We start from the raw sequence: 57,557 nt of genomic DNA, 5'->3' as shown, positions 1-57,557 counted from the left end.
TCGCAAGAGATGCGATGGATGTCTGATGATTTGTAGTCATAAATTTAAGTCCCCACTTGTTTCTAAGTGGGGACTAAATTAAGGCTTATAGGATGAATTCAGAAGGTGTGTTCAGCGGACGCTTACATACCAATTCATGATTTGCTTATTCATATAAAAGATAAAGGCAAAAAAAAGCCCCTGCAAAGCAGAGGCTGATTTCAAATGAGATGTTAAATGCTTAATCTAAACTATCCGCAGGAATACGCACCCAGCCTTCCATTAAGACACGCGCACTTCGGCTCATCACGGCTTTTTTAACGACCCACTGACCATTTTCATAAATTGCTTGCGCACCTACACGTAGCGTCCCAGATGGATGTCCAAAACGCACAGCTTCTCGCTCCCCACCACCCGCAGCTAAGTTCACAAGCGTCCCCGGTATCGCCGCAGCTGTACCAATGGCAACTGCCGCTGTGCCCATCATTGCATGATGCAGTTTCCCCATTGATAAGGCACGAACCAATAAGTCCGTATCTTGTTCTGAAATATGTTTAGAACTCGAAGATGTATAGGCTTTCGGCTTTGAAACAAATGCAATCTTTGGGGTATGTTGACGCTGTTCTGCTTCAGCAATATCTGAAATCAAACCCATTTGTTGTGCACCATAAGCACGGATTTTTTCAAAACGGGCCAATGCCTTGGCATCACCATTGATCGCATCTTGCAGTTCAGTGCCGACATAACCAATATCTTCTGCATTTAAGAAGATCGTTGGAATACCTGCATTAATAAATGTTGCAGGGAAACTGCCTTCATCGGGTACGGTTAAGGTATCAACCAAATTCCCTGTAGGGAACATAGCGCCGCCATCTTCACCATCATCTGCGGGGTCTAAAAATTCAATTCGAACTTCGGCTGCTGGGAAGGTCACACCATCTAGTTCAAAATCACCAGTTTCTTGTACTGCACCATCAGTAATAGGTACATGCGCAATAATGGTTTTTTGAATATTGGCTTGCCAAATACGAACCGTACACAAACCATTTTCAGGAATACGTGATGCTTCAACCAAACCATTTGAAATGGCAAATGCACCAACCGCTGCCGTTAAGTTTCCGCAGTTACCACTCCAGTCGACAAATGCTTTATCAATCGACACTTGTCCAAATAGATAATCTACATCATGCTCAGGCTGTGAACTTTTTGCCAAAATCACGGTTTTACTGGTACTTGAAGTCGCTCCACCCATCCCATCAATTTGTTTACCATAAGGATCTGGACTGCCAATCACACGTAATAAAAGTTGGTCGCGAACTTTTCCAGCTTGTTGTGCTGCAAGCGGTAAATCATCTAGCTTGAAAAATACACCTTTACTTGTACCACCACGCATATAAGTCGCTGCAATTTTAATTTGGGGAGCAAAACTCATTTTTATTGAATCCTTAATCTTTATCATTGTGTTTTGGCAGAGCGTTCTTTTCTGCGCTTTTGCATCATACAATGTTTAATTGAAGTTTTAACAATCACATGACTTAAGTATAAAAAAACAACATTCGATACCTTTTCCATATAAAGCCAAGTATAAGAATTTCAATTAAAATAAAATTAATCTATTGATTCATAAATTTTTAATTCAGCATTTAAAACGAAAAATAGGTTATTAAATATATAAATACTTTTCATAAATTTTGAGCTACTAGGCTATTCATTCTCTATACATTACAATTACCAAAATTAAACCATTCTCGGGAAGAGTAACTTGACTACCAATTCCTCCGAACTCAAGCGTGGCTTAAAGAATCGTCATATTCAATTGATTGCCATGGGTGGTGCAATTGGTACAGGCTTATTCTTGGGCTCAGCGCATGTGATTCAATCTGCTGGACCATCCATTATTCTCGGCTACGCGATTGGCGGTCTGATCGCCTTTCTAATTATGCGTCAGTTGGGTGAAATGATCGTCCATGAACCTGTAGCGGGTTCATTTAGCCATTTTGCATATAAATATTGGGGGAAATTTCCAGGTTTCTTAACAGGTTGGAACTACTGGATTCTCTATATTTTAGTGGCAATGACAGAACTCACCGCTGTTGCGAAATACATCAATTATTGGTGGCCTCATATTCCAGCGTGGGCATCAGTACTGTTCTTCTTCGTGATCATTACTTTAGTAAACTTAGGTAATGTGAAGTTTTATGGTGAATCTGAGTTTTGGCTGTCGATTATTAAAGTCACTGCGGTTATTTCTATGATCGTATTTGGTTTGTATTTGCTACTGACTGCAGATGCCAACTCAACAGCATCATTTACCAACTTATGGAGTCAGGGCGGCTTCTTCCCAAATGGTTTTGAAGGCTTATTCTTCATGCTGGCATTCTTGATGTTCGCCTTCGGTGGTATTGAACTGATTGGTATGGCGGCGGCCGAAGCTGAAAATCCAAAAGAAACTATTCCTAAAGCGATTAACCAAGTTGTATTTCGTATTTTGATTTTCTACGTGGGTTCTTTGACTATTCTATTGTCACTTGTGCCATGGAATCAGCTTGAACTAGGTGGTTTAGACAAAAGTCCATTTGTGATGATCTTTAGCCAACTGGGTATTGATTGGGCTGCACATTTACTGAACTTCATTATCCTAACTGCAGCACTGTCTGTATATAACAGCGGTATGTATGCCAATAGCCGTATGCTTTACAGCTTGGCGAAGCAAGGTAATGCACCAAAAGTTTTCGCAAAAACCAACAAAAGTGGCGTGCCAATTCCAGCAGTATTACTTTCTGCAGTACTGATTTTCGGCTGTGTACTCTTAAACTACTTCGTACCTGAAGATGCACTTGGTCACTTAATGTATGTGGTTGTTGGTGCGCTTGTCCTGAACTGGGCGATGATTACCATGACTCACTTACAGTTCCGTCGTGCAAAACGTATTTTGAATTTTACAACGTCTTATCCTGCACTTTGGGCACCAGTCAGCAACTACATCGTTCTGATCTTTATTGCTTTAGTTCTATTTATTATGTGGACTCAGGGCTTTATGGAATCAGTTCTAATGATCCCTGTTTGGATTACAGTCATGTTATTAATGTTTAACTATCTTAATCCTAAAGATTTGAGCGACATTGACCCTAATGAAGTTCATAAAGACTAAGTAATTTAAAAAGTTATTGTTTCGGCAATAACTTTTTTTTTAGCTAAAATAGGAGTACATTAGCCTCCGTCTTGCGCTCTTAGCTTAACTGGATAGAGCAGTTGCCTCCTAAGCGACCGACGTGGGTTCGAGTCCCACAGAGCGCACAATTTTTTAGACACCTCACCTCTCTGATTTTTTCAACTCACATTTATCAATAAAACTAAATTCAGAATTCTTAAATCCAATTTTTACATTTCAAATTCAAAATTCATCTCTGATTTTTTAACTTAATCTTTGTTTTTACTGATTTTACTCTTGAGAGTTTGTTTTTAAGAAGAATTGAATAGCACTTTTAAATTCCCTAACCATCTATTTGTCAATGCAAAAAATGACACATGGTGTGGTCTATAAGGCCAAAAAATCAATTTATGACTGCCCATATCAAAATATTTTCAATTATTTTTAGGTTTAGAAAATAATGCAGTAACTAAAAATATTAAATAATAATCAAAATGTTATATGTATTAATTAGTACATTTACTCTAAATAGTTCGTTTTTCAATCATATTTTTTAATCTAGAGCATTTACTCTTATTTTAATTGTGCTATTTTTGTCACATGGAGTAACAATTAAGCCCAAGAGTATTAAAAAGTTTTCCATAACGAATATATGCATTAACCATAAAAATCAAATTCGTATCTCAAGGAATGACGAAGAATGAAATTAAAAACTTTAGCTACAGCCATGATTCTTGCTTCAGTTCCAATGACAGGTGCTTTTGCAGCAGCAATGGACCGTTCAGGCCAATCTATGTCTGCATTCTTACAACCAGGAAATTATTTTGAAGCAGGTATTTCAGTTCTAGACCCGACAGTATCTGGTAAAGAAGCTGGTGAAACAGCTACACGTCGTAATATTGAAGACATGGCTGATGATTATTACTTCCCTTCAGCCGCATTAAAACTACAATTAACTGATAAGTTTTCATTCGGTCTTCTATATGACCAACCATTTGGTGCCGCTGCTGAATATAAAGGTAACAATGCTTTTGTTTCACAAGCTTCTGACACGGTATTACCTCAACCACTATTAGACAGCATGGTTCGAAATGAAGTTACTCAAACTTTAAATCAACTTACAAGTACACAAATTGTAGGTTTAGCAGTGCAAGGCTTGCTTGCACAACAAGGTATGTCTCCAACTAACCCAGCTTATAATGCTACTTTACAAGCAACAGTGACAGGTATTATCACTCAAGCAGGTGGTAATGTTGATACAGCTGCTGCTGCAGTACGTCCACAAGTTGAAGCTGGGGCATTTATTCAAGGTCAACAGCAATTACAACAACGTTTAGATAATGCAGGTGTTGCTCTAGGCCAAGGAAATACAAAAGTTTCTGTAGACACTCAGAACTTAGCTTTTGTTTTTGGCTTCCAACCTACGCCAAATTGGAACATCTATGCTGGTCCTGTTTATCAAACAGTTAAAGGTAGCGTAAGCCTACGTGGTCAAGGCTATAGCATTTTTAATGGCTATGACTCAAACATTAAAGAAACTGGTGATCTTGGTTGGTTGGCAGGTGTTGCTTACCAAATTCCAGAAATTGCACTTAAAGCTTCTTTAACATATCGTTCTGAAATTGACCATGAAACGACAATTCGCGAAACAATTCCAACTGCTGGCGCGTTAACGCTACTTGGTCAAAACCCTGCAGATGTAGTTGGAGCTAAGGGCACTTCGACGATTACTACACCTCAGTCTGTAAACCTTGATTTCCAATCTGGTATCATGGCTGACACCGTTGCATTTGCAAACGTGCGTTGGGTTGAATGGTCAAATTTCGCAATTCGTCCATACCAATTTGGTTTAATGTCTGAAGCAGTTGGACAATTACCAGCAGTTAACCGTCCGAACGGCTTTAACTTAGTTGAATATTCTGAAGACCAAATTTCTGCAACAGTTGGTGTTGGTCGCAAACTTAGTGAACAATGGGCTGGTAACGTATCCGTAGGTTGGGACTCAGGCGCTGGTAACCCTGTATCAACACTTGGCCCTACTGAAGGTTACTGGAATGTCGGCTTAGGTTTACAATTTAGTCCAGCACCGAATTACTTCATTGCTGGTGGCGTGAAATACTTCATGCTCGGTGATGCAAAATCTCAAACAGCTGCTCAATTTGGTGAAGATAGCCGTATTGTTGGTGAATTTGAGGATAACGATGCTTGGGCATACGGTTTAAAAATCGGTTACCGCTTCTAATTCTCGGTATCAGTAGATTGGAAATATATCCAATCTACTATTGTAAAAATAATTTAATTCAAATGTTCATAGATTGAGCATTTGAATTTTTTAAGTTCAAAGATAAACATTAAGTTAAATACTCTATTTTTTTATTTATAAATCATAAACATAAATAACACCTTCTAGAATAATTACTCTAGCATTGCTTATTTTTTAACTTATACAGTTCATTTTTAGAGTAGCAACTCTTATTTACTGTTTTTCTATTTATGTTACTTTCCACACATTGAAATAACATCAAAAGTTACAAACAGGGAAAAGTATGCGCTTAAATCACCTTAGCTACGCAATTTTACTTACCGCTTTACCAACAGCATCATTATTTGCAGCGGGTCTAGATCGTTCAGGTCAGTCTATTTCAGCATTCTTACAACCTGGTAACTACGCAGAAGCTGGCATTTCTATTTTAGACCCAAAAGTAGAAGGTCAAGATTTACTGAAAAACAAAGTTGATGACATGGGTGAAGACTACTACTTCCCTTCAGCAGCAATTAAAGTACAAGCGACTGATAAAATTTCTTTAGGTTTGATCTATGATCAACCGTATGGTGCAGATGCAGCATACGACAGCAATTCACTTTTCTTCAGTTCAAACGGCACGGGTACAAGTGTTGAAGTTGATACACAAAACCTAACAGCGTTAATTGGTTACCAACCAACAGAGAACTGGAACCTCTATGCAGGTCCAGTATGGCAAACTGTTGAAGCAGATATCAAACTCCGTGGTTTAGCTTACCAAGGCCTTTCTGGTTATAACATCAAGATTGCTGAAGAAGAAGCATATGGTTGGTTAGCAGGTTTCGCCTACTCTATTCCAGAAATTGCTTTAAAAGCTTCTGTAACGTATCGTTCAGAAATTAAGCACAAAGCAACTGGTGAAGAAACTTATACGCTTTCATCTCCTATGACTGTTGCTCCTGATGTTACTCTACCTACAGGTACTACGATCGGTTTAGCTGACGCTCGTGTTGATGCAATTACACCACAATCTGTAAACGTAGATTTACAAACTGGTATTGCTGCAAACACTTTAGCTTTTGCTAACCTTCGTTGGGTTCATTGGGATCAATTTGCAGTAACACCGCAAGCATTATTCCAACGTTCAGGCGGCAACAATTTAATTGATTATTCTGACGATCAGTACTCAATCACTACAGGTATTTCTCGTAAGTTCAATGATAAATGGGCGGGTACTGCAGCTGTCGGTTATGACTCTGGTGCAGGTAACCCTGTAACAACACTTGGCCCAACTGAAGGCTACTGGAGTGTTGGTTTAGGCGGTCAATACAGCCCTGCTGAGAACTATTTCATTCAAGCTGGTGTGAAATACTTCTGGTTAGGAGATGCGAAAGCGCAAACTGGCGGTACAGTTGTTGGCGAATTCAAAGACAATACTGCGCTTGGTTATGGCATGAAAATTGGCTATCGCTTCTAAGAATTAAAAAACTAAAAGCTCCTATATGGGGCTTTTTTTATTTTTGCATGTGACCCATTTCACACAATACATTTAGAATTTTATATAAGTTGCTTATTTTTCGAACAATTGATTTTATATCAATAATTTAATGGATATTTATTTTATATATTTAATAACAATAGTTTATCTAAAAATTATTAAAGTATTTATTCTAATTATTTAAAATCAACAGCTTTTTTTTACCCTAAGTTCAAATTTAGAGTCTTTACTCTTTTTTTATTATGCTATTTTTTGGTGCAAGATATGATTAAAAAAATTACATATCTTTAAATTTTATTAACGCATTGACGCGTTTTTTATACTAGGAAAGTAGAAAAATGAACTTAAAAGCATTAACAAGTGCCATTTTATTTGCCAGCGTACCTACGACCGGGGTGTTTGCCGCAGCAATGGATCGCTCTGGGCAGTCAATTTCTGCATTTTTACAACCGGGTAATTATTTTGAAGCAGGGATTTCAGTTTTAGATCCAAACGTCTCAGGTGTAGATATTAAAGGCCAAGCTACAGGTGATATGGCTGAGGACTATTATTTCCCAGCTGCTGCATTAAAAATTCAACTGAATGAGCATTTCTCATTTGGTTTAATTTATGATCAGCCTTTTGGTGCAGAGGCTAAATATAATTCAAATAGCGTCTTTTCAGCAAAATCTACTGATTCTGTCCTAGGTGCACTAGACCACAAAACAGTCGCTCAATTTAACAGTAAGGCCACTGAAGTTACTGGTCAAACTGAAGTGGATGTAAAAACACAAAACCTTTCTCTTTTATTTGGTTTTCAACCTAATGAGAATTGGAATTTTTACGCAGGACCGGTATACCAAACTGTTGAAGGTAAAGTAAGTCTGCGTGGTGAAGCTTACAGCATGATGTCTGGATATGATGCAAATATCAAAGAAGAAGGTGATCTTGGATGGCTAGCGGGTTTTGCATATCAAATTCCTGAAATTGCCTTAAAGGCATCCCTAACATATCGATCTGAAATCGAACATGAAGTAAATGCAACTGAGTCATTCCAATCAATTGATAACTTCACTGGCTTAAGTGCACCAATCTTAAACATTATGCTTGGTCCAATGGGTGCCAAATTACCGAAAGAGCAACGTGATGCTGTAATTGCAGTAAGAAATGCATTAGTTGCATCTAATTCACTTCCAGAAGGTAAAACAAAAGTTACCACGCCACAATCGGTAAATTTAGATTTGCAATCTGGCATCATGGAAAACACTGTTGCCTTCGCAAATGTACGTTGGGTAGATTGGTCTAAATTTGCAATTAAACCTCATGAGTTTGGTATTAAAGCAGATATTTTAGGTTCTTTAGTTGCTGGTTCTAACGGTATCGTTGGCTACACAGATGGTTTTAACTTAGTCGACTATTCTAAGGATCAATGGTCTGTAAATGCAGGCGTTGGCCGTAAATTTAATAATCAATGGGCTGGTACAGTCATGGTCGGTTGGGACTCTGGTGCAGGTAACCCAGTGTCAACTTTAGGCCCAACCGAAGGTTACTGGAGCGCTGGCTTAGGTGGACAATTTAGTCCAACACCTCAATCGTTTATTCAAGCTGGTGTTAAATACTTCTGGTTGGGTGATGCGACTGCACAATCTGGTTCACACTCTGTCCCTGGTAATGAAACAGCTGCAAATGTTGCTAACTTTAAAGACAACGATGCAATCGGTTACAGCTTAAAAATCGGTTACCGTTTCTAAGTTGCTTTAAAAACTTTGGATTAAACAAGAAAGGGCGCTATAAGCGCCCTTTTCTATAACTTACTATTCAGAATTAAGCTGGAATATCCCGAATAGAAGCATTACGAATCGCTTCTTTCAGTGCAGCATAGCCATGAATTGGTGGAAACTGTGGAAATTCAGCAATCACATTGTCAGGCGCATCAAATAAGAAACCCGCATCTGCTTCACCAAGCATCGTCGTATCATTATAAGAATCACCTGCTGCAATTACACGGAAGTTTAACCCATGTAATGCTTGAACGGCTTTACGCTTTTGATCAGGTTGACGAAGCTTATAAGCTGAGATCATACCATTTTCATCAGTTTCTAATTTGTGACAGAAAATCGTTGGCCAACCAAGTTGCTGCATTAATGGATGTGCAAACTCATAGAAAGTATCTGAAAGAATAATTAATTGAAAATGAGTACGTACCCACTCTACAAACTCTTTTGCACCTTCAAATGGCCCCATATCTGCAATTACGTCTTGAATATCGTTTAACCCCAAACCGTGTTGTTTTAGGATATTTAAACGTTGAGTCATCAACACATCGTAATCTGGAATGTCACGAGTCGTTGCTTCAAGTTCTTTAATGCCTGTTTTTTTCGCAAAATTAATCCAAATTTCAGGTACTAAAACCCCTTCTAGATCTAAACAAACGACTTCCATGCACTCTACCCTCTGTTAAGTGAAAAAATTTTTTCAATATCATAGCGGAAGAATAAAAAAATGCATTGTTCTTTTTTAAATCTATTTTTTTCATAAGTATCTATTTTTTAGTGATAAGTGTGTTTTAGCATTTCAATTAAAATAGTTCTGAAATAAATTAATATAGGTTTTAACGTTCCAAGCCTATAGCCAGGACATTCATGACTACCATCCCTACTATTGACCTTGTCGATGCACTTGCATCCGAATATGCAGATAAATCACCTTCTGAGATTATGAAACTTGCGCTAAGCCAGCAAGGTGAAGTTGCGATTTCCTTTTCTGGTGCAGAAGATGTTGTACTGATAGATCTTGCATCGAACTTAGGGATTCCATTTCGTGTATTTAGTTTAGATACCGGTCGCTTACACCCTGAAACTTACCAATTTTTAGATACTGTCCGTAAACATTATAAAATTGATATCGAAATCTGTTTCCCAGAAAGTGATGCGGTACAAAAACTGGTGACAGAAAAGGGCTTTTTTAGCTTTTATCAAGATGAACATAAAGAATGCTGTGGTATCCGCAAAGTACAACCTTTGCGTAAAAAACTAGCCACTTTAGATGGGTGGATCACTGGTCAACGTAAGGACCAAAGCCCTGGTACACGTAATGAAATTCCAGTGGTACAAGCTGACCCAGGTTTTTCAGGTCCGGGCAAGCAATTAATTAAATACAATCCTTTGGCAAACTGGTCTAGCGCTGATGTATGGAACTATATCCGTCTAATGGAAATTCCATATAATCCACTACAAGAACGTGGCTTTATCTCGATTGGCTGTGAACCATGCACTCGACCTGTTTTACCGAATCAACACGAACGTGAAGGTCGCTGGTGGTGGGAAGATGCAACCCATAAAGAATGCGGCTTACACGCAGGCAACATGAAAAAATAAAGAGCACAAAACCACTGCACAGCAGTGGTTTTTTCAACGCATCGATACACATAATTCCGTATCATTTCAACGTAAAAACGCTATACTGCAAATGACAATTTAATAATTCTAACAATGCTACTCATACATGAGCAGCTGTAGAAATTGCAGTGAGGCAATCAACGCTATGCGTCCATTACATCCTATTGATTTCATATTCTTAAATTTAGAGAAACGGCAACAACCGATGCACGTAGGTGGCCTATTTTTATTTCAGATCCCTGACAATGCACCTGATACTTTTATTCAAGATTTAGTCGCAGATATTCGTAATTCAAAATCCATTCCTATTCCTCCTTTTAACAATAAACTCAATGGCTTCTTTTGGGATGAAGACGAAGAGTTTGATTTAGATCATCACTTTCGCCATATCGCACTGCCGCATCCCGGTCGTATCCGTGAACTTCTGACTTATATTTCACAAGAACACAGTGCGCTGATTGACCGTGCAAAACCGCTTTGGACTTGCCATATTATTGAAGGCATTGAAGGCAATCGTTTTGCCATGTACTTCAAAATCCACCACGCGATGGTCGATGGCATTGCAGGTATGCGTTTAGTTGAAAAATCACTTTCGCATGACCCAGATGCTAAAAGTATTGTACCGCCATGGTGTGTGGAAGGCCCTCGTGCAAAACGCCTCAAACAGCCTAAAGTCAGTCGTATGAAAGGTCTCCTATCGACCATTAAGGGACAACTTGACTCAACACCACGAGTTTTGTATGAACTATCACAAACTGTAATGAAAGATATGGGCCGTAACCCAGATTATGTATCTAGTTTCCAAGCGCCGAGTTCAATATTAAACCAACGGGTTAGTTCTTCACGTCGTTTCGCTGCTCAGTCTTTTGAATTTTCACGTTTGTCACATATTGCCAAGTCACTTGGTGTAACAATTAACGATATAGTGCTCGCAATTTGTTCAGGCGCATTACGTGAATATTTAATTACACAAAATGCTTTACCTAAAAAGCCATTGATTGCCATGGTGCCTGCATCTGTTCGTACCGATGATTCAGATATGTCTAACCGTATTACCATGATTTTGGCAAACCTAGGAACCCATAAAGAAGATCCGCTAGAACGCTTGAAGATTGTGCGTCGTAGTGTGCTCAATGCCAAAGAACGCTTTAAGCGCATGAACTCGAATCAAATTTTAAACTACAGTGCCTTTGTCTACAGTGCAGCAGGTTTAAATATTGCATCAGGCTTTATGCCAAAACGTCAGGCCTTTAACTTGGTCATCTCAAATGTTCCCGGCCCACAAGAGCCGTTATATTGGAATGGCGCACGCTTAGAAGCGCTCTACCCTGCGTCCATAGTGTTAGATGGTCAAGCGCTTAATATCACTATGACTAGCTATTTAGATAAGCTTGAAGTGGGTCTAACTGCATGTCGTAATGCACTGCCAAAAATGCAAAATTTACTGTCGCATTTGGAAGAAGAAATTCAACGATTTGAAGCTATTGTGAATCAAGATTCCCCAAAGTTACAGGCGGTTAGCTAACCGCCTGCTTCACAACTTAGTATCAGTTCATCAGCAGATTGAACCATCAAAAATTAAAAACCCGTCTAAATTAAACAATCTAGACGGTTTTTTTAGTATTTGAACTTTGATTAATTTTTTGGAGTAATTTATGTGTATAAGCTAAAATTTAGGTGAACAAATCCGTTGTTATTGTTTAATTACGACTTGTAGATACGCACTGATAATTAAGTTTATTTTCCATTCTTTATAAAATTTTAGCGCATTAATAAATTTAGAATCGCGCGTTAGCACTTTAACCCTCTGGATTATATTATTATTTATATTTCAATATTTAAGCTTTAATTGCTCGGCACTGTTTAAGTAACTGATGACAAGCAGAGCGAATCATAGACGCTGTAATTTGAACTTCATTACCACGCTCATCCACGATATAACCTGAATGGATCGCTTTTGCTTCAACAACAGTTTTAAGACCACTTTTCATTACTGTTTTACTAACACCCATAGTACACCTCTTTTTGCTAAGCCATTTTCAAGTCCAATGCAGGAAAATGGCTTTGGCTATTTGATGTGTCTAGTATTCAAAATAACAGTTCAAAAGTAAAATCTCAGTTGTAACAAGTGTTTAACGATATTCTGTTACAATTTCAGCTCAGAATGATATCGTATTGCTCTTGCGTATATAAATTTTCCACTTGGAACTTGATCACACGGCTAATAAAGTGCTCTAAATCAGCTACCGCAGGTGCTTCAGCAGTTAACAATCGGTCAATCACCGACGGATGTGCCACCACAGTGAAACCACTTTGTGATTCATAAGCACGTGCATATCTCAAGATTTCACGGAAAATTTCATAGCAAACTGTTTCAGCCGTTTTCACATAACCACGCCCCTGACAGGTCGGGCAAGAATCACAAAGCAGATGCTCCAGAGATTCACGGGTGCGTTTACGGGTCATTTCCACCAAACCCAGCTCAGATACTTGAGTGATCTTGGTTTTAGCATGATCGCGCTCAAGCATTTTCTCAAACTGGCTCATCACTTCTTCTCGATGATGTGCTTCTTGCATATCAATGAAGTCAATAATGATAATCCCGCCCAAATTACGTAGACGGAGCTGACGTGCAATGACCTGTGTGGCTTCCATATTGGTTTTAAACACAGTGTCTTCAAGCGAACGACCACCTACGTAGGAGCCAGTATTGACATCAATCGTGGTCATGGCTTCAGTTTGATCGATCATCAGATAGCCGCCAGACTTAAGTGCTACACGTGTCTGTAAGGCTTTCTGAATATCTTCTTCGACATTGTACAAGTCAAAAATTGGACGCTCACCTGGATAATGCAGTAAGCGATTTTGCATACTCGGTACAAATTCTTGGACAAACTCTTGCAATTTGCCATGTACTTCGCGTGAGTCGACCTGAATTTTAGACGTTTCTTCGTTGGCTAAATCACGGATGACGCGTTGCGGTAAAGGTAGCTCTTCAAAAATCAAAGATGGTACGACAATACTGCGTTGTTTACGTTGTATGTATTCCCACAGTTTTGCTAAATAGGCCATGTCCTGCGCAATTTCACATTCAGGAATACCTTCGGCAGCAGTACGAACGATGACTGAACCCGGTAAGTTGTGTTCCTTTTGAATGCGTTCAATCATGCTACGCAAGCGATCTCGTTCTTCTTCAGACTCAATGCGCTGAGAAACACCGGTATGACTGCCATATGGCATTAAAACAAGGTAACGAGAAGGAATAGAAAGATCAGTTGATAGTCGTGCACCTTTGGTACCCAACATATCTTTCATGACTTGTACGGTGAGTACTTGCCCTGGTTGTAACAGCTCAAAAACATTCGGGGTTGGTTGATTGCGCTGCCAGACCATATCATTGATATGTAAAAAAGCCGTTCTCGACAATCCAATATCAATAAAAGCAGCCTGCATACCCGGAAGCACGCGAACAACTTTCCCTTTATAAATATTGCCCACTAACCCACGCTTCACGGTGCGCTCAACAAATAATTCATTGACCGTACCGTTTTGAATCAACGCCACACGACATTCCATCGGTGTGACGTTAATCAACAACTCGTCAGACATATCAAAACTCAAAACATTATAAAAATTCTTGTGTTGCAGCAGTTAATTTAATGCCTTAACTGTCTGTAATAACTGTACGGTTTCATGCAAAGGCAGCCCAACAACATTGCTGTAGCTCCCTTCAATACAAGGAATATAGCGCGCAGCAATTCCTTGAATAGCATAGGCTCCCGCCTTGCCGATTGGTTCACCTGTTGCCCAATAGCTTTCCATGTCAGCTAGACTCAGCGTTTGAAATTCAACCTGTGTGCGCACTACTATACTGTATATTTGATCTTTTGTACTGACACAAACACCTGAAAACACATCATGTTTTCGTCCAGAGATCATTTCCCACATAGAAAAAGCATGTGCTTTCGACGCTGGTTTTCCTAAAATGTGCTCATCTACGCCTAAACTAGTATCGGCGGCAATAACGATAGCATCAGGGAATTGTTGTTGTACTGCGCAAGCTTTGGCACGTGCTAAACGCTCTACATAATCCGCTATAGGTTCTCCTTCCAACACGGACTCATCAATATCTGGACTGAAAATTTCAAATTCCAGACCTAATTGTTGCATTAGTTCGCGTCGTCGAGGAGAACTCGAAGCTAAAATTATATGCGCCATTTTCTCAGGAAGTAATACATGATTGGCCAAATGATTAAGCTAGTAACAATTGGCTGCCAATGGCGAGCAAATGAAAACTGTGCCCCACCCATCACTTGAACAATCCACACAAACAGTAAATGCGCGAAAATTGCCATTGCAGCAATAATCCATAAATTACCAAATGTGAGAATACGACGTTCACGGGTCAAAAAGCGTGTCACAAATGCAATGACCACAAAACTCAGTGCGTTCATGCCAAATGGCGCATCAGTCAATAAGTCGGTAAATAGACCTGTGGCAAATGCAAACCAAACACCGCACCATGTCGGCTGACAGAGTACCCAAAATAGCATGATCATCATCATGAATAATGGGCGCCAACCCGATAGGTCGTAAGAAAGCGGATACACCATCAGCACGGATGCCAAAATGATGGAAAACATAATCGGAAATAATGGGTCGCGCTCTGTATGACGACTAAGCTTAGCGAGTGACATGCGGTTGCTCCATCGCTAAAGAATCGGAAAATAGCACAACCACATGATGACCACCTGCCAATTGGGCAGCAGGATTGATATCAATTTGGGCAAATTCACCGCTATTGTGACGACTGACTTTCGACACTGTACCCACCAAATAACCCGCTGGGAAATGTGCCCCTAGACCTGAGCTATAGACTTTTTCACCGACTTTGATATTCGCACTGGTTGGCACGTATTCCATCTTAAGTCGACCTAAGTCACCTGTACCCGTAACGATTGCACGCATACCGGTATGCTCCATACGCACGGATAAAGAGTGCTCTTTGTCTGAGAGCAACATGACACGGCTACTATGCGGGTAAACATTGATAATTTGCCCCATAATGCCCTTGTCATCGAGTACAGTTTGTCCCACTTTAAGCTGACTGCTGGCTCCACGGTTAATCACAATAATATGACGTAAGGGATCAGCATCGGTACCAATGACCTCGGCAATCTCCATACGACCATCAATGATGAGTGGTGTATCGAGTAGTCCACGCAGTCGAGTATTTTCAGCAGAAAGTTCAGAAAGTTTCTGTAAACGGACTTGAGCCTGAATTAACTCTGCTTGCATCGCGGTATTTTCACGACGTAATTGAGCTTCAGACTTGGTTTGTTGATTCAGCCATTCTCGCGATAACACTGGATAGCTTGCAAGTGCATAAATTGGATTATATGCCGCATACAAGACGTCTCTGGCCGGTTGAATTACATGTGGCATGCGCCAATCAAAGAAAAGCACCACCAAGCATGTAATCACCGCAATGATAAATGAGCGAAAAGATGGCGGTTGTCTTGAAAACAGTTGCGTTTGCACCCGCCGAGTCCTTTTCTTAGCCTACAAATAACATGTCATGATTTGGGTTATCGAAGAATTCGAGAACCTTACCACCACCACGTGTAACACATGATAGTGGATCTTCTGCAACCACGACAGGAAGACCTGTTTCTTTTGCAAGAAGCTTATCAAGATTGCGAAGTAATGCACCGCCACCAGTCAACACAATACCGCGTTCTGCGATGTCTGAAGACAACTCAGGTGGCGTTTGCTCTAGTGCAGATTTAACCGCAGCCACAATGTTTTGCAGTGGATCAGAAATCGCTTGAGTCACTTCATCAGAAGTTACGGTAATCGCACGAGGTACACCTTCAGCCAAGTTCCGACCACGGACTTCGATTTCCAAAGGTTTTGCACCTTCTTCTGGAAGCGCCATACCAACTTCTTTTTTGATGTTTTCTGCAGTGGTTTCACCAATCACACAACCATGTGCTTTACGCACGTAATTAATGATTTGTTCATCAAATACATCACCACCGATACGTAGTGAGTCTGCATAGACACAACCTTGAAGTGAAATGATCGCGATTTCAGTTGTACCACCACCAACATCGACAACCATCGAACCACAAGCTTGCTCAACAGGCATACCTGCACCAATTGCAGCAGCCATTGGCTCTTCAATTAAGCGAACTTCACGTGCACCTGCATTGTATACAGCTTCACGGATTGCACGGCGTTCCACCAACGTCGATTTACATGGCACACACACCACGACACGCGGTGCAGGTGGGAACAAACGTTTTTCGTGCACTTTGCCAATGAATTGATTCAACATCGTTTCAGTGACTTCAAAGTCAGCAATCACACCATCTTTCATTGGGCGAATCGCAGAAATATTTGCAGGTGTACGACCTAGCATTTGCTTCGCGTCAAGACCTACTGCGGCAACGATTTTTTGTGAACCACTGTGGCGAATTGCCACCACCGTCGGTTCATTTAATATAATGCCTCGTCCTGGCGCATAAATAAGTGTATTTGCAGTGCCTAAATCAATGGCAAGATCCGGCGAAAACAAGCCAATTAGTCGTTTTAGAATCACGGGGACGTTCTCAGTTAAACTTTTATATGGACGCAAGGTGGCAACTTTAACTAAATGTGATGATTTGAACAAGTCAATCGCTTATTATAAGCCACGATATTTTGAATTTTTTTAATACTGATTAGGTAATGTTATGTCTACATCGGATGCACAGCATTCTGCAGATCTAAATGCACAAACAGTTTCAGCGATTGCCCATCTGGCTCGATTGTCGCTAGATGAAGCGCAATCTGCTGACTATGCTCAAAGTTTAAATAAAATTTTAGGCATGATGGAAACCCTGAAAGGCATCGATACTGACGGTGTTGAACCACTAAAAAGTCCATTCGACAATCCACAGCCCTTACGTGAAGACGTGGTATCTGAGACCAATCATCGCGAAGCATATCAAGCAGTTGCTCCTGCAGTACAGGATGGCTTGTACCTTGTTCCGCGTGTGATTGAATAATTTTTATTCAGATCAACATTTTTTCAAATTAAACGTAAAGAAATATTTCTCATGACAGATTTACATCGCTTATCAATTCGTGAATTGTCTGAAGGTTTGGCTGGCGCTAAATTTTCTTCACGCGAATTGACTGAACACTATTTAAAACGCATTGAAAAAATCGATGCTCAAGTCAAGTCATACGTGACCGTGACTGCTGAACAAGCACTTGCGCAAGCAGATGCGGCTGATGCTGCAATTAAATCAGGCAATGCAACTGCGTTGACCGGTGTACCAATTGCGCACAAAGATATTTTCTGTACCCAAGGCATTAAAACCACTGCTGGTTCTAAAATGCTGGACAATTTTATCTCTCCTTACGACGCGACCGTTGTAGCGAAAGGTAAAGCTGCGGGCCTTGTCACTTTAGGTAAAGTGAACATGGACGAATTCGCCATGGGTTCGACCTCTGAAAATTCATTTTATGGCGCAACGGCTAACCCGTGGAACTTAAACCATGTTCCCGGTGGTTCTTCAGGCGGTTCTGCGGCAGCGGTAGCGGCTGATCTTGCGCCTTTCGCAACAGGTACAGATACAGGCGGTTCAATCCGTCAACCGGCGTCTTTCTGTGGTTTGACTGGCCTTAAACCGACTTACGGTCGTGTTTCACGTTTCGGTATGATTGCGTATGCATCATCTTTAGACCAAGGCGGCCCGATGGCACGTTCGGCTGAAGATTGTGCTTACCTCATGAACGTGATGGCAGGTCATGACGCGAAAGATTCAACTTCGGTTGAAAAAGACGTAGACAACTATGTGGCGAACCTCAACGGCACATCGGTTAAAGGCTTACGCATTGGTATTCCGAAGCAATACTTCAATGTTGCAGGTTTAGATGCTGACGTGAAAGCACGTGTTGAAGAGTCACTGAAAAAGCTTGAAGAAATGGGCGCAATCTTGGTTGAGATTGACCTAAACATGACTGAAAGCTACGTGCCGACTTACTACTTGATTGCCCCTGCTGAAGCATCGTCTAACTTATCTCGTTTCGACGGCGTACGTTATGGCTACCGTGCAGAAAACCCTGTGGATTTGATGGACTTGTACAAACGTTCACGTTCTGAAGGTTTTGGTAAAGAAGTTCAGCAACGTATCCTGATTGGTACATACGCGCTGTCTGCGGGTTACTACGATGCTTATTATGTGAAAGCACAAAAAGTACGTCGTTTAATTCAACAAGACTTCTTAAAAGCATTTGAATCTGTAGACGTGATTGCGGCTCCTGCTGCACCGACTACGGCATATAAGATTGGTGCAAACTTATCTCCTGTAGAAATGTACTTAGGCGACATCTACACTATTGCAGTGAACTTGGCAGGCTTACCTGCGATTAACGCGCCTGTTGGTTTTGACAAAGACAACTTGCCTGTTGGCTTACAGTTGATTGGTAACTACTGGTCAGAATCTCAATTGTTGTCTGTGGTGCATCAGTACCAACAAGCAACCGATTGGCATACACAACGCGCTGCAATTGCTGAGGAGAATGCATAATGGCTAAAAACGCTGCGAAACCAAAATCTAACCTGATTGATGGTTGGGAAGTGGTGATTGGTATCGAGATTCACACTCAGCTTGCAACCAATACCAAAATTTTCTCAGGTTCATCAACTACGTTTGGTCAAGACCCAAATACGCAAGCGAGCCTTGTTGACTTGGCAATGCCGGGCGTATTGCCAGTATTGAACAAAGAAGTGGTTGATCTTGCGATCCGCTTTGGTTTGGGTATCGATGCTTACATCGACCAAGCGTCTGTGTTTGCACGTAAAAACTATTTCTACCCTGACTCTCCAAAAGGCTACCAAATCAGCCAAATGGATAACCCGATTGTGGGCTTGGGTCATATCGACATCCAACTTGAAGATGGCACAGTAAAACGCATTGGCGTAACACGTGCGCACCTTGAGGAAGATGCTGGTAAATCGATCCATGACCAATTTGAAGGCCAATCGGGTATCGACCTCAACCGGGCAGGTACACCGTTACTTGAAATCGTATCTGAACCTGATATGCGTTCGGTTGAAGAAGCGGTTGCCTACATTAAAGCGATCCACACTTTAGTGCGTTGGTTAGGCATTTCTGACGGTAACATGGCAGAAGGTTCGTTCCGTGCGGACTGTAACGTGTCACTACGTCGTCCGGGTCAACCATTTGGTACGCGCTGCGAGTTGAAAAACTTGAACTCTTTCCGTTTCATTGAACAAGCGATTAACGTTGAAATTGAACGTCAAATGGAAATCTTGGAATGGGATGGCACCATCGACCAAGAAACACGTTTGTTCGACCCTGTGAAGATGGAAACGCGTTCTATGCGTTCTAAAGAAGAAGCGAACGATTACCGCTACTTCCCAGACCCTGACTTGTTGCCTGTCATTATTGCAGATGCGCAAATTGAAGCGGCACGTGCTGCCCTTCCTGAGCTTCCTGCTGCACGCCGTGCGCGCTTTGTGGCTGACTTTGGTGTAACTGAGTACGATGCTCACGTGTTAACACTGACACGTGAAATGTCAGAGTTTTATGAAGACGTGGTAAAAGCTGCGGGCGGTGCTGCACAAGGCAAAGTTGCTGCGAACTGGGTGATGGGCGAATTCTCAGGCGCTTTAAACAAAGCGGGCTTAGAGCTTCATGACTCTCCTGTATCTGCTGAAAAACTTGGCGGCATGATTGCACGTATTGTGGATAACACCATTAATGGCAAAATTGCGAAACAAGTGTTCGGCTTTATGTGGGAAGAAGGCAAAACTGCGGACGAGATTATTGCGGAAAAAGGCTTGAAACAGGAAACTGATACAGGCGCAATTGAAGCGATTATTAAGGAAGTGCTTGCTGCTAACGAGAAGATGGTTGAAGAGTATAAATCTGGTAAAGAGAAAGCCTTTAACGGTCTTATTGGTCAAGTGATGAAAGCTGCGAAAGGTAAAGCTAACCCTGCGCAAGTAAATGAATTGATGAAGAAATTGATTGGTTAAATTAATCAATTAATGTATAAAAAGCTTATCTTCGGATAAGCTTTTTTTTGGTAGAGAAAAAATGAATCAGGAATTTAAAGAAATTTCAAATACGATAAAAAATATTGATCCAATAATAGTGGAACTAAGAAAAATCAATGTTACTGAAGATATCGAACTTGCGCTAGCTAGACTTACTCAAGGTTTCAATGAGTACAAAAGATTTTTTTTAACTTATCATGACATTATTAATAATTATGTTTTTTTTAAAAATTCCAGTAATTCTATTATAAATTCCTTAATAAAATTAGAGTCAAAAATTCCAAAAACCTCCAATTTATTATTAAATCCAGAATACAATCATGATTACATTAAAAATATTCAAACTCACATTTTTAAGATAATTAAAATTATTGATGATGCCATAGATTATTGTAAAAATAATAAAAACTACAACTTATTAAAACCATTGCAAGATTTAGAAAATACATCTCGCAATCTTATAAATATTTATAAAAACTTATATCCAGTTGTTTCTAAAAACAATCAATTAAAAAACTTCTTCTTGGAAAATAAAAATATTTTATATATAAACCAAGAGATTGTATCAAAACTCAATACTTTATCAAACATGAAAAATAATGAAGACACATATAAAAAAACAGATGAAATAATAGATGAAATAATAGAAACTTTTAATAAAACACTTGAAATTGAATATAGAAATCTTAATGGAAGTGTAGATAATCTTTATTATCAAATGCTTTCTCTATATAGAACAAGAATTAGCTTAATTGATTATCAAAAAGATCTATCATTAAATTTAGAAACTGAGAAAGCAGAAATTCACAATTTAATTGACAATTATAAAAATCAAATAAAAGATACTAAAGAATCTCTTATCAATACAATTGAAATTAATAAAGATAATTTAACCACCTATAATAAAAATTTAAATAACCTAATAAACGAACAAGAAAGAAAAACTGCCGATCAAAGTACAAAAATACAGTCTAACAAAATAGCAATTGATACTCTCACCCAAACTTTGGAAAATGAAATTACACGACAAAAAAGCAATATAAGAACAAGTTTAGAAGATACTGCGACTGACCTAAAAAATGATATTAAAAATACCAAACAATCTCTTGATAAAGATGCAACAGAACTCAACCTAACAATGAAAAGATATAGAAAAATTATTAGTCTTTCTACTTCTGAAATTATGCTACAAAAATTTAAAACAAATTCAAGAATTGAAATGTGGACTTATTATATTTTAAACTTAGTATCATTAGGGATAGTTTTTTTCTTAGTTCTTGAATCTTACCAGTCTATCGAAGCATATATATCAAAGGATATTAAGGAGTTAGTAGAGAGAGATTTCCACTATATTATACTCAAGATATCATTAACGGTAATTTCATTCTTTATTTTAATTTTTATTTCTAGAATATCAAATAAGGCACATTACCATTGGAAACATAACGAAAATATTTACCTAAAATTATATGCTCTAAAACCTTATATTTCTGAGATGAGTCCTGAAAAACAGCTAGAAATCCAAGAGAAACTCATTGATGTATATTTCGGAAAAGAAAATTCATCTGAAAAAAAGGATACCGACTTACCTGAAAATATTAGTCAAATTGTGAAAACATTAATAGAAAAACTCCCATTAGAGATTAGTAAAAAAGACGATGAGAAGTAAAATCCTAATAAATTACTATATATCACTCTTTCAATAAGTGGGACTTTAATTCTCCAAACACTTCACACTAAAAACAACATGACCATGAAAAAAGTATCCTCCATTGCCAAACTCGAAGACTTAGGACGTATTCAACTTTTAAAGTCATTTTTTATACGTGACTTCTACCCTCATCCCCCGCCATCTCCCAAAGGGAGAAGGAGCATCCATTACTAATTTAATACCGTTAAGGATTCTGTAATAGAAATTACCTCCCTTTTAAAGAGAGGGTTAGGAAGAAGTAAATATTTAATTTTCATATTTTTAACCATACAATCAATCAAAACACTTCACACTAAAAACAACATGACCATTAAAAATGTATCCTCTATCACCAAACTCGAAGACTTAGGACGTATTCAACTGTCAAAGTCTTTTTTTATGCGCGATTTCCTCTATAGCGAAATCGCAAATTGGTACGGTGTACCTAACTTCCCCGACCATCCTGACATTGCGATTCGTATGGGCTCAAAACTTTGCGAAGAACTACTTGAACCACTGCAAGAAAAGTTTGGACGTATTGCTATTCGTTCCGCGTACCGTTCACCAAGCGTGAACCAAATCGGCAATGAAAAAGGACACAACTGCGCGAGCAATGAGAAAAACTTTGCAAGCCATATTTGGGACTATCCTGACGCAAAAGGCTACGGTGCAACGGCGTGTATTATCATTCCCTCACTCATCGATTTAATTGAAAAAGACCCAAATAATTGGAAACAGATTGCATATTGGATTCACAATCACTTGCCATACAGTCATCTAGAATTTTTTAAAAAAGAAAATACGTTTTGTGCATTCAATATCGGTTGGCATGAGAAACCACTTAAAGAGATCAATAGCTATGTCACAGGATCTAAAGGCAAGCTGAAAGTAACGCATGAACCAAATCTAGACTATGAAAAATTTTATCCTGATTTGCTGTGATTTATCCCTCTCCCAATGGAGAGGGAGCTTTCAAAGTGAATAAATACTTAAACGATTTTTTGGATATCCCCCTCTCCTTTTAGGAGATAAGCAGCACTGCTGCACAAGGGAGAGGTAAATATTTAACTTTTTAAAGCTATGTGAAAAACACCAAAGTCATTAATAATTGATAGCGTCTAGCCTACTAAACTCATCATAATTTGAACTATAAACATCTATAACTTTTATAAATCCAGATAAAAATATACAACTAAAGAATTTACAGCCTGCTTAAAACTGTCATTTCAATATGCTAAGGTAAATGAAAAATTGATATAAATCATATTTCAACAGAGGGTTACATTATGTCAAAACAAATTCTTATGCTTGTAGGTGACTATGCTGAAGACTACGAAACCATGGTACCTTTTCAGTTTTTAGTTGGTCTTGGTTATACCGTTCATGCCGTTTGCCCTGACAAAAAAGCCGGTGACAACATTGCCACAGCGATTCATGATTTTGAAGGTGAACAAACCTATAGCGAAAAACGCGGTCATAACTTTGCCATTAACTATGACTTTGATGCAGTTAACTCAGAAAACTATGTCGGCTTAGTGATCCCGGGCGGTCGTGCGCCTGAATATTTACGTATGAATACACGTGTGATTGAAATCGTACGCGAATTTGACGCGGCGAAAAAACCTATTGCAGCGGTTTGTCATGGGGCGCAAATTCTAGCGGCAGCCGATGTGCTAAAAGGTCGTACCTGTTCGGCTTACCCAGCATGTGCAGCCGAAGTTAAACTGGCTGGCGGTCAGTATGCAGATATTGCAGTCACGGATGCAGTGACCGACGGTCATTTAGTTACTGCTCCTGCTTGGCCTGCTCACCCTGCGTGGATGGCGCAATTTGTTAAAGCATTAGGCGCGACGATTACCATTTAATGCTTGAGTCACCAAACTAAAACGCATTGGATCATCATCCATTTAGGGTGAATCCATAAAAAATGCTCCTTGTATAAAAGGAGCATTTTTTATTTACTCAAAATAAAATTAACGAACCACACCTAACTTATTCCAAATTTCTGGGGTTAAAAATTTGGTCACCAATTTATTCAAATCGACATAACGCAGTACGCCTTGTAATTGTTGTTTAATTTCAGGCGTCCTTAATATTTCATCCCCCGTGATACTACCAAGCTCTTGAAAACTTTCGCCTACAGCCTGTAGACCGTCGGCTTTAATTACAGCCTGCGTTTGCGTAGAACATTGCTCCACCAAAATTCGCTGCATCACTTGAGCCAGATTTTTATCGAGTTGCGTTTTTTGCGCATCACTAACATTACTGTATTGTTTTAAATCTGGATGCGCTGCCAAGGCAGAAAAGGTCCATTGCAAAACCGTGGTTTTATCTGCGGCAGTGGTCGATTTCACTAAACATTGACTAAGCTGATCGACCGTCGGACTCGCCAAACTCACCTGAGTCGTTCCGAGCATCATGAGCGTCAATAAAGCCAAACCTGCTGGTCGTGAAAAACGTAGATGTAATTTTTTAGATAAACCGTAAGCCATAGACCAAACTCCCAAAACTTGAGTCACCTTTGTATCATGAAGTGCTGTATTTGCTGTTTGGTCTATGTAACTCAACTATTCATTTTTACTAGTCTGTGCATAGATGAGAGGATGAATCGTTGGCCTTCTATTCCAATACCAGTAAAAATGTCCGTGGGTATCGAGCAAACTATGGGTGGTCAATGTCGATTTATTGCTATCCCCTCGCCAACATGCAAGTGCTGCATTACGATTATTATGTAGGTCAATAAACTCTGGATTCGAATATTTTGGTTTCGCAGGAATGTATAATGCATCTCCCGGATTGACCCATAAATCTGCCAAGTAAATCTTGCCTAGATTTGGAAAATAGCGTCCCACTGAGATGACCAGAGGCAATTGATCCTGATCGGTCGCGCTAAAAATATGCGGAGAGTCATGATGTTCTAAATCAGTAATGACAAATGGTGTTAAAGTTTTGCCACAATTTAAATTTGATGTTGCATTTTGATACGGCAAATAATGCCCTGCCATCATGCCGTATTCATAATGAATTTCTGACAGTCGTTTTTGATTTGAATGAATCTGAATCGCTTCACCTGCATGGACTAAGGTGATACCAAAAGCTGCTGCGGTTTCTTTGGTTGCCACCAATGGCATAAACTCGAAGTGTTGCCCTTCAAATTCAAGCTCAGTTTGCTCCCCCCAATTGGTAGTTATCGTCGAAATTTCGGAAGGAACCGCGTAGGCATTTCCCATCGTCATTTTCGCATTGGTTGGTGACTCGGTAATTAAATGAATTCCTGCCCCAAGTGATGCTAAATATGTTGGATGCCCACGATCATTCAAAAAGAAGGGTGTTTGCTCGATATTGACTGTAATTTCTGCCAATTCCCGATCAAATAATGGTGCATTAAAATAAGTTTCATTTACTGAACTCATGGTTTTTCCTTATTATTTTTTAAAACTTTGTTTGAGTACATCATTGGATCAGGATAAAGGCTTATTTCCCCAAATGGCTTTTATCCTGTTGAAGTTTATTTCATACGATTCAACATATTTTTTGCCCCTGCATGGTTATAGTTGGTCGCTAAGTTTTGTAAGATGCCTTTTGCTCTTGCATTGGCGTTTGGATAACTTTTGCTATATGCAGGCACTGAGGTTAAGCATTTTGCAACGAGCATACCTGATTCAGCATAGGCTCTATTGGCATTTGCACCATTTAATTTGCCATAGCTATAAGCGCGCTGTGCATTATTACAAGCGGTGACTTGATTTTTTCCGGCATTCAGGTCACGTCGTGCATTCACATATAAGCGCATTTGTATCTGTTGCGATGTTTCTGCAACTGGTTTCACTACAGGTTTTTTTTCAGGCTCTTTGGCTTTGGTTTCTTTTTTAGTCTCTACTTCTTTTTTTGCTTCATCTTTCGCATTGCTTTTTGTTGTCGTTGCTTTTGCTTTGCTTGGTGTGGCTTTTTTAGCTACAGTTTCTTCTTGTTTATTATAGTTTTTGCGACGTTCTTCGGGTCCAATAATTGCTGTATACAAACTCACTAAGCGGGTTTCAGAACGGTCATTCGATTTACGCTCTGAAACGGGTTCAATAGCAACCATCCAACGTTGTCCATCTGCCTGGCTACACTGAAACACACCTGTGCTCTGTTTTATACTGCTATAGGTCGCTAATAATTTACGACTCCATGCATTTTTGACTTGGTTCAAATTGCTTTTATTCAGTTGAATAAATTTGCCATTTTTGGCTTGGCAGTAACTGCTCATATTTTGCTTGGGTATGAGTGATTCTGCTTCCATATTTTTCTTTTGTGGTCCCCAATCATAGACGTATTCTTTCGCCTTTCCATTTGAGCTATTTAGCCCTTTTTGATTGATCACTTCTTGTGGTGAAGCATAATGATTAAATGAATTTGGGTTTAAACTCTGCATGGTTGTACAACCATGTAATGCAAATCCAATACTCCCCACCCATAAAATTGCCTTTAAATTCACAGCAAAAATCTCAAAAAATTCACCTCTAAAAAATAGCGTAATTTAGTATCTTTCACAATTTTATAATCTTGATTTTATTTATTATTTTTATAAATTTAATCACCAAAATTGCATACATTTGAGATCTATACACATGTTGTTCATTTTAATTTGATGAGTTTCACATTTTATTTGGATCTAGTGGTGTTTATGTAGAAAATAAAAAAGAGCCTCCGAGGAGGCTCTTTAATTAAGAGCTTAATTTTATTAATTAATAAATGAGATGATTTCCTTTTATGAGCTCTTCAAGGGTCGATGCTTCATTAATAGTCAATAAATCAACTTTACTATTGTACGTTGTACCAGCACCATCGCGGTCAATAGAAATAGTCGAAACGCCATTGCTAGTTGTAACGCTCACATAACTAGCAATGTTGGCTGCAGTCGCGCCGGAGAGTAATGAACTAATATCAATGACATCACCTTGCGATTTACTGAAATCACTCCAAGTATCGTGGCCATTACCACCCAGAGCATCTGTCGAATTCAATACATTAAATATCAATGTATCTTGACCTGTGCCTAAGGTGAATGTTTCTGCTCCACCCTGCGATACAGCAACATCATCACCAGCCGTCCCACCTGTAGGATTTCCAATAAGTACAGACTCTTTACCAAGAGTAATACTTAGAGTAGAACTTGCACTTGAACCGTCTAGAGTCTCTACTTTATAAGTAAAGACATCCACTTTGCCTAGGTCGCTAACTTTACCATTTGCAAGGTAACTATATGAACCGTCTGCATTGATTGTCAGTGTGCCATAGCTTCCGACAATTGCAGTTCCAGTTCCTACATTATAGCCAGCTGGTTCAGTTGTACCCGCTACAACTCCGAGTTTGAAACTGGAAGAATACAAGGTATCCGCACCAGCACTATCTGTACCTGTAATCACATTACCAGTCACCGCAGCTGCAGTATAAGTTGGCGCTTTCACATCAAGCTGGATGTTATTTACACCAAACTGCGCCGTCAAGGTATTATTAAAGTCATAAAGCGGTACACCATCACTGCCAGAAACTTTTAATGAATACGTCGCATCAGATGTTCCGGTATTGGTGACTTTATAGTAATGAACCGTACCGTTTTGAGTCGCATTACTGCTCCAAGTAGCTAGACTAGTATCTAAAATTGTACCGTTTTGCAACAGCTCAACCGTAGTTGTATAGCTAGTGGTTTGATTATTAGTAATAATCGTACCAAAGTTCTGAGTTACATTCGTTGGTACAACTGTTGTAAACGCAATATATGCCGTTTGCCCCGCAGCGACTGTGAATGTGCCGCTATCATCAGGAATAGATTGTACGCCTAGTGTCGTTTGACCCGTTGTTAAGACAGATCCAGCTGCATCACCGTTTCCATTTACAGCTACATTATATTGGTTAGCGAGTGTTGCTGCTGTCCCATCCACATCTGCGACCAGAACATTTGTAGCTTTCGTTGCCTCTTGTGCTCCAGTTTTTCCAGTCCAATCTAGATTCACTAGAGTCGAATCCAAACGAATATAAATATTTGCTACAGAACTATGTCCATCTCCATCCGCAATTGTATAACTAAATGTATCCACTTTACCTAATGCTGTTCCATCCGCAGTCATTTGATAGCTATATGTACCATCCGAATTAATCGTTAATGTGCCATATTGCCCCTCAATTACTGTAGGTGTTCCAGCAACTACACCTTGGTTGTCAGCACCATGTGTAACTGTGGTTACTTTGACATCAAGACCAACTGGGTTAATCACATCATTATCAAATACATTGCCTGTTACTGGGTCAGTATTGTTAATGGTTGCGATAACTGTGCCATTTGCATCCAAGTTCAATGAACCAAGTACATTCAACGATAATAGTTGCGTTAAAAGATTATTCGTTTCAGAACCATTTGGAGCAAGGACAAAACTATAATTACCAGCCTCGTTTAATGTAACAGCTGCACTGCCACTAGCAGTAAATGTAAGTAAGGCGTTATTTAATGTGTACACATTTTCAAGGACATTATAAACTTCATACTTACCCGCCCCATTGTCTTTTAATATCACGAGATCCATCGTGCCGTTAACACTTCCACCAGCCAGAAGGGCATCAACAAGTGCCCCCAATGCTCCTGCTGTTAGACCTGTTGATCCTGATGCCGTCAACGTAAAATTAAGTGTTTCATTGTTTGCAACTGTAATTTTTGGATTTGTTGAAGTGCTTAAATCAAGACTAATTATACCTCCAAGCACACCTGCATTCGCTAATGTGAAAATACTTCCTTCGATATCAGCTCTGCTCTCTGTTGTGCTTAACTCATAGTTTGTTGAATTTTGATCGTCATCTGCAGTGATATTATGAGTCACCGCTGGAATCACGATATCCGTTAACGCATCAATTCGTGTTTGGAAATCAGCTGCTTCTGCTGGGAAGTCAGCAACAATGCCATCTACCGCTGCTTGCGCTGCATCTTTCGCAGCTTGAGCATCAGCTAAGTCTTGCGTTAATGCATCAACCTCTGCTTGGCTCACAGCATTGTCTGCAATCGCATCTGCTAGCGCTTGATCCGCTGCTGCATACGCTGCTTCAGCTGCTGCAACCAAGTCTTCTACCGCATCAATTGCATCGTTTACACCGTTGTTGTTGCTGTCAGTCACCGCTGGAATCACGATATCCGTTAACGCATCAATTCGATCTTGCAGTGCATCTTTGTCCGTACTGTCTGGCAAGGCATCCACTGCATTTTGTGCTGCATCTTTGGCATCTTGCGCATCTTTTAAGGCATCTTCTAAAGCTACTTTTTCTTCAGGTGTGATTAAGCCATCTGTATTCGCATCAGTAAGTGCATCTTCTGCTGCTTGATCTGCTGCTTCCGCTGCATCAACCAGTTCTGTGGCTAAATCCACTGGATTTTCTGTGCTGTCATCTACGCCGTTTTCATTCGCATCGTTCACTGCTGGAATGGTGATATCTGTCAATGCATCGATACGGTCTTGGAAGCCATCTTTGGCATCTTGTACGGCTGCAGGTGCCGACGGTAAAGCATCGACCGCATCTTGTGCTGCATCTTTGGCATCTTGTGCCGCTTTGAGTGCATCTTCAAGTTCAGCTTTTTCGGTTGGGGTGATTAAGCCGTTTGCATTGGCTTCTTCTAATGCATCTTCTGCTGCTTGATACGCATCTTCTGCGGCTTTTACTGCCGCTTCGGCATCGGCAATTTGTGCATCAACTGCATCATCAATACCATTGCCATCGGTATCAGTGACCGCTGGAATCTCGATATCCGTTAAGGCATCAATTCGATCTTGCAGTGCATCTTTGTCCGTACTGTCTGGCAAGGCATCCACTGCATTTTGTGCTGCATCTTTGGCATCTTGCGCATCTTTTAAGGCATCTTCTAAAGCTACTTTTTCTTCAGGTGTGATTAAGCCATCTGTATTCGCATCAGTAAGTGCATCTTCTGCTGCTTGATAGGCATCTTCTGCTGCTTCAACAAGATCTGTGGCTAAATCAACTGGATTTTCTGTGCTGTCATCAACTCCGTTTTCATTCGCATCATTCACTGCTGGAATGGTGATATCCGTCAACGCATCAATGCGATCTTGGAAGCCATCTTTGGCATCTTGCACGGCTGCAGGTGCCGACGGTAAAGCATCGACCGCATCTTGCGCTGCGTCTTTGGCGTCTTGTGCCGCTTTGAGTGCATCTTCAAGTTCAGCTTTTTCGGTTGGCGTAATTAAGCCGTTTGCATTGGCTTCTTCTAATGCATCTTCTGCTGCTTGATACGCATCTTCTGCGGCTTTTACTGCCGCTTCGGCATCGGCAATTTGTGCATCAACTGCATCATCAATGCCATTACCATCTGCATCGGTCACAGGTGGAATCACGATATCCGTTAAGTTATCGAGACGATCTTGTAAGTCGTCTTTATCTGTTCCTGCTGGTAAGGCATCTACCGCATTTTGTGCAAGTTCTTTGGCATCTTGCGCATTTTTTAAGGCATCTTCTAAAGCAGCTTTTTCTTCAGGTGTGATTAAGCCATCTGCATTCGCATCAGTGAGTGCATCTTCTGCTGCTTGATACGCATCTTCTGCTGCTTCAACCAGATCTGTGGCTAAATCCACTGGATTTTCTGTGCTGTCATCAACTCCGTTTTCATTCGCATCATTCACTGCTGGAATGGTGATATCCGTCAACGCATCAATTCGATCTTGGAAGCCATCTTTGGCATCTTGCACTGCTGCAGGTGCCGATGGTAAGGCATCGACCGCATCTTGCGCTGCGTCTTTGGCGTCTTGTGCCGCTTTGAGGGCTTCTTCAAGTTCAGCTTTTTCGGTTGGCGTAATTAAGCCGTTTGCATTGGCTTCTTCTAATGCATCTTCTGCTGCTTGATACGCATCTTCTGCGGCTTTTACTGCCGCTTCGGCATCGGCAATTTGTGCATCAACTGCATCATCAATGCCATTACCATCTGCATCGGTCACAGGTGGAATCACGATATCCGTTAAGTTATCGAGACGATCTTGTAAGTCGTCTTTATCTGTTCCTGCTGGTAAGGCATCTACCGCATTTTGTGCAAGTTCTTTGGCATCTTGCGCATTTTTTAAGGCATCTTCTAAAGCAGCTTTTTCTTCAGGTGTGATTAAGCCATCTGCATTCGCATCAGTGAGTGCATCTTCTGCTGCTTGATACGCATCTTCTGCTGCTTCAACCAGATCTGTGGCTAAATCCACTGGATTTTCTGTGCTGTCATCAACTCCGTTTTCATTCGCATCATTCACTGCTGGAATGGGGATATCCGTCAACGCATCAATTCGATCTTGGAAGCCATCTTTGGCATCTTGCACTGCTGCAGGTGCCGATGGTAAGGCATCGACCGCATCTTGCGCTGCGTCTTTGGCGTCTTGTGCCGCTTTGAGGGCTTCTTCAAGTTCAGCTTTTTCGGTTGGGGTGATTAAGCCGTTTGCATTGGCTTCTTCTAATGCATCTTCTGCTGCTTGGTACGCATCTTCCGCTGCTTTCACTGCTGCTTCTGCATCGGCAATTTGCGCATCCACCGCATCATCAATGCCATTACCATCTTCATCGGTCACAGGTGGAATCACGATATCCGTTAAGTTATCGAGACGATCTTGTAAGTTGTCTTTTTCAGTACTGTCTTTTAATGCGTCAACAGCTTTCTGAGCAGCATCCTCAGCGGCTTTGGCATCGGCAAGTGCTTGCTCAAGCTTGGTCTTTTCTTCAGGGGTAATTAATCCATCCGCTTGTGCATCGGTCAAAGCATCCTTTGCGGCTTTATTTGCATCTTCTGCTGCTTTTACCGCTTTTTCTGCCGCATCGAGTGCTTGATTTGAGTTGCCCGAACCCGATGAACTATCTGAATCATTATTTGCCCAAGCTAAAATGCCTCCAGCAGTAACTAAAGGAACTAACCACGTCCATAAACCAACTGTTGAATCTGAATAGAGTAATGGATTAATTTCATCGATCGGATTATAGTTAATTTCAAATAATCCAGCTTCATTTGGATTTGTTTCTAATAGATATAATTTATCATCTTCTTCTAGTACAACATTGTTTTCATTTGGATTATCTGTAAAGTAATTCTCAATTATTAGTTGCTGTCCGTCTTTCATTTTTATAATTAAAGTATTTCCACTTCTCTCCATACTTAAAACATTTTCTTTTGAAGTATGTATAACAACAACAGAAGCCTCCTTTAATAAAATATTACTCGTTTGTATGTTTTCTAAAACAGAATGATGTTCTTTTGATACAACTTGGACTTGTAACATGACAATTACCCTCTGGTTTATTTATATATTTATGATTTAAAATTTTTTTTAACCACAAGCTTTATCTTATTAATCAAAAGGCATGTGAATGGACATATAACAGTTCAGCAAAGTTAAAAAAAATATTAAAGTTTTTTTCTTTATCGCATTGTTAAGATGCTTCATGCCAAACAGAAAGAATGAATTTGCACACAAACACACACAAATATTCAAAATATGTGATTTTGTTTGCATTTCAAATGTAAAAAAAAGCAAATAAAATGTGATAAAATTCAACAAAAATGTAATTTTTATAAATTAATCATCGATATGGATACAATATACATACGTAAAATTACCAAAATTACATAATAAGTATTTTTATTTACATTTTTTTATAAAATCATGAAATAAGATCTAACCTCTTTAATTTATTGATTTTATTTATTTGTAATTCTCATTAATTAAAACCATAAAAAAAACCTGTAATTAATTACAGGTCATTTTTAAGATTAAAAATTAATTATTAATTGTTTTTTCAAATGCTTTTAAACGTTTGTAAATAGAAATCAGTTCAATAATGGTTGTCCACGAGGAAATCAGGTATTGGAAAGAATCACGTACACGCCCAAAGACATTTAAAATTTGCATTAATATACCGAGCGTGATTGTTCCCGCTGCAATACTTGGAAACAATACAAAGAACCCATAAATATTATCAAGCTGCATATACCAAATACGAACTAGGTTGAAATAAGCATAGTGAAAATACAGTCTAAAATAATTAAATCGGACTTTACCAAATAATTCTTTTAATGTGAGAGGGTCTGCTCGATCTGCATGATCTTCACCATAAACTAATTCTTTACGATATGCTGCTTCGACTTTTTGATTATTAAACTCCAAACCCGGTAGTTTATAACCCACAAGCATTAAAATAACCGTCCCTAATACTGCCCAAAGGACTGCCGCCCAAACTAATGCATAGGTGATTTCCCCCACGACAGGTAATTTCTTTACATGTGTTGACAAAGTTAACAGCACAGGGAGAAATGCAATTAATGTCATCACCGATTCAACCAAGCTAACCCCAAGTCCTTCTGTGGTTCTCGCAAAACGCATCGTATCTTCTTGAATACGCTGTGAGGCACCTTCGATGGTTCTCAGTTTTTCCCAATGTGCAGTATAAAAGTCATTCATTGCGGTACGCCAACGAAAAATATAATGACTGACGAAAAACAGGTTCAATACCGCCAGTGTGACATACACCATGGCCACATAGAGAAAAGTCAGCGTCTCTGAATATAGCGTCGCCACTTCGCCCCCACCACCTGAAAGCATCTTCTGGATCAGATCATAGAATGGGTTATACCAAGCATTGATTACGACATTACATTCCACACTAAACCAAACATTAAACAGGATAAATGCGGTTCCCCACACAGACCATCGTTGCCAAGGATTATCTGATTTAATCTTCCAAAAGGCTGCAAAGAGTGCCGTTGCTACAAAAAACCAAGCATAGAACCATAAAAATTTGGGGCTCCAAAATCGGCTAATACCAATAGGCAGCTCTGCTTGATGATAATTTGCAGGTAAACCAAACATCGTACCCCAACTATTGCCACCGCTATACCACAAGACAATATTGATCACGAACCATATAAGGAATGATCCAAAAAACCATTTTGGATTTGGAAAAAAAGATTTAAACATTGGTCCTACATTTCCCTGAATCTTTGTTTTTAGATTGAGTTGCTGATGATAAGTTTTATTTCATTAATTTTCTTGTTCAGATTGAAGATTTAACGCTGTTTAATCTGAAATTTAACAATCAAATACAAGACGACACATCATTCGGTTAGCTTAAGGATGAAAACTGAAGTTCACCTTAAATTCATTATTGATCATGCCCTTTTGATGATCTGGTCATTGTTTGTGGAACAAAAAACACACCTTAGGACATATAATTAGAGTTAAAAAGTTTGTCATATTTTAAAATTATTTTTGATATCAATAGACTAAAAAACCTTAATTTATTTAACCATTATTTAAACTTAAGTTATGGAAAATTCTAAAATATTTTCTGCGATGTAGCTCACGTCATTTACAAAACCTGTTTCTTCACCAATAATATGCTAAGTTCAATTAACAACCTATGCTTGGGGAAGTAAAATGGAAAGTGCAATTGTTGAATTACTCAAACCAATTACATTAAATAAAGAAAATTGCAGTCCTTTGGTTTTTGAAACTGGTACCGTTCTGAAAGTGATTATGCAAACGCCAGAAGGTCTGTTGGTAAGCAATGATGATAAATTTAACTTTATGATTTCATTCAAAGATAAGAATGATGTTTGGCGCGAAATTTAATTTTGACGTTAAATCTTTAAATCTTAGAATTTTGCATAATAATGAAATTTAAAATTTACTGATCTAAAACGGCATTAAAATAATAAGGGACTGACGAGAGCAGTCCTGAATCAAATTGATCTCACTTACTCATCTTCACTTTCAAACCATCATTTAAAACCGTTTTCTCAACTATCTTTCATTAATCTCATATTTTTCTAACTTCTACTCCGCTGTATTTAAATGCCAAGCTATAGAAAGTATTCTATTTAATTCATCCGAATCAAAGATTGAATTGAGTGGACGATTAAGGCTTATCTGTTGTTTTAAAAAATATTTTTTTGCTCAATTGATAGAAATAATTGGTGGTCAATATCACAAAAATCAGCCGTGATAGTTGAAACGCAACCACGATAGGCACAGCTAATCCAAGGGCTTTTGCCATTAAAGACATTTCTGCAATGCCGCCGGGAGATAAGCCTAAAACTAAAATCTTCCCATTAGCATGACTGATATACACCAAGAACAATGCAAACAGGATGGATAATCCTAATGCCAACAAATTTAAAATGGTCGTGATGGCGATGAATTTTTTATGGCTTTTTAAAAAGCCAAAAGGAAACTTTGTGCCTAATGACCAACCTATACATATTTGTCCAAAGGCCGTAAACCACGTCGGGAATTTTAATTCCAATGCTCCGAAAAATGAAAGAAATCCCACCATAACTAATGGTCCGAGAACCCACGCATTTAATACATTGAATTTTTGAAATATTTTCGCTATCAAACAGGCCAAAGCAAATAAAAGAAGAATTTGGACAATTCCAAAGTGATCAATGATGTGTGGGTCTAGACTCACCCAATGAATATCAAATAATGCTGCTAAAACGATTGGTACAAGCACCACAAGTGCCACAATTCTTAAACTATGTGCAGCAACGACTTTATCTACTTGCGCATGGTGATGTTCTGCGATATTCACCATTTCACTGGCACTGCCGATTGCAGAAGAAAACCACGCCGTTGCCCAATCTAAACCATTGATACGATATTGTAATCCTGCGATAAGTGTTCCCAAAATCAATGACCATAAGATGCCGAGTACGATAAATATCCAATAGGCAGAAATAGCATGGACTAGCGCTGGGGTAAAATATAGTCCCAAAACCATACCAATAATGACTTGTCCCACTTTACGCCAATGCGGTGAACATGTGAGTGGTTGGCCTATACAACCAAACAATAAAGCCGCGAGTAATGGCCCGAGCAACCACGGTAAAGGGAGATGAAGTAAATTTGCGATGAGCGCACCGATCAGTGCGCATACCAATCCTTTGGCATTTAATTTTATTATTTCCATATGATCTAACAGCAATGGTCAGACTCGCTGACCATTGCTTCTCCATTTAAGCTTTTTGCTTCTTAATGAATAGATATTTACGGACGATTGGCAAGATCAACAACAGTGCTGACATGACCCATAGTCCCATACTGATGTTACTGCTCCACAGAATACTGAGCTCACCTTGAGAAATGGAGAGTGCACGTCGTAGATTTGACTCCATCAATTCACCCAGTACAAAACCAAGAATCAGAGGTGCCAATGGAAAATCAAATTTTCGAAGGATATATCCAACAATACCGAGCCCCATACAAAGCACAAGATCGAAAACAGTGCTATGAATTGCAAATACCCCAACAAAGCTGACGGTTGCAATAATAGGAATCAAAATATAACTTGGAATCGAAAGTAAACGCGCAAAGAAGCCTACTAAGGGTAAGTTCAATACCAATAAGATAATATTTCCCACCATTAAGGATGCAATCAATGCCCAAACCAAAACTGGTTGCTCCGTAAATAACTGCGGACCTGGAGTAATGTTATACATGGTCAAAGCCCCCATCATGACCGCAGTTGTTCCAGAACCCGGCACACCTAAAGTCAACATTGGGACAAAAGAACCACATGCTGCTGCATTATTAGCACTTTCTGGCGCGGCCAAACCACGTAGATCACCTTTACCAAATTTACTACTGTCACCCGCCATTTTCCGTTCAGTGGTATACGCCATGGCACTCGCCACACTGGCACCCGCACCCGGTAAAATCCCTGAGAAAAACCCAATCAAGGATCCACGAATCATGGTGGCTAAAGCACTCAGAAACTCTTTGACATTAAATAATGAGCGTTTTCCTTGTTCTAAAACCACTTTGCCCATCGTGGTCCGTTCAAGCAGCAGTAAAATTTCACTGATACTAAATAAACCAATCACCACAGTTGTAAAGGCAATGCCGTCACTTAAACCCACACTATCAAATGTAAAACGATAAACACCAGTAATCGCATCCATACCCACGGTCGAAATTGCCAGACCGATCAGCGCCATGATTAACGTTTTAAATGGTTGCGTACTCACTAAACCGGTCAAGCACACAATTGCAAAAACCATCAAGGCAAAGTATTCCGCTGGTCCAAAGGAAACCGCCCATCGTGCCAAAATCGGAGCAAATAAAACAATCCCAATAAAGGCAATCGTACTACCTATAAATGAGCTAACAGATGAAAGGGATAAAGCAATACCTGCCTTACCTTACTGAGCCAAAGGATAACCATCTAAAGTGGTCATAATTGCACCCGCATCGCCCGGTACATTCAGCAAAATTGCAGAAATTCGTCCACCATATTCACAACCGAGATAGACTGCTGCCAATAAAATTAAAGCACTATCAACGGGTAATCCTAAGGCGTAAGCAAATGGTAATAAGATGGCAACACCATTGATTGGACCCAATCCCGGCAACAGTCCGACAATCGTTCCAATAAATGCACCAATAAAAGCAATGAGTAAATTTTGTGGTTGTAAGACAACTTCAAAACCTGTCATTAAGAAATTAAATATGTCCATGTCGTTGTCATCCCTAACCCAAGAAGCCTAGTGGCAATGGCACATCCAAAACACGGTCAAACAGATAGTAGGTACTCATACTCAGCACCAAACCCGTAATAACAACTGGTACTGTTTTCCCGTTAAAAAGTTTCCCAACCGCGATGGTCATCAGTAGCGTTGCTGCGATAAATCCCAACCATTCGAAGCAAAGCGCATACAGTGACAATGCCAATGTACATAGAACAAGTTTGCCGATTAAATGCTTAGTCCAACCTAGTTCAACAGGTTCAAACATCATGGCTGGGCGCACAGTCAAATAAATGGCACTCACTGTAATTAAACCCATCAGTAAAATTGGAAAGGCTTTCGGTCCTACAGGGTCGTAGGAAATAGGCGCTTCAAAATTGCATGCGTAAATTAATAAGAAAAAACCGCAGACCGCAATGATGGCCGTAAGAATCCGTTCAGATTTCATCATCTATCCTCGAAAACAAAAAACTGAGTTGAAAAGGCATTCAACTCAGCGTATTTGTTATTTTGATAATTTATATTCTTCTGATAATTGACGCATTTCAGCCGTTTGCTTATAGACATAAGCACTAATTTCTTCACCTGTTAATTCAAATGGCAACAGATCCTGATTTTCTCGAACGGCATCAAATTTTTGATTGGTCATCATTTTATCAAAGGCATTTTTCCACCATGCATATGCCTCATCACTGACCTTTGGCCCCATGTAGAAACCACGAATCACAGGCCATTCCAAGTCATAACCTTGTTCCTTCGCGGTTAATAAGTTAGAAAATTTACCCGCTAAACGTTTATCTGAAAACACTGCTAGAACGCGGATATTGCCCGCTTCGAAATGCGAGCCAATTTCACTCACATTCCCCACGCCCACTTGAATATGTTGACCTAACAAGGCTGTTAATACTTCGCCACCGCCTTCGAGAGCTACAAAACTCATGTTGGCAGGATTTACCCCAGCCTTTTTAGCCAAAATTGCCGTTTGCATCCAATCTTGACCACCCACACTGCCAGCACCACCAAAACTGATCCCTTTTGGATTTTCTTTTAGCGCCTTCATCAGATCATCCAGTGTTTTTAATGGCGAATCCTTATGCACTGCCACTAAACCGTAATCAACAGCTACACCCGAAAGCCACTTCACATCTTTCTCGGTAAAATTACCAAACTTACCTTGAGCCAAATTCAGTAAAGAACCAGTTGAAAATGCGATGACCGCATTGTTATTTGCTGGATCATTATTCACGATTTTATTGTAAGCAACGGCCCCTACACCGCCTGGCATATACGTCACACGCATGGGGTCTTTTAATACTTCTGTTTCTTTAAAGCCGGATTGGATCAGCTTACAGGTCATATCAAAACCACCACCCGGCTTTGCAGGTGCAATACATTCTGCACGTTTTGGATGACCAGGATCTTTTGAGGCATTGCCTGTGCCGCAGCCAACGACTGCAATACTGGTGCAAGCGACGGCTAACCATTTTAATTTCTTCATTGTTAAAATATCCTTATAACGTTGTAGTCCATTTAAAAATTCAATTTTCTTACCTATAGCCATCATCGACCTCCATGGTCCGGTTGTGGTTTGGGTGCTTACTTGGTTTTTGAATTCGTTTTAAGTTTTGCGACACGTTCTTCGACGGCAAATTTTAGTAATGCGGCACTTCGGTAAAAGCCGTGCGCAAACTTACCAAAAGGGATCGTCAAGAAGAAAGTCATAACGGTTGCAAGATGAACAATCAGCAAGAGAGCCATTGCGGAACTATCGCGAAATACCAATAACGCCAGACCTGTAATGCTGATCAGCAATAACAGGAAGATAAAACCACGGTCCATTGGTTTTTGTTTTGCATCACCATGCATCGGATGTCGTTTAATATTGAGATGAAGCAGCCCGATCGGTCCAATGATCAGACCAATACCGCCCAATGTACCCAAAATCACAGGTAAACTGGTGTAGGCATACGGTGCTTCTAATCCTAAAAAGTAGTGATACATCGTCGCGACACTGGTTGCCATAAAGCAAAGTAAAAATCCATACATCGTAAAGTGATGGAAAACACGGCGGATTTGTGTATAACGATCATCTTCTTCATTACAGCCTTTACCATGTCCACCATCTAAATATTTTAAGGTCAGGACATTTTTTGACGCTTGTAAGATATCGGGTTGAGCAACGCCTTCTGGAATAATTTTTGAAGTTTGTTTCCAAAATTTTGCTATTCCCAAGCCCAAAAGCATAAAAGCTAAGATAAATACAGAGCCAAATAACACGGCAAGAAAGTTATGCGGAAAAATTGCATAAAAATTCCCTTGATATTGACCAAAGATATTGGTGCCATTGAGCCAAACACCCAAGAGCATCAGTAATGCAAAAAATACCGACATCGCAGAAACTAGCGGAATTCCGGTCTTTTTATAAATCGCACCAAAAGATGCAGGAACTGCAAATTCTTGATAGGTTTCTAGGCGGACTTGTGCCATGGCTTGAGGAATATTGACGCCAAATTCATGCGGAGGCGCATACTGACAGGCATGTAAACATGCGCCACAGTTGTGACATAAATTTGCCATGTAATGAATATCGGCTTGCGTAAACTCAAGTCTTTTGGTCATTGCAGGGAAAACCGCACAGAATGTTTCGCAGTAACGACATGCATTACAAATCTGTAAAGCCTGTTTTACTTGCTGTTCATGATCCGTGAGCTGTACAACTGGAATTAAGTTTTTAACATTTGCATTCATTCTTTAAACTCCCAGTCTAAACGCAGCTTGAGCCGCATTTTTTCCTGCAATTCGACCAAATGTCGTTCCAATCGACATACCTACACCGGCTGTATAGCCTTGCCCAAGTACATTGCCAGCCATCATTTCGCCTGCAACAAATAGATTTGGACTCGCGACATTTTCAAAGCGTACAGCGGCATCATCTTCGACTTTTAAGCCTAGATAGGTGAAAGTAATGCCTGGACGTAAAGCGTAGGCATAATATGGCGGTTGGTTTAAAGGAACAGCCCAATGTGTTTTTGCGGGCGTTAAATTCTCAGTATGGCAATTATCCAGTACAGTGTGATTAAACTCACCCGCCACACAGGCTTGGTTATAGTCCTTCACGGTTTGAACTAAAGTCGCAACATCTAGATTTAATTTTTCTGCCAACTCTTCGATCGTATCTGCCTTAGTACCTTCAAAGACTGGTGGCATAAAACGCCCAACCGATTTTGAATCAATAATTGAATACGCAATCTGACTGGGCTGTTTTGCAACTAAACGCCCCCAAATGGCATAACGTTTCGGCCAGAAATCTTCGCCTTCATCATAAAAACGTTGCGCATTTTTATTGACCACGATGCCGAGTGAAACACAGTCAATACGGGTGCAAATGCCACCATCGTACAACGGTGCGCGGGCATCAACTGCGACACAATGTGATTGAGATGGGTCGCCAATAATATCTGCACCCTGATCAATCATGAACTTTAATAAGTTGCCTTGGTTAAAACGTGTGCCTCGTATAATGAAATGATCTGCAGGCCATTCGCCATTTTCATTTTGTCCCCACGCTTCTTTTAACCATTCGCGATTGGATTCAAATCCACCTGCAGCTAATACACATGAAGCGCCGTCAAAACGCGTGCCATCTTCAGCAATTGCAGCAATAAATGTCCCATCTTCAATAATCAGTTCATTGATTTTTGTGTTGTAGCGAATCTCGACCCCTAAATCTTTTGCACTTCTAAAATAGGCATTCACCAAAGCTTTACCGCCACCCATAAAAAAAGCATTGGTCCGTGCTACATGTAATGCACCAGATAATGGTGGTTGAAAATTTACCCCATGTTGACGCATCCAATTACGGCAAGTTGCCGTAGTGCGAATCACTAAACGCGCTAAATGCTCATTGGTTTTACCTGCAGTTACTTTGAGTAAGTCCTGCCAATATTCTTCTTCTGGATAGGCATCGACTAACACATCTTGAGGTTCATCATGCATACAACGCAGGTTACGGGTATGTTGTGAATTTCCACCACGCCATTCCTTTGGTGCTGCTTCTAGCAATAAAACTGAAGCCCCAGCCTCCCTTGCTGTCAATGCTGCACATAAAGCGGCATTCCCACCGCCAATTACAATTACATCATGCATTCGATGTCTTCCCTTTCGAATTTGATGTAATTTAAGACCAAAACTGCCTAGCGCTGTGATAGGCAACTTTTAAATAGGTGTTTAGTAAAATTAAATAGGCTAAAAGTCTAATAGCTCTGCACTTGACCATAATCCTTTATTGATCAGCTGCTTAACACAAATTTTAATTGCTACTTTGGTCGCGAGACTTGCAGGAGAAAGCTCTTCTTCAGCAATACTAATAAGATAATTAATTCGATCCAGCACTGGTTCGACTACTTTGAGTAAACAAATATCTGATTTGAGATAATCAAAATGTGCACTGACAGGTTGAATGGTCGCCATATTTAAGTTGCTGACACAGTTCATGAGTAAGTGTAAACCATCAACTTCATAATTTACGTCCAGCCCCTCAACCTTTTGATCTATGAATTTACGTAGACCATGTCGTTGGCTTGGTAGTACCAGAGGCAAACGATTCACATTTTCTAAATCAATTTTTCCATTTTCAATGCAGTGTTCAAAGCCATATTCTTTCAGTAAAGAACGATTTGCCATAAGAAACATTTGTTCTTTTAATAACGGTTGTACTGCCCAATTGGCATCGACATCTTGGGTAAAAATAATGGCAATGTCGAGCTGTCTTGAGTTGACTAAATTGGTTAAATTTCCCGAGAGACTTTCAACTAAATGAATTTTAATATCAGGATAACGCTCTGACATGAGCTGCATAAATGGTATGCCCAGAACTGACGCTATACTGGGTGAAAATCCAACGCTGACATGACCCGTCAGACGAGATGAGTGCGCCGCCTCAATGGCATATTGCACATGACGTAGAGAAAGTTGAGCTTGCTTAAAAAATGCTAAACCCGCTGGCGTGGGCGTCACACCTGTAGAATTTCGCTGTAATAAACGTGTGCAAAGTTCATCTTCAAGTTTTGCAATTTGTTGACTGAGTGCCGATGTGCCAACCTCAAGTTTTTGTGCAGCTTTGCCTAAACTTCCAGATTCTACAATGGTGATGAAATATTTGAGCTGTTTAAGTTCCACTCACGCTCCTTAAGATTTTTTCAATGCATCATGTTAGTTTTAACAATATAGAAGCTAAAAAAACAGAAAAAACATTCAAAAGAAGTATTGAATATAAAAAAATATATTTTATGTATTTCGACACTTTAAATTGTCATATTCTACCTACTCAATTCACCTTTAGTCCCTCAAAAAAATCCACTATCTTACCCGGCAAGATAGTGGATTCAGATTTAAGGAATAGGTTCTAGTAAGCCCACTGCACCAGCAGTCTAAAGAACCCTGCGACAAGCGCCAAACTCAAGACACCACCAAGCCATAGCACAATAAACCAGCCTGCTTGATTCAGTTTCATGATGATTCTCCTTAATGATAGCCATCATCGCCGACACGAACTTTGTCACGGAACACCCAATACGACAGTGCGGTATAGAACAAAATAATCGGTATCAGCACCAATGCTCCAATCAAGGCGAACAATTGACTGCTTTGCGGTGCTGCTGCCTGCCAAATGGTGACGGATGGTGGGATGATATTTGGCCATAGACTGATTAAGAACCCTGTATATGCCAGCACAACTAAGACAAGTGTATAAATAAATGGCGCAAATTCCTGATGTCTTTTACAGGCACGTAAAGCCAATAATGTGAAGATCAATACTAAAATCGGCACAGGGCTAAAATAGTACAGTTGCGGCAAGCTAAACCAACGATTTGCAATCTCTGCATGTACCAATGGGGTGTAAATACTCACCGCAGCAAAAATCACAAATAAGGCGATAATCAGTTTTGGCATGAGGCTAAACATATGATTTTGAACACGTGCATCAGTTTTAAAAATCAGCCAACCACAGCCTAAGGTGGCATACAGCACCACTACAGCAATCCCAGTAAAAATTGAAAATGGGGTCAGCCAATCCAATCCGCCACCACTATAAATACCATTGGTGGTTTCAATCCCTTGGATATAAGCACCTAAAATCATACCTTGGAAGAATGATGCCAAGATCGAGCCCCAAATAAACGCTTGATCCCATAAATGTTTGGTGCGGTTCGCTTTAAAACGAAACTCAAAGGCGACTCCACGAAAAATCAGCGAGATGACCATTAAGATAATCGGCATATACAGCGCAGAGAGTACAGTCGAATACACCAATGGAAATGCCGCAAATAAGCCTGCACCACCTAAAACCATCCATGTTTCATTGCCATCCCAAACTGGTGCAACGGTATTCATCATCACATCGCGTTCTTGGCGATCTTTTACTAAAGGAAAAAGGATACCAATCCCTAAATCAAAGCCATCGAGTACCACATAAATCAGCACACCTACAGCAATGATTACTACCCAAATTAAGGATAAATCAATCATGGTTTTTCTCCTGTGGTTGTACTTCAAGCGACTCATCAATCGTACTCATTGGACGATTTGATGCACGAATGACCTCACCATCGCTATGGGCTTGAGAATGAATGAACTGTGGTCCTTTAACCATCAATTTGAGCATGTAATAAATCCCAATACCAAATACGATGCAGTACACGATCACAAAGATTATTAAGGTTAAACCGACTTGTTCTGCCGATACTGGTGACAAGGCGTCTTTGGTACGCAGTACGCCATACACGACCCAAGGTTGACGACCGACTTCTGTGGTAAACCAACCAGCAAGCAAGGCAATAAAGCCTGAAGGTCCCATACATAAGGCAAATTTGTGGAGCCATTTTGACTCATAAAATTTCCCAGTTTTACGCAACCATGCACCCATCAGAGCAAGCAAAATCATCAAGACTCCCATACCGACCATAATGCGGAAGCTCCAAAATACTATGAGCGAGTTTGGTCGATCTTCAGGGGCAAATTCTTTTAAGCCTTTCACCTCTCCCTCTAAGGTGTGCGTCATGATCAGACTACCGAGGTTCGGAATGCCAATTGCATACTTGGTTTCTTCCGCCTCCATATCAGGAATACCGAACAAATATAACGGCATGCCATGATCTTTATTAGTTTCCCAATGTCCTTCAATTGCAGCAAGTTTCGCAGGTTGATGTTCTAATGTATTTAGACCATGCATATCCCCCACAAATATCTGTAAAGGTGCAAGTGCGAGAATCATCCACATCGCCATAGAAAATGATTTTTTTACTAAGGCATCACGGCGACCTTTGAGTAAGTGCCATGCTGCAGTAGCAGCGACCAATAAGCCAGATACAAGGAATGCTGCTAGAGCCATATGCGCTAAGCGATATGGGAATGATGGGTTAAAAACGATAGCAAACCAATCTTGCGGCACTATAATGCCATTTTCAAAGCTAAAGCCTTGTGGAGTTTGCATCCAGCTATTGGAAGATAAAATCCAAAACATGGAAATACAGGTGCCAATTGCCACCATCAGTGTGGCAAAGAAATGGGTTTTAGGACCCACTCTTCCCCACCCAAACAGCATAATGCCTAGGAAACCCGCTTCTAAGAAGAAGGCACTCAAGACCTCATAACTGAGTAAGGGACCAGTGACACTACCCGCAATACGAGAGAATTCACTCCAGTTGGTGCCAAATTGGTAGCTCATAACTACCCCTGAAACCACTCCCATTCCGAAAGACAATGCAAACACCTTGATCCAAAATTGGAACAGATCACGGTAAACGGGATCTTGTGTTTTAAGCCAACGCCATTCTAAGACCGCAAGAAAACTTGCTAGCCCAATGGAAATTGCAGGGAAAATAATATGAAAAGAAACTGTAAAAGCGAATTGAATTCGCGCCAATTCAAGTGCTGTCAAACCTAAATCCATGTCTATCACCTTATTGTGGAATTATGCGGTGAACCACAAACGGCCCATAATTTCGGGACTGCTTTAGGAAAGATAGATCAGTACGATGACGCAGACTGTTGTGAATCTGTTGGGATTTGATCAATTGTTTTAGCCTAATGATATAGGCGAACCGATTCTGTTCGCATCCGCTAAACGGTGCAAAAATATAAAGTTTCATAAAATCACTCTTTAAATACCGAGGTAAATCAACAATTCAAATTGTTGGTCTGATTAGGATTTAAAGTGTTTGTGGAGGTGCCCTACCTTGTGGAAGTAAGTAAAGCCTTTGCAGTGAGAAATATACATGTCGGAAAGCATCTTTATAGAAACTTAGACGGACTTGAATCTTATCGATGATTTCAACTATCTCAAAATCAAAAGGTAGGACAACATCACCATAGACGGTACAGTATTGGCATTGATGGTTATGTCCATTGTGATCGTCGTGATTATGATCGTGGTTCAGATGATGAACAAGCTCGTTATACGTCTCATGTACGTGTTTGTGCTTTTCTGGGGACAGTAAATTATGTGTAATAGAGAGACATACCGGAGCAATTTGAAATTCTTCGGGTAATAGCGGTTGTAAATATACTGCGATTTGCAAAACTAAAGTTAAAATTGCAAAAAACAGTCCACTCTGTCTTAGCAACATATTCTCTCAACAGATGCCAACGAAAGCAAAAATACTTAAAAGGCAGTGCTGGCTTGAAATCCGATCATACAAGTCAGCTTTATAGAATATAATATACCTAAAATACCAAGATCTTTAAAGTGAATATTCACTTTAAAGATATAAATATGAATTTTTAAGATAAAGACATAAATAAGTCTTTAATAATTTGAAATACAATATTTTTAGGTTTTAAAAAAATTAAGCGGTAACTTTAAATACGACACCCCATTTTCTTCAGGTTCGGGAAATTGACCCGCTTTCATATTGATTTGAATCGACGGCAAAATCAGTTTAGGCATACTTAAAGTTGCATCCCGCTCATGACGCATCTGCACAAATTCAGATTTTGTAGTTCCCTCATGAATATGAATATTGTGCTCTTTTTGCGTTTGAATATCGGTTTGGCAGTGATATTCATCACGCGTTTTTGGCAAATAGTCATGGCATAAGAACACCCGGGTGGACGCTGGCAATTGATACAGTTTTTGCACCGAATCAAATAAGGTATCTGCACTACCACGCGGAAAATCACAACGTGCTGTGCCATAATCTGGCATAAATAAAGTATCACCGACAAAAACTGCATCACCCACTACATAACTTAAACATGCAGGCGTATGACCTGGTGTCGGGATGTTATATGCCTCTAGCTCACCAATATGAAAATGCTCATGATCATCAAATAAATAATCAAATGGTTGTTCAGCATTAAACTGCTTGATATCTAAATTATAAATGGCACTAAAGGTTTCTTGCACCAAGGCAATGTGATGACTCATGGCAATTTTGCCACCGAGTACAGATTTTAAATACTGTGCTGCAGTCAAATGATCGGCATGCACATGGGTTTCCAAAATCCAATCTACTTTTAAATCTTGTACTTTGACATATGCAATGATTGCATCAGCATGGGTGGTCGAGGTGGTTGCCGAAGCCGCATCATAGTCCAAAACACTGTCAATGATAGCGCAGCGCTTGGTTACCGGATCACTCACCACATAACTAAATGTATTGGTCGCTTGATCAAAAAAATCCTGAACAATCGGTTGTTGCATAGTTAAGCTCCTGACCATTTACGGTGAATCAACACGCCTGCAAGCATCGCCACTATAAAATATAAAACTTGATAATGCCCTAAGCCAATTAAGGTGAAACTTGGCGCTGGGCAAATGCCGGCAATCCCCCATCCTGCACCAAATATTAAGGCACCGATAATAAGCTTTGAATCAATTTTATTGTTACTTGGTAAATCAATCTGCTCATTAAATACTGTGGTTGGTGCACTGCTACGTACCGCTTTTTGGAATGGAATAAATGCCACAGCAATTGCCCCCATCATGACAAAGGCAAGGCTTGCATCCCAATTACCAAATATATCTAAAAAATCGATCACTTTTTGCGGATTAGACATGCCAGAGAACATCAAACCTACTGAAAAAAGCGAACCAAATACAAAAGCTAAAAAGTTTTTCATTTTAGAATGCTCCAATCAAGTGACGAACGACATATACAGCAATAAAGCCTGCAAACATAAAGGTCATAGTTGCAATGATGGAACGTTTAGATAATCGGCTAATCCCACAGATACCGTGACCACTGGTACAACCAGAACCTAAGCGGGTACCAAAACCCACCAGTAAACCAGCAATAATCATCATTATTGGGCTAGCAGACACGATAATCTCTGGTTGTACAAAAAGACCATAAATAAATGGCGTGATGATCAAGCCTGAAAGAAACCACAGTGCAGGCGTTTTAAAAATCGTCTGTGGATTCAGTACCTGCGCAATCAAGCCACTGATGCCTGCAATACGCCCATGGACATACAAATAACCCACCACTGCTATACCCAACAGAGCACCACCAAGAAATGCTGTCACAAAATCATGCATAGTTAATGCGCCATAAAACAATATTTAAACTTATATTATATAATATTATATATTAATCAAGTCATTTTATGTTATTATCTCGATATACTTTGCTCCTTTTGCTTTTTATGATTCAGGTTAGACGTTATGAACATCGCATTCGATAACTTAAAAATTGAATTTACGCAGGTTGATACCGTTTCCAATTGTTTGAAAGTGTTATCAAATCCGGACCGTTTAAAAATTTTATGTGTGTTGATCAATGGCGAATTAAATGTTCAGCAAATTGAGGAATCTACTGATATTCATCAGCCGACTCTATCGCAACAATTGACCGTTTTAAGAAACAATAAAATTGTCTCGACACGTCGTGAAGGCAAACAAATTTTTTATCAATTGGCAGACCCTAAAGTGCTGGGTATTATGCAAACGCTGTATCAATTGTACTGTCAGGAATAAACATTCTTGTGCATGCTTTTGTATGGAGGCTCAGCCAAGTTTAGTAAATCCAAAATGAGATGATCAGCAAAAACCCAGTCAGCATGGTCAATAAATTCAGCCACACGGGATGTTGGGTCTGATAATCCTCAATAAATTCCTGTTCGGTTAATGAGCTCAATCCTCGACGATATTGCAAAATTGAGGCAAAGTTCACCAATAAACCAAACACAATCACGGCAATGCCAAGCCACTGTCCATAGATAATTTTGTGCTGATATTCCTCAGGGCGCAGTAGTTGTAGCAATACATTTGATTTTTCAATCACAAAACCAAAGGCTATTAGGGCTAAACCACTGCGGTTCCATGCCAATGCTGTACGTTCCAAAGCGAACAATACGCGTGGATCTTGTAAATTTGACATTGCGCCCCCTGATGTTTAAGTCGTTGACGTTGAGCTTAGCATGATCTTAGACGCGCTGTTGTGTTGGCTTGGTGAGCATCTATTTTCCTTATTTTTCAAAGATTTCTTTGAGATCACTCGGCATCCCTTGTGCGGACTTGAAGTTCCCCTTGCTGTCACGCCAAGCAATGGATGGTGTTGAGAAGAAACCATATTTGCCCATTAAGCTTTGGTTAAAATCAATTTTTTTTGCAATATCTAAAGGAATATTTTCAGCTGGTTTAAGACGATTTTTGCCACGATTGATATTAATGTCATTAAATACGGCTGTTGGATTTTTTGACATGAGTAAAGTTGCCACCTGAGCACGGCTTTCTTCACGAATCACACCCACTTGAATATGACGTAATTGAACCTTGTCTGACTCTACCCAAGGACGTGCTTCTTGCCAAAATTTATGGCAATACGGGCAATTGGGATCTGAGAATACATAGACAATACGTGGCGCATCGGTTATGCCATCTTGAATCCATGTTGAATCTTCTAATGTTTTCCATACATCATCCAAAATGGCTTTTTTCATATGGGTTTCAATTTGGGTGTTTGAAAGATTATTGCCTTGGGCATCAAACAACTCACCTTTTATATAATATTTACCATCTTTAGAAATAAAAATGGTATTGGAATATTGATTTTCATGCCCTACCCAACCGGTTAAACCTTCGGGTGCAGGAATTTGTTTTACAAATTGAAATCCTTCTTTTTCTAGTTGTTTTTTAATGGCATTCGGATTAGCACTGACACCACATGCCACCGTCAACAGTGTTCCGATAACTAAACTGGTTTTAAGTAAAGTATTCATGACACATATCCTATGATTAATTTATGGGTTAATTTTCTTGAGATATTGTTGCAACATCGCTTGACTGATTTCGCCTTGATGACGCTCAATTAACTGACCTTGTGCATTGAAAAATAAGGTAGTGGGTAAACCTAAACTGTTCACTGCTTGTGGCATTTCACCCTGCACATCTAGCAGAACGTGTTTAAAACTAAATTGATGTTTTGTGAGATAAGCACGGACGGTATCGACCTCTTCCCCTTGATTGAGCATGACAAAATGCACCTCAGGATATTGATCCTGCGCACGCTGTAATACAGGCATTTCACGATGACACGGCGAACACCAACTCGCCCATAAATTCACAACCGTGGGCTGACCTTGAAATTGTTTTAGCGCAATCATTTCTGACGGATCTTGACTGGCTAGGTTCAGACTTGGAAAACTCAAACTTGGATAATGGCTGTCTTGATGCGTGATTTTTTGTGCTGTCCATCCTGCCCCCACGAGCATGACAAAGATCAGCAATAATGTGGCCTTTGCTTTGTTCGCAATGGCCGAATTTCGCCACCAAAAACATGCACTTCCAATAATTATCCCGCCAATCAGATGAAACCCTTTGTCTTGAATTTTCAGAATATCAATTGGCGATGCGAGATAAGATTCCAGATTCAATCCAATAAAGACTAGGCGTGCACCTATTAATCCGATCCAAACACTGCTCCAAATCGAATCTTGAAAACGCTGTTGGATTTCGGTTGACCACTGTGCTTGTTGCCCGATTTTTCGTCCAACCATGGCAGTGACCAGCAAAGCCAACACCAAACATAACAATCCCCATGGCAACATGAATGGTCCAAGATGCAGTGCTTCGCTTGAGATCATGGCGGTGTACCTCGGTTTAATCGGCTCAAGAGTTGCGCTGCACTAAAGGTACCCGTCAAACGTAGATTGCGCTGTTCCTGATGCTCTGTATCTAAGAAAATTAAGGTCGGTGGCCCTAAAATTTGCCATTGTTTTAGTATGACATCCTGACTTGCTTCATATTCAGTTAAATCGAATTTGATTCGAGCAACAGTATCTAAAGCTGTTTGTACATCGGCACGAGGCAACACCTCTTTTTCAATCGGCTGACAAGCCACACACCAATCGGCATACACATCGATGAGTACTGCTTGTCCTTTGACTTGATTGAGTGCCTGTTCAAGCTCGGCTTGGGTACGTACTTTTTGCCATGCGACTAATGATGTGGCTTGTGTCGTACTCAGTTGTGACCATGCTTGCGTGATATACCATCCACCGGATATTGCAGTAGCTAAGCTCATAACAATGAACAGCAATTGCGTCGGCATTTGTGAAATATACGGACGAATCTTCCATAAAATGTAAACCGTGATACTGATGAATAAAAGTCCCATCAACGTCAAATAAACCACGCTCGGCAGTAAAGGACGTAGGAAATACACCGCCAACAACAGCATGACAAAACCGAAAGTGAATTTCAGACGATCCATCCACACGCCCGGTTTGGGTAAGTACTGTGCACCAAACACACAGGCAATCAACAATGGTAAGCCCACACCTAGACCTAGAATAAACAGGTAACTAGCCCCCATCCACGGTTCAGGCAATTGCGCAACAAACAGCAAAGCCCCTGCCAATGGCGCACTCATACAGGGTCCGACAATTAGCGCAGAGATCATGCCCATAATGAATGAACCCCATAAGGTTCCACCTTTTTGTCGTTGTTGCCATTGATCTAAACGCTGTAATACACCTTGTGGTAAAGACAACTGGAATACACCAAATAAATTCAGTGCAAACAGCACAAACATGACCGCAAATAACCCAATAAAGATGGGACTTTGTAACCAACGTTGGAAGTTATAGCCAAGTCCTGCCACAGCTAAACCCATCAAGGCATAAATCAATGCCATTCCGACCACAAAGACACCTGCAATCATGCCAGCACGATAGCCACGATGACGTTGTACCAAAATACTGGATAAGATCGGAATCAATGGTAAGGAACAAGGTAAGAATGCGAGCAATACACCTAAACCTAAAAAGATGATCAGATTCAGTGTAATATTGTCTGTTGAAAGTAAGTGAAAGAAGTACTGATCATTGTTCCAATCGGCCTGCTTCGTGCGCTGTTCAGCATTCCTAGTAGTCACAGATTCAGAACTTGCCTGCATCATCAAGGCATCATCTAGCTCTGGCGTACTGGCTTCGCTAGGTTCTGTTAAAGCAGTCACTTCAGAAGAGGGACTTAAACCATTTTCATCCGCTTTGACTTCTGCTGTATTTGCTGGCGTTACAACTGTTACAGTTTCAGTGTTTTTCGCCTGTGGATCTACAGGCATTGCAGTATTGGGTAATGAGGTGGATGTAACTGCATCTAATAATTTCTTTTGCGTTGTGCTTTGCTGACTCAGATTGCTTTCAGGCAATAATCCATCGGCATCGGTGTGAATGGTTGTACGCTGTACTGGATAACATAAGCCACTTTCGGCACAGCCTTGCCATTCAATTTTATAGCTTTGATTGGGTTGCATGGCGACAGTCGCTTGCACTTGACCATAATGTACGTCGGTCATGCCGAAATTGGGGTCATCTTTTTGCTGTGGACGAGGCAGTTGCAGTGATAATGCTTTGCCATTTTCAATGACTTTAATCTGATCATGATACAGATAATAACCATCAGCAATACGCCACGTGAAGCTGGCTTGGTCTTGCGCTGTCGATACAGCCTGAAAAGCAAATGCTTGATCAGGGGGTAAAAAATCAGCGGATGCACTTTGCACACTCAAAATGCTGAATATTCCACACAACCCTACTAACCCTATACGCATAGATGACTTCCAATACCCGATACGAATCTATTTTGGTTGATTATGCAAAAGCATAAATTAAGGGAGCATTAACAAGATAAATCATTTATAAAATACAGGCAGGAAGTCAGGAAAACGCTATGTTTGTTGTTTTGGTTGAAGATGATCCATATATTGCCTCAAGTATTTGTGCCACTTTGGATTTTTTAAATATTTCAGTAGAGCATGTGAGTCATGCGCGTAATGCGGATTATTTTATCCGTCACAGTGCGGTCGATCTATGTTTGCTGGATTTAGGCCTACCTGACCAAGATGGTTTAGACTTACTGCGATCATGGCGCAGAGATCAGATTCATGTCCCTGTTTTGGTTTTAACCGCACGGTTACAGACCCAACAATGTGTTGAGGCATTAAATGTCGGTGCCGATGACTATTTAACCAAGCCTTTTGAACTGGATGAACTGATTGCACGGGTTCATGCACTCACCAGACGTCACCGCGGTTTTTCATCGAATGTCATTCAATTTGACCACTTAAAGCTCAATAAAGACACTCAAGAAGTCCATTATCAAGATCAAATGATTCAGCTTTCACGACGTGAATACAGTTTGCTTGAAACCTTGATGAGCCATCCAAATCAAGTACTTAAAAACGAAGTGCTGTTAGATAAGTTATACGGCTTTCAAGACAGTATCGAAAGTAATGCCTTGAATGTCCATATTTATCATTTACGGCAAAAATTGAATGCGGACTATATTCAGACTATTCGTGGTATCGGTTATATGTTTAAAATTCCTGAGTCAATCCCATGCAAAAATCACACAGCTTAAAATGGCGCTTGGTCAGTAGTCTTTTGGCTGTGATGATCGGCTTATGGAGTGTGGTGTTTGTTTGGCTGTATATAGACTTACAAAAGCGTCTTCAGGACACCTTAGATCAACGTTTGCATGCCTCCGCACAAATGGTCGCGCGACTGATTCAACAATTACCACTGCAAAGTTTGGATGAGTCTGCCTTAGTCCAACAACTTCATTCCACAGATCAAGAACAATTGATCGCTTGCGAAGTATCTTTATTTAGCTCTGACATCAGTGTAGGACAGCATGTGATTGCCAAAACACGCGGGGCACCGAAAGATTTAAGTCAGCAAGCAGTTGGTTTTAGTACTTGGCAACAAGGTGAGACGCAATGGCGCAGTTATGTGTTACGCCGTGGTGAGATTCAAGTAGTGGCTGCAGAGCGTATGTTTTTGCGGGAGTCTTTGCTAAAACAGATTTTGCAATCGGTCTTAATTCCGCTGATCTTGTCATTATTGTTGTGTATCGGCTTAATTGTTTTAATTGTTCGTCGAGAATTTAAAGCCTTGGATCTGGTTGTAAGCAATTTAAGTCAGTCAAATTTATCGCTCAATGAGGCAAGCCAATATCTCACAAGTTTAGATGCCAATACCATGCCCTCAGAGATCTACCCTTTTGTGCAAAATGCGAATCGCTTAGTCCACAAACTGCATCAAAGTCTTGAAAATGAAAAAGTCTTTAGTGTATATGCGGCACATGAATTACGCAGTCCTTTAACTGCAATTAAAACCAATGTGCAATTGGCACAACTGATGGCACAAAATGACGGCAATGCCAAATTGCAACAGCGTTTAGATCAAGCCAATCAAAGTATTCACCGTTATTCTGAATTACTTGAACAATTACTGATGCTGTCGAATACCGATCAATCTTTTGAACAAATCACAGCAAGCATTCAAATTAAACCTGTTGTTGCTCAGGTAATTCATGATTTAGCGCTCATTTATCCTGAAGCAAGCTTTAAAATTCAAGTCGATTGGCACAGTCTTGGTGATTTAGCATTACCTGAATTTGTCTTATATGCCGTTGTTAAAAACCTACTTGAAAATGCCTTATTGCATGCAAACGCTGATGTGATTGAGGTGAGCATGCAGGAAAATACGTTACGCATTCAAGATAACGGCCGACATTTAAATGCCGAAGACATTCGTTACTTAGGACAACGTTTTTGGCGTAAATCGGCTCAGCAGAAAGGTCATGGACTGGGCTTATCTTTGGTCAAAATAATGCTGCAACAATATGCTTATACCATCCAATTTGAACCGAATTTTCCTAAGGGATTAAAGATTACACTGTTGTCTCAAAAGAGTTGAATAAAGCAGATTATCATTTTTTAGATCATGGCTATTTATTCTTTGATTCTTAAACCATGTCTCAACGACCAATTTAAAAAATTGCTTGATATGTTTGTATTAGACTGACCTGTAATACAAGTATTTCAGTTCAATGGCAAGCTCTCTTGCTTTCTTTAAATTCCCCCTCAGGATATAGACAGAATGAATCAGAATTGCGTTCACCTTGAACGGTATAGCATACGTTTCTTTCTTTTTGTCCAATGGGTGTAACTAATGGTGATAATGCTTATCTTGGGCCTATGTTTTTCTGTATTTCGTATCAATGAGTTAATCTATATACCCATTATCTAGACTAAAAATTAAATGGAGAAATTGTTCAAATAATTACCCTTAAAAGGCAAAAATTGAGGTGCACTGCTTAAGAGAAAAGCAATACAGCCAATAAAAAAAGCCTTTAAACATTAAGCTTAAAGGCTTTTTTAGGAATTTGGTGGAGATGGCGTCAATTGAACTCAACTCCTAAGCTATTGATTTAGTGAACCATAAAGTCAATAGCGTTTTACCTGTACCCACTTTTTACCCAAATTAGATTTAGCGCATTGAATCACAAAATTTATTTTGTTCAAATCCATTAACAGGATTTGAAATGGTGTACTGATTTTAACACGTATGCATTTAATATTAAAAGAAATGTTATAACGTTTCTTTTTTATGTTTATTTTTTTCATGTATCCTTTAAGAATTCAACTATAAGGAAAAGTTATGTTTGAGAATATTGATGCTTTAAAAACAAAATTAGATCTGCATCGTCCTCTTTCTCCTGCAATTGTAAAAAATCTACAAGAAGATCTTATTGTTCGCTGGACATACCATTCAAATGCAATCGAAGGCAATACTCTGACATTGTTGGAAACAAAAGTTGTTTTAGAAGGTATAACAGTTGGTGGCAAAGCATTACGAGAGCACTTTGAAGCAATCAATCATAGAAATGCTATCTACTACGTTGAAGACATTATTCGAAAAGAAGAACCTTTTTCTGATTGGCAAATTCGTAATATCCATCAGCTCATTCTAAAAAATATCGATGATGACAATGCTGGGCGTTATCGCCAGCAAAACGTATTGATTTCAGGTGCTACAACTCCCCCTCCCAGCTATACATTACTAAATGACAAAATGGCTCAACTTGTTGATTGGTACAATACTGAGGCGCATAAGTTGCACCCAATTGAATGTGCAGCTAAAGTACATACGAATTTCGTAGGTATTCATCCGTTTATTGATGGCAATGGTCGTACATCACGTCTATTGATGAATCTCGAATTACTTAAAGCTGGATATCCTCCTTGCGTTATTACAGTAGAAAATCGCTTAGCCTACTATGAAGCGTTAGATCAATGGATGGCTTATGGTAAAACTGAAGCATTTATCCAATTAGTTTCTGAGGCTGTGCTTAATGGATTTAAACCATATCAAGTTGTATTGGGGATTTAAATTTATTCTGATCCTAGACAGTATCATGGACAATCGATCCCTCTAAATTCTTAAAATAATTCTGTTCAAAAGCTTCAGGGCTTAACCAGCCATTTGCAGAATGCCGTCTAATTCGATTGGGCTTTATTGCACAAAGCTGTTCTTAAGGGCTTCTTCGGCAATATAATTTCCAAATGAAGAAGCCTACACACAAAATCTATCGCACAACCAATTGGCCCGCATATAACCGAGCTCTCATTAATCGTGGGAATATTGCCATTTGGTTCGATCCAAAAACACAATGGTATGTACAACCACAAGGCAAACATGGTCGAAATCAAACTTACTCTGACACCGCTATTCAATGCTGTTTAATGATGAAATCTCTATTCAGATTCTCTTTTACGTATGGTCACAGGTTTTGTTCAGAGCCTGATTAAACTTTGCGGGTTAGATTGGGCAGCTCCAGATTACACCACGCTTTGTAGAAGACAAAAGCATATTGATATTTCGATTAATTATCAGAAAAGTAACGATGGACTTCACCTACTCGTGGACTCCACTGGTTTGAAGTTTTTAGGTGAAGGTGAATGGAAACGAAAGAAACATCAGCCTGAATATCGTCGCCAATGGAGAAAACTTCATATTGGGATAGATGCTGAAACTCTGCAAATACGTGCTATTCAGCTTACAATAAACAACGTAAGTGATTCACAGGTACTTGGTGACTTACTCGATCAAATTCCACAAGATGAGCAGATTGACTCTGTTTATACCGATGGAGCTTATGACACAAAGCACTGCCGACAAGTCATTTCAGATCTAGATGCACATGCGGTGATTCCACTTAGAAAAAATGCGAAGCCATGGAAAGATAAAAAGACCAGCTCGCTAGAGCGAAATGAATTACTTCGTACTGTTAAACATATAGGTAGGACGCTATGGAAAAAATGGACAGGATATCATCGTCGAAGTTTGGTTGAAACCAAGATGTATTGCATCAAATTATTAGGCGATTAATTAACAGCAAGGAGTTTTCCAAGTCAGGTGAATGAGATTCGTGCACGTGTGGCCGTCTTGAATAGATTCACAGAATTAGGTCGCCCTCATACCCAAGTTGTCTCTTAAATTTGGAATACTTGGGATAGTTTTATCTTCCTAATCTTTATGCAACAAAGCCTTTTACAACCTCCAATGGTACTATTATTTTTAAAGGAAGTTAATAATAGATTTCTTTCATAAGTCATTTTTCACTCAGCTCCAAGTTATAAATTCCAGCAATTAGATTGAATCTTAATGCTAGTCTTTTGCCTCGATTGCGATATCGCTCAGCAAGAATTTTGAAGGTTTTCA

47 protein-coding genes, 1 tRNA gene and 3 pseudogenes are annotated in these 57,557 nt (G+C 39.8%); 19 read left to right on the top strand and 32 right to left on the bottom strand.

From position 1 onward, the window contains the following. Nucleotides 1-220: 220 nt before the first annotated feature. Entirely contained in the window at nt 221-1,411 is a 1,191-nt protein-coding gene (gene prpF, locus FTT99_RS15110) for a 2-methylaconitate cis-trans isomerase PrpF (RefSeq protein WP_180132014.1), read from the bottom strand. A gap of 330 nt (nt 1,412-1,741) precedes the next feature. On the opposite strand from prpF, the gene FTT99_RS15105 reads away from it, so the two are divergent. The 5 genes from FTT99_RS15105 to FTT99_RS15085 all read left to right on the top strand — a co-directional run bounded on the left by FTT99_RS15105 (nt 1,742) and on the right by FTT99_RS15085 (nt 8,600). Next, entirely contained in the window at nt 1,742-3,130 is a 1,389-nt protein-coding gene (locus FTT99_RS15105) for an amino acid permease (RefSeq protein ID WP_078189974.1), read from the top strand. Nucleotides 3,131-3,203: 73 nt separating this feature from the next. Further along, nucleotides 3,204-3,276 (top strand) — tRNA-Arg (locus FTT99_RS15100). A gap of 554 nt (nt 3,277-3,830) precedes the next feature. Then, complete coding sequence (locus FTT99_RS15095; RefSeq protein ID WP_180161637.1) at nt 3,831-5,372, top strand: outer membrane protein transport protein; 1,542 nt, start codon at nt 3,831-3,833, stop codon at nt 5,370-5,372. Nucleotides 5,373-5,676: 304 nt separating this feature from the next. Continuing rightward, on the top strand, nt 5,677-6,849 hold the full coding sequence (locus FTT99_RS15090) for an OmpP1/FadL family transporter (RefSeq protein ID WP_180132015.1): 1,173 nt from the start codon (nt 5,677-5,679) through the stop codon (nt 6,847-6,849). A 359-nt stretch (nt 6,850-7,208) separates the two neighbouring features. Then, nucleotides 7,209-8,600 carry an OmpP1/FadL family transporter gene (locus tag FTT99_RS15085; protein WP_180132124.1) on the top strand — a complete coding sequence of 464 codons (1,392 nt, stop codon included), beginning with the start codon at nt 7,209-7,211 and terminating at the stop codon, nt 8,598-8,600. Between the two features lie 73 nt (nt 8,601-8,673). Here FTT99_RS15085 and thrH read toward each other — a convergent pair whose 3' ends face one another. Further along, nucleotides 8,674-9,291: a bifunctional phosphoserine phosphatase/homoserine phosphotransferase ThrH gene (thrH, locus tag FTT99_RS15080; protein ID WP_180085216.1), complete on the bottom strand. Its 618-nt coding sequence runs from the start codon at nt 9,289-9,291 to the stop codon at nt 8,674-8,676. Nucleotides 9,292-9,491: 200 nt separating this feature from the next. Between thrH and FTT99_RS15075 the strand changes: the two genes are divergently transcribed. Then, on the top strand, nt 9,492-10,226 hold the full coding sequence (locus FTT99_RS15075; protein WP_180132123.1) for a phosphoadenylyl-sulfate reductase: 735 nt from the start codon (nt 9,492-9,494) through the stop codon (nt 10,224-10,226). A 166-nt stretch (nt 10,227-10,392) separates the two neighbouring features. Then, a complete protein-coding gene (locus tag FTT99_RS15070; RefSeq protein ID WP_180024052.1) occupies nt 10,393-11,772 on the top strand; it encodes a wax ester/triacylglycerol synthase family O-acyltransferase in 1,380 nt (459 codons plus the stop codon). 313 nt (nt 11,773-12,085) lie between these two features. On the opposite strand, the gene FTT99_RS15065 is transcribed toward FTT99_RS15070, so the two are convergent. The 6 genes from FTT99_RS15065 to FTT99_RS15040 all read right to left on the bottom strand — a co-directional run bounded on the left by FTT99_RS15065 (nt 12,086) and on the right by FTT99_RS15040 (nt 16,851). Further along, a complete protein-coding gene (locus FTT99_RS15065; protein WP_168379036.1) occupies nt 12,086-12,259 on the bottom strand; it encodes a PA1571 family protein in 174 nt (57 codons plus the stop codon). 142 nt (nt 12,260-12,401) lie between these two features. Next, complete coding sequence (gene rng / locus FTT99_RS15060; protein ID WP_111885603.1) at nt 12,402-13,856, bottom strand: ribonuclease G; 1,455 nt, start codon at nt 13,854-13,856, stop codon at nt 12,402-12,404. A gap of 42 nt (nt 13,857-13,898) precedes the next feature. Then, complete coding sequence (locus FTT99_RS15055; RefSeq protein WP_180004322.1) at nt 13,899-14,465, bottom strand: Maf-like protein; 567 nt, start codon at nt 14,463-14,465, stop codon at nt 13,899-13,901. Continuing rightward, nucleotides 14,453-14,944: a rod shape-determining protein MreD gene (mreD, locus tag FTT99_RS15050; protein WP_180132122.1), complete on the bottom strand. Its 492-nt coding sequence runs from the start codon at nt 14,942-14,944 to the stop codon at nt 14,453-14,455. Before mreD ends, FTT99_RS15055 begins: the two co-directional genes overlap by 13 nt. Next, nucleotides 14,931-15,788, bottom strand: coding sequence for a rod shape-determining protein MreC (gene mreC, locus FTT99_RS15045; protein ID WP_078189984.1), 858 nt, complete (start codon nt 15,786-15,788; stop codon nt 14,931-14,933). The genes mreD and mreC overlap by 14 nt, the downstream gene beginning before the upstream one ends. 16 nt (nt 15,789-15,804) lie before the next feature. After that, a complete protein-coding gene (locus tag FTT99_RS15040) occupies nt 15,805-16,851 on the bottom strand; it encodes a rod shape-determining protein (protein WP_086178633.1) in 1,047 nt (348 codons plus the stop codon). A 133-nt stretch (nt 16,852-16,984) separates the two neighbouring features. On the opposite strand from FTT99_RS15040, the gene gatC reads away from it, so the two are divergent. The 6 genes from gatC to FTT99_RS15010 all read left to right on the top strand — a co-directional run bounded on the left by gatC (nt 16,985) and on the right by FTT99_RS15010 (nt 23,880). Next, the gene (gene gatC, locus FTT99_RS15035; protein ID WP_078189985.1) at nt 16,985-17,299 is read left to right on the top strand and encodes an Asp-tRNA(Asn)/Glu-tRNA(Gln) amidotransferase subunit GatC; all 315 of its coding nucleotides are present in this window, start codon (nt 16,985-16,987) and stop codon (nt 17,297-17,299) included. Nucleotides 17,300-17,350: 51 nt separating this feature from the next. After that, on the top strand, nt 17,351-18,829 hold the full coding sequence (gatA, locus tag FTT99_RS15030; RefSeq protein ID WP_180132121.1) for an Asp-tRNA(Asn)/Glu-tRNA(Gln) amidotransferase subunit GatA: 1,479 nt from the start codon (nt 17,351-17,353) through the stop codon (nt 18,827-18,829). Further along, entirely contained in the window at nt 18,829-20,304 is a 1,476-nt protein-coding gene (gatB, locus tag FTT99_RS15025; protein WP_180132120.1) for an Asp-tRNA(Asn)/Glu-tRNA(Gln) amidotransferase subunit GatB, read from the top strand. Before gatA ends, gatB begins: the two co-directional genes overlap by 1 nt. A gap of 61 nt (nt 20,305-20,365) precedes the next feature. Beyond that, complete coding sequence (locus FTT99_RS15020; protein WP_180161635.1) at nt 20,366-21,994, top strand: hypothetical protein; 1,629 nt, start codon at nt 20,366-20,368, stop codon at nt 21,992-21,994. 345 nt (nt 21,995-22,339) lie between these two features. After that, a complete protein-coding gene (locus FTT99_RS15015; RefSeq protein ID WP_180132129.1) occupies nt 22,340-22,957 on the top strand; it encodes a hypothetical protein in 618 nt (205 codons plus the stop codon). Nucleotides 22,958-23,301: 344 nt separating this feature from the next. Next, nucleotides 23,302-23,880 carry a DJ-1/PfpI family protein gene (locus FTT99_RS15010; protein ID WP_180132130.1) on the top strand — a complete coding sequence of 193 codons (579 nt, stop codon included), beginning with the start codon at nt 23,302-23,304 and terminating at the stop codon, nt 23,878-23,880. 108 nt (nt 23,881-23,988) lie between these two features. On the opposite strand, the gene FTT99_RS15005 is transcribed toward FTT99_RS15010, so the two are convergent. The 5 genes from FTT99_RS15005 to sbmA all read right to left on the bottom strand — a co-directional run bounded on the left by FTT99_RS15005 (nt 23,989) and on the right by sbmA (nt 33,996). Continuing rightward, nucleotides 23,989-24,435, bottom strand: a complete 447-nt coding sequence (locus FTT99_RS15005) for a hypothetical protein (protein WP_257229311.1) — start codon at nt 24,433-24,435, stop codon at nt 23,989-23,991. Between the two features lie 147 nt (nt 24,436-24,582). Further along, entirely contained in the window at nt 24,583-25,428 is an 846-nt protein-coding gene (locus FTT99_RS15000; protein WP_180132132.1) for a hypothetical protein, read from the bottom strand. A gap of 95 nt (nt 25,429-25,523) precedes the next feature. Continuing rightward, nucleotides 25,524-26,495: a hypothetical protein gene (locus FTT99_RS14995; protein WP_180132133.1), complete on the bottom strand. Its 972-nt coding sequence runs from the start codon at nt 26,493-26,495 to the stop codon at nt 25,524-25,526. A gap of 250 nt (nt 26,496-26,745) precedes the next feature. Beyond that, nucleotides 26,746-32,301, bottom strand: a complete 5,556-nt coding sequence (locus FTT99_RS14990; RefSeq protein WP_257230548.1) for a BapA/Bap/LapF family large adhesin — start codon at nt 32,299-32,301, stop codon at nt 26,746-26,748. Between the two features lie 498 nt (nt 32,302-32,799). Further along, entirely contained in the window at nt 32,800-33,996 is a 1,197-nt protein-coding gene (gene sbmA, locus FTT99_RS14985; protein WP_180129813.1) for a peptide antibiotic transporter SbmA, read from the bottom strand. Nucleotides 33,997-34,455: 459 nt separating this feature from the next. Between sbmA and FTT99_RS14980 the strand changes: the two genes are divergently transcribed. Then, complete coding sequence (locus FTT99_RS14980) at nt 34,456-34,650, top strand: hypothetical protein (RefSeq protein WP_078193067.1); 195 nt, start codon at nt 34,456-34,458, stop codon at nt 34,648-34,650. Between the two features lie 286 nt (nt 34,651-34,936). Here the strand turns inward: FTT99_RS14980 and FTT99_RS14975 are convergent, their stop codons facing one another. From FTT99_RS14975 to FTT99_RS14915, 14 genes and pseudogenes are all read right to left on the bottom strand, one after another. Next, entirely contained in the window at nt 34,937-35,989 is a 1,053-nt protein-coding gene (locus tag FTT99_RS14975) for an AbrB family transcriptional regulator (RefSeq protein ID WP_078193068.1), read from the bottom strand. A 46-nt stretch (nt 35,990-36,035) separates the two neighbouring features. After that, a pseudogene (locus tag FTT99_RS14970) lies at nt 36,036-37,535 on the bottom strand (tripartite tricarboxylate transporter permease). A 13-nt stretch (nt 37,536-37,548) separates the two neighbouring features. After that, nucleotides 37,549-37,995 (bottom strand): tripartite tricarboxylate transporter TctB family protein, encoded by a 447-nt coding sequence (locus tag FTT99_RS14965; RefSeq protein WP_180024036.1) that lies wholly within the window; start codon nt 37,993-37,995, stop codon nt 37,549-37,551. Between the two features lie 54 nt (nt 37,996-38,049). Then, nucleotides 38,050-39,105 carry a tripartite tricarboxylate transporter substrate binding protein gene (locus tag FTT99_RS14960; RefSeq protein WP_180129977.1) on the bottom strand — a complete coding sequence of 352 codons (1,056 nt, stop codon included), beginning with the start codon at nt 39,103-39,105 and terminating at the stop codon, nt 38,050-38,052. Nucleotides 39,106-39,140: 35 nt separating this feature from the next. Further along, on the bottom strand, nt 39,141-40,292 hold the full coding sequence (gene tcuB, locus FTT99_RS14955) for a tricarballylate utilization 4Fe-4S protein TcuB (protein ID WP_180129818.1): 1,152 nt from the start codon (nt 40,290-40,292) through the stop codon (nt 39,141-39,143). Nucleotides 40,293-40,295: 3 nt separating this feature from the next. Further along, a complete protein-coding gene (tcuA, locus tag FTT99_RS14950; RefSeq protein ID WP_180129821.1) occupies nt 40,296-41,690 on the bottom strand; it encodes an FAD-dependent tricarballylate dehydrogenase TcuA in 1,395 nt (464 codons plus the stop codon). A 99-nt stretch (nt 41,691-41,789) separates the two neighbouring features. Then, nucleotides 41,790-42,722: a LysR family transcriptional regulator gene (locus FTT99_RS14945; protein WP_180077346.1), complete on the bottom strand. Its 933-nt coding sequence runs from the start codon at nt 42,720-42,722 to the stop codon at nt 41,790-41,792. A 226-nt stretch (nt 42,723-42,948) separates the two neighbouring features. Further along, entirely contained in the window at nt 42,949-43,056 is a 108-nt protein-coding gene (locus FTT99_RS14940) for a DUF2474 family protein (protein WP_111886050.1), read from the bottom strand. 11 nt (nt 43,057-43,067) lie between these two features. Continuing rightward, nucleotides 43,068-44,072 carry a cytochrome d ubiquinol oxidase subunit II gene (gene cydB, locus FTT99_RS14935; protein ID WP_180129824.1) on the bottom strand — a complete coding sequence of 335 codons (1,005 nt, stop codon included), beginning with the start codon at nt 44,070-44,072 and terminating at the stop codon, nt 43,068-43,070. Continuing rightward, complete coding sequence (locus FTT99_RS14930; RefSeq protein WP_180129826.1) at nt 44,065-45,495, bottom strand: cytochrome ubiquinol oxidase subunit I; 1,431 nt, start codon at nt 45,493-45,495, stop codon at nt 44,065-44,067. The genes cydB and FTT99_RS14930 overlap by 8 nt, the downstream gene beginning before the upstream one ends. Nucleotides 45,496-45,754: 259 nt before the next feature. Further along, nucleotides 45,755-46,168, bottom strand: a complete 414-nt coding sequence (locus FTT99_RS16550) for a DUF2946 domain-containing protein (protein WP_257229263.1) — start codon at nt 46,166-46,168, stop codon at nt 45,755-45,757. Between the two features lie 206 nt (nt 46,169-46,374). Further along, nucleotides 46,375-47,247 (bottom strand): MBL fold metallo-hydrolase, encoded by an 873-nt coding sequence (locus tag FTT99_RS14925; RefSeq protein WP_180129829.1) that lies wholly within the window; start codon nt 47,245-47,247, stop codon nt 46,375-46,377. A gap of 2 nt (nt 47,248-47,249) precedes the next feature. Further along, a complete protein-coding gene (locus FTT99_RS14920) occupies nt 47,250-47,666 on the bottom strand; it encodes a DUF6691 family protein (RefSeq protein WP_078193079.1) in 417 nt (138 codons plus the stop codon). A 1-nt stretch (nt 47,667) separates the two neighbouring features. Then, nucleotides 47,668-48,084: a YeeE/YedE family protein gene (locus FTT99_RS14915; protein ID WP_180129832.1), complete on the bottom strand. Its 417-nt coding sequence runs from the start codon at nt 48,082-48,084 to the stop codon at nt 47,668-47,670. 126 nt (nt 48,085-48,210) lie between these two features. Here FTT99_RS14915 and FTT99_RS14910 point away from each other — a divergent pair, with 126 nt between their 5' ends. Further along, nucleotides 48,211-48,522 carry a metalloregulator ArsR/SmtB family transcription factor gene (locus FTT99_RS14910; RefSeq protein ID WP_180129835.1) on the top strand — a complete coding sequence of 104 codons (312 nt, stop codon included), beginning with the start codon at nt 48,211-48,213 and terminating at the stop codon, nt 48,520-48,522. Between the two features lie 40 nt (nt 48,523-48,562). Here FTT99_RS14910 and FTT99_RS14905 read toward each other — a convergent pair whose 3' ends face one another. The 4 genes from FTT99_RS14905 to dsbD form a co-directional block, all read right to left on the bottom strand. Continuing rightward, nucleotides 48,563-48,925, bottom strand: coding sequence for a YidH family protein (locus tag FTT99_RS14905; RefSeq protein ID WP_180129836.1), 363 nt, complete (start codon nt 48,923-48,925; stop codon nt 48,563-48,565). An 88-nt stretch (nt 48,926-49,013) separates the two neighbouring features. After that, nucleotides 49,014-49,766: a thiol:disulfide interchange protein DsbG gene (dsbG, locus tag FTT99_RS14900; protein ID WP_180129838.1), complete on the bottom strand. Its 753-nt coding sequence runs from the start codon at nt 49,764-49,766 to the stop codon at nt 49,014-49,016. Nucleotides 49,767-49,787: 21 nt separating this feature from the next. Then, entirely contained in the window at nt 49,788-50,630 is an 843-nt protein-coding gene (locus FTT99_RS14895) for a TlpA disulfide reductase family protein (protein WP_180129839.1), read from the bottom strand. After that, nucleotides 50,627-52,600, bottom strand: a complete 1,974-nt coding sequence (gene dsbD / locus FTT99_RS14890) for a protein-disulfide reductase DsbD (protein ID WP_180129841.1) — start codon at nt 52,598-52,600, stop codon at nt 50,627-50,629. Before dsbD ends, FTT99_RS14895 begins: the two co-directional genes overlap by 4 nt. 119 nt (nt 52,601-52,719) lie before the next feature. On the opposite strand from dsbD, the gene FTT99_RS14885 reads away from it, so the two are divergent. The 4 genes and pseudogenes from FTT99_RS14885 (at nt 52,720) to FTT99_RS14870 (ending at nt 57,332) form a co-directional block, all read left to right on the top strand. Next, complete coding sequence (locus FTT99_RS14885) at nt 52,720-53,409, top strand: response regulator transcription factor (protein ID WP_180129843.1); 690 nt, start codon at nt 52,720-52,722, stop codon at nt 53,407-53,409. Next, complete coding sequence (locus FTT99_RS14880) at nt 53,388-54,749, top strand: ATP-binding protein (protein WP_180161633.1); 1,362 nt, start codon at nt 53,388-53,390, stop codon at nt 54,747-54,749. Before FTT99_RS14885 ends, FTT99_RS14880 begins: the two co-directional genes overlap by 22 nt. 744 nt (nt 54,750-55,493) lie before the next feature. Next, nucleotides 55,494-56,225, top strand: a complete 732-nt coding sequence (locus FTT99_RS14875; protein WP_180161631.1) for a Fic family protein — start codon at nt 55,494-55,496, stop codon at nt 56,223-56,225. 173 nt (nt 56,226-56,398) lie between these two features. After that, nucleotides 56,399-57,332, top strand: a pseudogene (locus FTT99_RS14870) (IS5 family transposase). A 115-nt stretch (nt 57,333-57,447) separates the two neighbouring features. Here FTT99_RS14870 and FTT99_RS14865 read toward each other — a convergent pair. After that, nucleotides 57,448-57,557: pseudogene (locus FTT99_RS14865) on the bottom strand (IS5/IS1182 family transposase); the annotation flags it as partial.

Source organism: Acinetobacter sp. YH12040 (assembly GCF_013420005.1).
Taxonomy (GTDB): domain Bacteria; phylum Pseudomonadota; class Gammaproteobacteria; order Pseudomonadales; family Moraxellaceae; genus Acinetobacter; species Acinetobacter amyesii.
This window is presented reverse-complemented; position numbering and strand designations above follow the sequence as displayed.

What these genes read in the sequence shown, in the direction of transcription:
- prpF (WP_180132014.1), bottom strand. Translation starts at nt 1,411, where the DNA reads ATGAGTTTTGCTCCCCAAATTAAAATTGCAGCGACTTATATGCGTGGT.
- FTT99_RS15095 (WP_180161637.1), top strand. Translation starts at nt 3,831, where the DNA reads ATGAAATTAAAAACTTTAGCTACAGCCATGATTCTTGCTTCAGTTCCA.
- FTT99_RS15090 (WP_180132015.1), top strand. Translation starts at nt 5,677, where the DNA reads ATGCGCTTAAATCACCTTAGCTACGCAATTTTACTTACCGCTTTACCA.
- FTT99_RS15085 (WP_180132124.1), top strand. Translation starts at nt 7,209, where the DNA reads ATGAACTTAAAAGCATTAACAAGTGCCATTTTATTTGCCAGCGTACCT.
- thrH (WP_180085216.1), bottom strand. Translation starts at nt 9,291, where the DNA reads ATGGAAGTCGTTTGTTTAGATCTAGAAGGGGTTTTAGTACCTGAAATT.
- FTT99_RS15075 (WP_180132123.1), top strand. Translation starts at nt 9,492, where the DNA reads ATGACTACCATCCCTACTATTGACCTTGTCGATGCACTTGCATCCGAA.
- FTT99_RS15070 (WP_180024052.1), top strand. Translation starts at nt 10,393, where the DNA reads ATGCGTCCATTACATCCTATTGATTTCATATTCTTAAATTTAGAGAAA.
- FTT99_RS15065 (WP_168379036.1), bottom strand. Translation starts at nt 12,259, where the DNA reads ATGGGTGTTAGTAAAACAGTAATGAAAAGTGGTCTTAAAACTGTTGTT.
- rng (WP_111885603.1), bottom strand. Translation starts at nt 13,856, where the DNA reads ATGTCTGACGAGTTGTTGATTAACGTCACACCGATGGAATGTCGTGTG.
- FTT99_RS15055 (WP_180004322.1), bottom strand. Translation starts at nt 14,465, where the DNA reads ATGGCGCATATAATTTTAGCTTCGAGTTCTCCTCGACGACGCGAACTA.
- mreD (WP_180132122.1), bottom strand. Translation starts at nt 14,944, where the DNA reads ATGTCACTCGCTAAGCTTAGTCGTCATACAGAGCGCGACCCATTATTT.
- gatC (WP_078189985.1), top strand. Translation starts at nt 16,985, where the DNA reads ATGTCTACATCGGATGCACAGCATTCTGCAGATCTAAATGCACAAACA.
- gatA (WP_180132121.1), top strand. Translation starts at nt 17,351, where the DNA reads ATGACAGATTTACATCGCTTATCAATTCGTGAATTGTCTGAAGGTTTG.
- gatB (WP_180132120.1), top strand. Translation starts at nt 18,829, where the DNA reads ATGGCTAAAAACGCTGCGAAACCAAAATCTAACCTGATTGATGGTTGG.
- FTT99_RS15020 (WP_180161635.1), top strand. Translation starts at nt 20,366, where the DNA reads ATGAATCAGGAATTTAAAGAAATTTCAAATACGATAAAAAATATTGAT.
- FTT99_RS15015 (WP_180132129.1), top strand. Translation starts at nt 22,340, where the DNA reads ATGACCATTAAAAATGTATCCTCTATCACCAAACTCGAAGACTTAGGA.
- FTT99_RS15010 (WP_180132130.1), top strand. Translation starts at nt 23,302, where the DNA reads ATGTCAAAACAAATTCTTATGCTTGTAGGTGACTATGCTGAAGACTAC.
- FTT99_RS15005 (WP_257229311.1), bottom strand. Translation starts at nt 24,435, where the DNA reads ATGATGCTCGGAACGACTCAGGTGAGTTTGGCGAGTCCGACGGTCGAT.
- FTT99_RS15000 (WP_180132132.1), bottom strand. Translation starts at nt 25,428, where the DNA reads ATGAGTTCAGTAAATGAAACTTATTTTAATGCACCATTATTTGATCGG.
- FTT99_RS14990 (WP_257230548.1), bottom strand. Translation starts at nt 32,301, where the DNA reads ATGTTACAAGTCCAAGTTGTATCAAAAGAACATCATTCTGTTTTAGAA.
- sbmA (WP_180129813.1), bottom strand. Translation starts at nt 33,996, where the DNA reads ATGTTTAAATCTTTTTTTCCAAATCCAAAATGGTTTTTTGGATCATTC.
- FTT99_RS14980 (WP_078193067.1), top strand. Translation starts at nt 34,456, where the DNA reads ATGGAAAGTGCAATTGTTGAATTACTCAAACCAATTACATTAAATAAA.
- FTT99_RS14975 (WP_078193068.1), bottom strand. Translation starts at nt 35,989, where the DNA reads ATGGAAATAATAAAATTAAATGCCAAAGGATTGGTATGCGCACTGATC.
- FTT99_RS14965 (WP_180024036.1), bottom strand. Translation starts at nt 37,995, where the DNA reads ATGATGAAATCTGAACGGATTCTTACGGCCATCATTGCGGTCTGCGGT.
- FTT99_RS14960 (WP_180129977.1), bottom strand. Translation starts at nt 39,105, where the DNA reads ATGGCTATAGGTAAGAAAATTGAATTTTTAAATGGACTACAACGTTAT.
- tcuB (WP_180129818.1), bottom strand. Translation starts at nt 40,292, where the DNA reads ATGAATGCAAATGTTAAAAACTTAATTCCAGTTGTACAGCTCACGGAT.
- tcuA (WP_180129821.1), bottom strand. Translation starts at nt 41,690, where the DNA reads ATGCATGATGTAATTGTAATTGGCGGTGGGAATGCCGCTTTATGTGCA.
- FTT99_RS14940 (WP_111886050.1), bottom strand. Translation starts at nt 43,056, where the DNA reads ATGAAACTGAATCAAGCAGGCTGGTTTATTGTGCTATGGCTTGGTGGT.
- cydB (WP_180129824.1), bottom strand. Translation starts at nt 44,072, where the DNA reads ATGATTGATTTATCCTTAATTTGGGTAGTAATCATTGCTGTAGGTGTG.
- FTT99_RS14930 (WP_180129826.1), bottom strand. Translation starts at nt 45,495, where the DNA reads ATGGATTTAGGTTTGACAGCACTTGAATTGGCGCGAATTCAATTCGCT.
- FTT99_RS14925 (WP_180129829.1), bottom strand. Translation starts at nt 47,247, where the DNA reads ATGCAACAACCGATTGTTCAGGATTTTTTTGATCAAGCGACCAATACA.
- FTT99_RS14920 (WP_078193079.1), bottom strand. Translation starts at nt 47,666, where the DNA reads ATGAAAAACTTTTTAGCTTTTGTATTTGGTTCGCTTTTTTCAGTAGGT.
- FTT99_RS14915 (WP_180129832.1), bottom strand. Translation starts at nt 48,084, where the DNA reads ATGCATGATTTTGTGACAGCATTTCTTGGTGGTGCTCTGTTGGGTATA.
- FTT99_RS14910 (WP_180129835.1), top strand. Translation starts at nt 48,211, where the DNA reads ATGAACATCGCATTCGATAACTTAAAAATTGAATTTACGCAGGTTGAT.
- FTT99_RS14905 (WP_180129836.1), bottom strand. Translation starts at nt 48,925, where the DNA reads ATGTCAAATTTACAAGATCCACGCGTATTGTTCGCTTTGGAACGTACA.
- dsbG (WP_180129838.1), bottom strand. Translation starts at nt 49,766, where the DNA reads ATGAATACTTTACTTAAAACCAGTTTAGTTATCGGAACACTGTTGACG.
- FTT99_RS14895 (WP_180129839.1), bottom strand. Translation starts at nt 50,630, where the DNA reads ATGATCTCAAGCGAAGCACTGCATCTTGGACCATTCATGTTGCCATGG.
- dsbD (WP_180129841.1), bottom strand. Translation starts at nt 52,600, where the DNA reads ATGCGTATAGGGTTAGTAGGGTTGTGTGGAATATTCAGCATTTTGAGT.
- FTT99_RS14885 (WP_180129843.1), top strand. Translation starts at nt 52,720, where the DNA reads ATGTTTGTTGTTTTGGTTGAAGATGATCCATATATTGCCTCAAGTATT.
- FTT99_RS14880 (WP_180161633.1), top strand. Translation starts at nt 53,388, where the DNA reads ATGCAAAAATCACACAGCTTAAAATGGCGCTTGGTCAGTAGTCTTTTG.
- FTT99_RS14875 (WP_180161631.1), top strand. Translation starts at nt 55,494, where the DNA reads ATGTTTGAGAATATTGATGCTTTAAAAACAAAATTAGATCTGCATCGT.